45 protein-coding genes and 2 pseudogenes are annotated in these 51,730 nt (G+C 65.3%); 14 read left to right on the top strand and 33 right to left on the bottom strand.

Going from position 1 to position 51,730, the window contains the following annotated elements; translation table 11 throughout:
- Positions 1–98: 98 nt before the first annotated feature.
- The 4 genes from GY937_02125 to GY937_02140 form a co-directional block, all read right to left on the bottom strand.
- Positions 99–1,673, bottom strand: a complete 1,575-nt coding sequence (locus GY937_02125) for a homoserine O-acetyltransferase (GenBank protein ID MCP5055502.1) — start codon at positions 1,671–1,673, stop codon at positions 99–101.
- A gap of 52 nt (positions 1,674–1,725) precedes the next feature.
- Complete coding sequence (locus GY937_02130) at positions 1,726–3,030, bottom strand: O-acetylhomoserine aminocarboxypropyltransferase/cysteine synthase (GenBank protein MCP5055503.1); 1,305 nt, start codon at positions 3,028–3,030, stop codon at positions 1,726–1,728.
- 261 nt (positions 3,031–3,291) lie between these two features.
- The gene (locus GY937_02135; GenBank protein MCP5055504.1) at positions 3,292–3,897 is read right to left on the bottom strand and encodes a hypothetical protein; all 606 of its coding nucleotides are present in this window, start codon (positions 3,895–3,897) and stop codon (positions 3,292–3,294) included.
- Between the two features lie 312 nt (positions 3,898–4,209).
- Positions 4,210–4,887: a TetR/AcrR family transcriptional regulator gene (locus tag GY937_02140; protein ID MCP5055505.1), complete on the bottom strand. Its 678-nt coding sequence runs from the start codon at positions 4,885–4,887 to the stop codon at positions 4,210–4,212.
- 91 nt (positions 4,888–4,978) lie between these two features.
- Here GY937_02140 and GY937_02145 point away from each other — a divergent pair, with 91 nt between their 5' ends.
- Positions 4,979–6,244, top strand: a complete 1,266-nt coding sequence (locus tag GY937_02145; protein ID MCP5055506.1) for an alpha-hydroxy-acid oxidizing protein — start codon at positions 4,979–4,981, stop codon at positions 6,242–6,244.
- A gap of 109 nt (positions 6,245–6,353) precedes the next feature.
- Here GY937_02145 and GY937_02150 read toward each other — a convergent pair whose 3' ends face one another.
- From GY937_02150 to nthB, 7 genes are all read right to left on the bottom strand, one after another.
- Positions 6,354–9,530 carry an efflux RND transporter permease subunit gene (locus tag GY937_02150; GenBank protein ID MCP5055507.1) on the bottom strand — a complete coding sequence of 1,059 codons (3,177 nt, stop codon included), beginning with the start codon at positions 9,528–9,530 and terminating at the stop codon, positions 6,354–6,356.
- Between the two features lie 3 nt (positions 9,531–9,533).
- Complete coding sequence (locus tag GY937_02155) at positions 9,534–9,812, bottom strand: hypothetical protein (protein MCP5055508.1); 279 nt, start codon at positions 9,810–9,812, stop codon at positions 9,534–9,536.
- Positions 9,809–10,660, bottom strand: coding sequence for an efflux RND transporter periplasmic adaptor subunit (locus tag GY937_02160; GenBank protein ID MCP5055509.1), 852 nt, complete (start codon positions 10,658–10,660; stop codon positions 9,809–9,811). Before GY937_02160 ends, GY937_02155 begins: the two co-directional genes overlap by 4 nt.
- Positions 10,661–10,677: 17 nt before the next feature.
- Positions 10,678–11,319, bottom strand: coding sequence for a TetR/AcrR family transcriptional regulator (locus GY937_02165; protein MCP5055510.1), 642 nt, complete (start codon positions 11,317–11,319; stop codon positions 10,678–10,680).
- A 118-nt stretch (positions 11,320–11,437) separates the two neighbouring features.
- A complete protein-coding gene (locus GY937_02170) occupies positions 11,438–12,859 on the bottom strand; it encodes an amidase (protein MCP5055511.1) in 1,422 nt (473 codons plus the stop codon).
- A gap of 55 nt (positions 12,860–12,914) precedes the next feature.
- The gene (gene nthA / locus GY937_02175) at positions 12,915–13,559 is read right to left on the bottom strand and encodes a nitrile hydratase subunit alpha (protein MCP5055512.1); all 645 of its coding nucleotides are present in this window, start codon (positions 13,557–13,559) and stop codon (positions 12,915–12,917) included.
- A complete protein-coding gene (gene nthB / locus GY937_02180) occupies positions 13,556–14,188 on the bottom strand; it encodes a nitrile hydratase subunit beta (GenBank protein ID MCP5055513.1) in 633 nt (210 codons plus the stop codon). Before nthB ends, nthA begins: the two co-directional genes overlap by 4 nt.
- 140 nt (positions 14,189–14,328) lie before the next feature.
- On the opposite strand from nthB, the gene GY937_02185 reads away from it, so the two are divergent.
- The 3 genes from GY937_02185 (at position 14,329) to GY937_02195 (ending at position 17,828) form a co-directional block, all read left to right on the top strand.
- Complete coding sequence (locus GY937_02185; protein ID MCP5055514.1) at positions 14,329–15,405, top strand: serine hydrolase; 1,077 nt, start codon at positions 14,329–14,331, stop codon at positions 15,403–15,405.
- A gap of 114 nt (positions 15,406–15,519) precedes the next feature.
- A complete protein-coding gene (typA, locus tag GY937_02190) occupies positions 15,520–17,340 on the top strand; it encodes a translational GTPase TypA (GenBank protein ID MCP5055515.1) in 1,821 nt (606 codons plus the stop codon).
- 98 nt (positions 17,341–17,438) lie between these two features.
- On the top strand, positions 17,439–17,828 hold the full coding sequence (locus GY937_02195; GenBank protein MCP5055516.1) for a hypothetical protein: 390 nt from the start codon (positions 17,439–17,441) through the stop codon (positions 17,826–17,828).
- 5 nt (positions 17,829–17,833) lie between these two features.
- Here the strand turns inward: GY937_02195 and GY937_02200 are convergent, their stop codons facing one another.
- The 5 genes from GY937_02200 to GY937_02220 form a co-directional block, all read right to left on the bottom strand.
- Entirely contained in the window at positions 17,834–18,517 is a 684-nt protein-coding gene (locus GY937_02200) for a dienelactone hydrolase family protein (protein ID MCP5055517.1), read from the bottom strand.
- An 87-nt stretch (positions 18,518–18,604) separates the two neighbouring features.
- Complete coding sequence (locus GY937_02205; GenBank protein MCP5055518.1) at positions 18,605–19,477, bottom strand: FecR domain-containing protein; 873 nt, start codon at positions 19,475–19,477, stop codon at positions 18,605–18,607.
- 26 nt (positions 19,478–19,503) lie between these two features.
- Complete coding sequence (locus tag GY937_02210) at positions 19,504–21,132, bottom strand: DUF560 domain-containing protein (protein ID MCP5055519.1); 1,629 nt, start codon at positions 21,130–21,132, stop codon at positions 19,504–19,506.
- Positions 21,129–21,875 (bottom strand): PEP-CTERM sorting domain-containing protein, encoded by a 747-nt coding sequence (locus tag GY937_02215; protein ID MCP5055520.1) that lies wholly within the window; start codon positions 21,873–21,875, stop codon positions 21,129–21,131. The genes GY937_02210 and GY937_02215 overlap by 4 nt, the downstream gene beginning before the upstream one ends.
- 143 nt (positions 21,876–22,018) lie before the next feature.
- A complete protein-coding gene (locus GY937_02220; GenBank protein MCP5055521.1) occupies positions 22,019–23,782 on the bottom strand; it encodes a class I SAM-dependent rRNA methyltransferase in 1,764 nt (587 codons plus the stop codon).
- Positions 23,783–23,886: 104 nt separating this feature from the next.
- Here GY937_02220 and GY937_02225 point away from each other — a divergent pair, with 104 nt between their 5' ends.
- The 3 genes from GY937_02225 to GY937_02235 all read left to right on the top strand — a co-directional run bounded on the left by GY937_02225 (position 23,887) and on the right by GY937_02235 (position 26,134).
- Positions 23,887–25,074: a hypothetical protein gene (locus tag GY937_02225; protein MCP5055522.1), complete on the top strand. Its 1,188-nt coding sequence runs from the start codon at positions 23,887–23,889 to the stop codon at positions 25,072–25,074.
- Between the two features lie 68 nt (positions 25,075–25,142).
- Positions 25,143–25,769, top strand: a complete 627-nt coding sequence (locus tag GY937_02230) for a histidine phosphatase family protein (GenBank protein ID MCP5055523.1) — start codon at positions 25,143–25,145, stop codon at positions 25,767–25,769.
- Positions 25,766–26,134, top strand: coding sequence for a hypothetical protein (locus GY937_02235; protein ID MCP5055524.1), 369 nt, complete (start codon positions 25,766–25,768; stop codon positions 26,132–26,134). The genes GY937_02230 and GY937_02235 overlap by 4 nt, the downstream gene beginning before the upstream one ends.
- 45 nt (positions 26,135–26,179) lie before the next feature.
- On the opposite strand, the gene GY937_02240 is transcribed toward GY937_02235, so the two are convergent.
- From GY937_02240 to GY937_02260, 5 genes and pseudogenes are all read right to left on the bottom strand, one after another.
- Positions 26,180–27,745: a UbiA family prenyltransferase gene (locus GY937_02240; GenBank protein MCP5055525.1), complete on the bottom strand. Its 1,566-nt coding sequence runs from the start codon at positions 27,743–27,745 to the stop codon at positions 26,180–26,182.
- 17 nt (positions 27,746–27,762) lie between these two features.
- Positions 27,763–28,857 carry a glycosyltransferase gene (locus GY937_02245; GenBank protein MCP5055526.1) on the bottom strand — a complete coding sequence of 365 codons (1,095 nt, stop codon included), beginning with the start codon at positions 28,855–28,857 and terminating at the stop codon, positions 27,763–27,765.
- Positions 28,854–29,576 carry a polysaccharide deacetylase family protein gene (locus tag GY937_02250; GenBank protein MCP5055527.1) on the bottom strand — a complete coding sequence of 241 codons (723 nt, stop codon included), beginning with the start codon at positions 29,574–29,576 and terminating at the stop codon, positions 28,854–28,856. The genes GY937_02245 and GY937_02250 overlap by 4 nt, the downstream gene beginning before the upstream one ends.
- A gap of 74 nt (positions 29,577–29,650) precedes the next feature.
- Positions 29,651–29,989, bottom strand: a complete 339-nt coding sequence (locus tag GY937_02255; protein ID MCP5055528.1) for a hypothetical protein — start codon at positions 29,987–29,989, stop codon at positions 29,651–29,653.
- Positions 29,986–31,808 (bottom strand): annotated as a pseudogene (locus GY937_02260) (NAD(P)/FAD-dependent oxidoreductase). The gene GY937_02255 and the pseudogene GY937_02260 overlap by 4 nt, the downstream one beginning before the upstream one ends.
- Positions 31,809–32,126: 318 nt before the next feature.
- Between GY937_02260 and GY937_02265 the strand changes: the two are divergent.
- On the top strand, positions 32,127–33,323 hold the full coding sequence (locus GY937_02265) for a glycosyltransferase family 4 protein (GenBank protein MCP5055529.1): 1,197 nt from the start codon (positions 32,127–32,129) through the stop codon (positions 33,321–33,323).
- Entirely contained in the window at positions 33,320–33,547 is a 228-nt protein-coding gene (locus GY937_02270; GenBank protein MCP5055530.1) for a hypothetical protein, read from the top strand. Before GY937_02265 ends, GY937_02270 begins: the two co-directional genes overlap by 4 nt.
- Positions 33,548–33,553: 6 nt before the next feature.
- Here GY937_02270 and GY937_02275 read toward each other — a convergent pair whose 3' ends face one another.
- From GY937_02275 to GY937_02300, 6 genes are all read right to left on the bottom strand, one after another.
- The gene (locus GY937_02275; GenBank protein MCP5055531.1) at positions 33,554–34,669 is read right to left on the bottom strand and encodes an MFS transporter; all 1,116 of its coding nucleotides are present in this window, start codon (positions 34,667–34,669) and stop codon (positions 33,554–33,556) included.
- A gap of 79 nt (positions 34,670–34,748) precedes the next feature.
- Positions 34,749–36,182 carry a lytic transglycosylase F gene (locus tag GY937_02280; GenBank protein MCP5055532.1) on the bottom strand — a complete coding sequence of 478 codons (1,434 nt, stop codon included), beginning with the start codon at positions 36,180–36,182 and terminating at the stop codon, positions 34,749–34,751.
- Between the two features lie 107 nt (positions 36,183–36,289).
- On the bottom strand, positions 36,290–37,045 hold the full coding sequence (locus GY937_02285; protein MCP5055533.1) for a radical SAM protein: 756 nt from the start codon (positions 37,043–37,045) through the stop codon (positions 36,290–36,292).
- A 37-nt stretch (positions 37,046–37,082) separates the two neighbouring features.
- Positions 37,083–37,532, bottom strand: a complete 450-nt coding sequence (locus GY937_02290; protein ID MCP5055534.1) for a hypothetical protein — start codon at positions 37,530–37,532, stop codon at positions 37,083–37,085.
- Complete coding sequence (locus GY937_02295; GenBank protein ID MCP5055535.1) at positions 37,484–37,795, bottom strand: cobalamin B12-binding domain-containing protein; 312 nt, start codon at positions 37,793–37,795, stop codon at positions 37,484–37,486. Before GY937_02295 ends, GY937_02290 begins: the two co-directional genes overlap by 49 nt.
- A 430-nt stretch (positions 37,796–38,225) precedes the next feature.
- Positions 38,226–38,597, bottom strand: coding sequence for a hypothetical protein (locus GY937_02300; protein MCP5055536.1), 372 nt, complete (start codon positions 38,595–38,597; stop codon positions 38,226–38,228).
- A 183-nt stretch (positions 38,598–38,780) separates the two neighbouring features.
- Between GY937_02300 and GY937_02305 the strand changes: the two genes are divergently transcribed.
- Positions 38,781–40,592: a carboxylesterase family protein gene (locus GY937_02305; protein MCP5055537.1), complete on the top strand. Its 1,812-nt coding sequence runs from the start codon at positions 38,781–38,783 to the stop codon at positions 40,590–40,592.
- On the top strand, positions 40,565–42,277 hold the full coding sequence (locus tag GY937_02310) for a glutamine--tRNA ligase/YqeY domain fusion protein (GenBank protein ID MCP5055538.1): 1,713 nt from the start codon (positions 40,565–40,567) through the stop codon (positions 42,275–42,277). The genes GY937_02305 and GY937_02310 overlap by 28 nt, the downstream gene beginning before the upstream one ends.
- Before the next feature lie 85 nt (positions 42,278–42,362).
- Here the strand turns inward: GY937_02310 and GY937_02315 are convergent, their stop codons facing one another.
- Positions 42,363–43,196 carry a hypothetical protein gene (locus tag GY937_02315; protein ID MCP5055539.1) on the bottom strand — a complete coding sequence of 278 codons (834 nt, stop codon included), beginning with the start codon at positions 43,194–43,196 and terminating at the stop codon, positions 42,363–42,365.
- A gap of 494 nt (positions 43,197–43,690) precedes the next feature.
- Between GY937_02315 and GY937_02320 the strand changes: the two genes are divergently transcribed.
- Entirely contained in the window at positions 43,691–44,635 is a 945-nt protein-coding gene (locus tag GY937_02320) for a ribose-phosphate pyrophosphokinase (GenBank protein MCP5055540.1), read from the top strand.
- On the opposite strand, the gene GY937_02325 is transcribed toward GY937_02320, so the two are convergent.
- From GY937_02325 to GY937_02340, 4 genes and pseudogenes are all read right to left on the bottom strand, one after another.
- Complete coding sequence (locus GY937_02325) at positions 44,632–45,714, bottom strand: PilZ domain-containing protein (protein MCP5055541.1); 1,083 nt, start codon at positions 45,712–45,714, stop codon at positions 44,632–44,634. The genes GY937_02320 and GY937_02325 overlap by 4 nt on opposite strands.
- Positions 45,715–45,760: 46 nt before the next feature.
- Positions 45,761–46,453 (bottom strand): hypothetical protein, encoded by a 693-nt coding sequence (locus GY937_02330; GenBank protein MCP5055542.1) that lies wholly within the window; start codon positions 46,451–46,453, stop codon positions 45,761–45,763.
- Positions 46,453–48,561 (bottom strand): EAL domain-containing protein, encoded by a 2,109-nt coding sequence (locus tag GY937_02335; GenBank protein ID MCP5055543.1) that lies wholly within the window; start codon positions 48,559–48,561, stop codon positions 46,453–46,455. Before GY937_02335 ends, GY937_02330 begins: the two co-directional genes overlap by 1 nt.
- Before the next feature lie 112 nt (positions 48,562–48,673).
- Positions 48,674–48,832: pseudogene (locus GY937_02340) on the bottom strand (alpha/beta hydrolase).
- Between the two features lie 12 nt (positions 48,833–48,844).
- Between GY937_02340 and GY937_02345 the strand changes: the two are divergent.
- On the top strand, positions 48,845–50,314 hold the full coding sequence (locus tag GY937_02345; GenBank protein MCP5055544.1) for a beta-lactamase family protein: 1,470 nt from the start codon (positions 48,845–48,847) through the stop codon (positions 50,312–50,314).
- Positions 50,315–50,433: 119 nt separating this feature from the next.
- Positions 50,434–51,063: an alpha/beta hydrolase gene (locus tag GY937_02350; protein ID MCP5055545.1), complete on the top strand. Its 630-nt coding sequence runs from the start codon at positions 50,434–50,436 to the stop codon at positions 51,061–51,063.
- Between the two features lie 67 nt (positions 51,064–51,130).
- Here GY937_02350 and GY937_02355 read toward each other — a convergent pair whose 3' ends face one another.
- Entirely contained in the window at positions 51,131–51,604 is a 474-nt protein-coding gene (locus GY937_02355) for a pyridoxal-phosphate dependent enzyme (protein MCP5055546.1), read from the bottom strand.
- Positions 51,605–51,730 lie beyond the last annotated feature (126 nt).

The raw sequence follows: 51,730 nt of genomic DNA on the forward strand, positions 1-51,730 counted from the left end.
GATGATCGGACTTCTTGGCATGCTTGGTCATGGTGGCGGTTCCTTCTTGGTGTAGTGACCCCCTCCGTAATACACGGAGGGTGAAGGAGCCGCCGCTCTCAAACTCTCAGAAAATCAACCGGTTCTGGGACATCCCCACTCACGATGCCGCGGTGTGCCAAGCGAACGATCTCGTTGAGTACGCCCGTCACATCGACCATCGACTGCAGGGTTTGCGAGAGCAACGCCACTTCGAAGCTCTTGTCGGGGATCGCCGCGACACCCTTGTCGAGGTTCGCATGAATCACGTCGAGCCCGCGCGACACACATTCGACGACTTCGTGCTGGTCGCGTTCGACACCCAGCACCGGCTCGTGACCGCGATCGCGTAGGATCGCGAGGAGGTCTCCGTTGCCGCAGCCGAGATCGACGATACTCGCCTGTTTGGGGATCAGGCGAAGGATCATCTCGTAGTCGAGCCGGCGCGCGAAGAAGATACCGGTCGGCTCGTCGATCCGGGGTTCATCGGGGACCCGGATGCTGGCTTCGGATCCGGCCTCCGTGGAAAGCGCCGCGGCGATCATCCGCGCGCCGTCGCGCATGCTGTCTTCGAGGAGGAATGAATCGTGTCCAGCCGGGCTCTCGATCTCGCAGCTGCTCACGGATCGCCCCTGTGCGAGCAGCGCATCCACGATTCGCCGTGACGCCGCCGGCGGGTACAACCAATCACTCGAGAAGCTGAGAAACAGCCAGCGACAGTGGGAGGGTTCGAGAGCCGCCCGCAACGCGGCATCGGTCTCACCCAGATCGAAGAGATCCATCGCAGTCGAAAGCGTGATGTAGCTATTCGCGTCGAAGCGCTCGACGAAGCGGTCCCCCTGGTGCGCGAGATAGGTCCCCACTGAAAACGTGCTTTCGAACCCGGTCTCGATCGCACGTGGCTGCAGGCGTGTCGGATCGAATTTCGAGCGCATCGATTCGTCCGACAGGTAGGTGATGTGAGCCAGCATGCGCGCGAGCGCGAGCCCTGCTTCTGGCCCCGGCCCTCCGTAGTACTGCCCATCCGCGAAGCGCGGATCATGACGGATCGCGTTGCGACCCACGACATCGAACGCGATACCCTGACTGCTGAGACGAGGGGCTGCCGCGACGACGATTGCCGTCGCGACGGCATCGGGATGACGCGTCGCCCATTCGAGCACTTGAAGGCCACCGAGTGACCCCCCGACCACCGCCCGCAGGGTTTCGATCCCGAGATGGTCGACCAACCGCTTCTGGACTTCCACCATGTCCGCGACCGTCACGACAGGAAAGTCCGCCCCGTACGGCCGCCCGCTCGCGGGGTCGATGAAGTTCGGCCCCGTCGTGCCCCGGCAGCCACCGAGAAGGTTGCTGCAGATGACGAAGTAGCGATTCGTGTCGATCGCGCTTCCGGGCCCGACGATCACGTCCCACCAGCCGAGATCGTCGTCTTCTGCGTGGCGTGCGACGTGGGAATCACCGCTCAACGCGTGACAGATCAACACTGCGTTGCTGCGGTCGGCGTCGAGTTCGCCGTAGGTTTCGTAGCAGATCGTCACTTCGGGTAGTTCGGCACCGCTCGCCAGGGCGAGCGGCATGCTCGACACGAAGGTCTGCGCGTGGCGCAGCCGAGCGGCACTCCGCAGATCGTCGCTGCTGGTCGGATCGCTCACGGGGCCATCACGAAACGGTCTCTGAACTACGTCTTTGCGAAGTGGACACCGCCTACTGGCTTGCGCGCAACGCCTGATCGAGGTCCGCGATGATGTCGGCCGCGTCTTCGATCCCCACGGACACCCGAACGTATTCGGGCGAGACGCCGGTCGAGGCCTGCTCCTCGACGGTGAGCTGCGAATGGGTCGTCGAAGCCGGATGGATGACGAGCGTCTTCGCATCACCGATGTTCGCGAGGTGGCTCGCAAGCTTCACGCTCTCGATGAACTTCTTGCCCGCTGCTTCGCCGCCCCGAATTCCGAAGCCGAGAAGTGCACCCGAGCCGTTCGGCAGGTAGCGGTTCGCCGCTTCGTGATGCGCGTGGCTCGAGAGCCCCGGATAATTCACCCACTCGACCGCGTCGTGGCTTTCGAGGAACTCCGCCACCTTCTGCGCGTTGCCACAATGCTGCGGCATGCGCAGGTGCAGCGTTTCGAGACCCAGCAAGGTGAGGAAAGCCGCGAATGGACTCATCGCCGCACCGGTATCGCGCAACCAATGGGTCCGGATGTGCATGATGTACGCGATGTTTCCGACCGGGCGAAGCGCCTCTTCGAAGACCGCACCGTGATAGGACGGCGAAGGTCCGCAGAACTCGGGCCAGCGCTCCGGATCGTCGGCCCACTGGAAGTTTCCGCTGTCGATCACGACGCCACCGATGTGAACACCGTGGCCACCGATGAACTTGGTGGTGGAGTAGATCACGATATCGATGCCGTGTTCGATCGGGCGCAATAGCGAAGGGGTCATTACCGTGTTGTCACACAGCAAAGGCAACTTGTGAGCATGGGCGATCTCGGAGATCGCCCGAAAGTCGGGCACATCGTTCTTGGGGTTTCCGATGCTCTCAAAATAGACGCAGCGCGTGTTTTCGTCGACGAGTTCGTGGATCGACTCGGGCTTGTTCGGATCGAAGAAACGCACCTCGATCCCGAGGTTCTTGAACGTCTGCGTGAAGAGCGTCCAGGTGCCGCCGTACAGGCTCGTCGACGAAACGAAATTCTGACCTGAGTGGCAGATCGTCAAGATCGCGGCCGTGATCGCCGACTGTCCCGACGCGAAACTGAGAGCCGCGGCGCCGCCATCCATCGCCGCGAGCCGCTTTTCGAGCACATCGTTCGTGGGGTTCATCAAGCGGCTGTAGATGTTGCCGAACTCGGTCAGGCCAAAGAGGTTCGCGGCATGTTCGGTGTCGTTGAATACGTACGACGTCGTGGCGTAGATCGGAACCGCGCGCGCGTTGGTCGTGGGATCGGGTTCCTGGCCAGCGTGGACCGCCATCGTTCCGAGGCCTTGGGGCGTGGGTTCGTCGCTCATTTCGGAGAATCCTTTCGGGGGGTCCGGGCGGAGGGTTCGAGGCGCGGGAGCGCGCTCGCGCGGGCAGGCAAGCCTAGTCGAAGCGAGGCACGCAAGCTCTTCGACGCGGTCGGCGGCGGGGATCACCCCTTCGCTGAGGGTGTACCGGGTTGGAGAGGCATTCGTGCGAGATCGATCCGGAGGCTTCGGATCTTCTGGCACCGAGAGCATCCAGGGGAAGCTGAAGAGGCTGGGGATCGAGTGAGCGGCAGGGCGGCTCCCCTACCCGGCCGGGCACGGATCGAGTCGCAGGGAGCTCGCGGCTTCGGGGGCTTCGCGGGGGTAGAGACCGATCGCAGCTGCGGCGCGGGCCACGGCGTACTTCTCGACCTTGAGGGTGTGGATCGCCTTGACTGTCGCGCGGTCCTCGTGAAGGGCCGGTACCACGCAGCGGGTCTCCCCACCTCTGAGCAGTTCGAGGCGTGCGCCATCCAGGGAATGCTCGAGCGCCTTCGTGCGCGGCATACCCACCCACTCGCCGTCTTCCCGGTCCACGATCCAGAGCCGCAGCTCGGCGGGCCGGCCGGCGCTATCGGTCGCGTAGAGCGACACCACTTCCTCGAGCTCCGCCATCGCGGCGTAGAGCCCGAAGAAGAGCACTACCGGGCTGGCTGCCAACGCCAGCCACCCGAGCCAGCGCGGCCCGGCGGACGACACGAGCACGCCGCCTAGCACCAGCGCGCCCAGACCACCGAACAGGTTCCCGCCGCGGGGCACCGCGTAGGCGCCCTCGTGAAGGAAGCGGACGGCGAAGACGGCGATGCCGAGGGCGAGCAACCCCCAGCCAACGACGGTCTGGAGTTTCGAAGGCGATCTGGATTCACTCACGGCATTCTCCTCATGCGGCGAGGCTACCCCACCGCGGACGCCTGCGTTGGCTGGATACTTGGGCAAGCACGGCACCGCATGCGGAGAGTGAGGCCTCGCGAAGGTTGGGGATCCGATCGTGGACCACTCGTTCCCCGAGCCAGGACATGGCCGCACACCGAGGGGATCCGAAGGGCATTCGCGCGATCGACGAATGAGGCATGGTCGAGGATGGCTTGCTCGTGACCCCTGGGGGCATATTGCGGATGTCAGCGATACCGCGGTTGAAATTGACCGTCCGGAAGTTCGCGCAACTCCGAGGCGTTCGGTGGATCAGGCGGGATTCGAATGCCCGTCGGCCAGGTAGCGGCAGATCATCTCGACCATCGCCTCCTTGACTCCGCGCGCATCGTCCGGGTGGAGCGCAGTCCAGATCCCGACCGTTGGGACGATGATGTCGAGCAGACGTGCAGCCGCCAGCGGCGATCGCACGCGTTCTCGCGACGTGAGCTTCCCAAGCACCCGCGCGAATGCCTGACGTTCGTAGCGGTCGTACTGATCGCTCAGTTCTGCGAACGCGGTATGCGTGTACGCCATGGCCGCGAACGTACGCAGCAGATCGGGTGGCACCGGATGCAGTGCCTTCCACGTCCAATCGACAATATGCTCGATGACACGCCGCAGATCGACTTCGCCGGCCGCCAGCGCCACCTCGACCGCTGCGACCATTCGATCCTGCTCCTGGCGATTGTGCTCGAGAGCCCGGTGCACCACCTCCAGGAAGATCTGATGCTTGTCGCGGAAATAGCGATAGAGGCCGCCGACGCTCATGCCGGCGCGCGCAGCAATATCGGGTGTCTGTGTGGCCTGGAAACCTCGCTCCCCGTAGAGCTGAACCGCCGCAACCAGGATGCGCTCGTAGGACGCGCGAGCCCGCGTCTGTTTGAACTCCCGGGGGGCCGGCGGTGCAGGAGCCGTTCGCGAACCACGCCCTGCACGCTTCGGGGACACGACCATAAGGGGATCCTAGCTTGAGCGCAGAAAAGCGAAAGTTCTTTCGTTTTTTCTTGACATGACCCAAAAACGAAGGGACATTCGCTTTATGCTCTCCCGCGAATCCCCCCGCGCGAGCCGCCGCGCCCTCCTCCGCTTCCTGCTGAGCAGCCCTCTGCTCCTTGCGCCGCGCCCCAGCGCCGCCCTCGGGGAGCTCGTAGAATCCCTCGCGCGCTGCGAACCCGATCTGTCTCCTGCCGGCGAGCTCATCGCGTCGCCCGCGGACGCGATCAACGTCTTCGACTTCCGTGCCGTTGCGAAGCAAACGCTCTCGCCGGGCCACTACGCCTATCTGGCCACCGGCGTCGACCATGAGCGAGGGCTTCACGCAAACCGGGCGGGGTTCGGACGTTTCGGGCTTCGTCCTCGGCGCATGGTCGATGTGCGCGAACTGGACACGACCACTGAGATCCTGGGTACCCGAGCCTCCTGTCCGATCGTGCTCGCCCCGGCTGGAATGCAGACCGCCTTCCACCCCGAGGGCGAGCTGGCCGTCGCACGCGCGGCGAAGGGCACAGATCAGCTCCAGATTCTCTCGACGCTGTCCGCGAAGTCGCTCGACGATGTGCTCGAGGCGCGCGGAGCCCCTGTCTGGTTCATGCTGGTGACGCCTCGTCTCTGGCCGGTGACCCGGCTGCAGCTCAAGAAGGCGGAAGAGGCTGGCTGCTCGGTGGTCGTACTGACGGTGGACTACGTCGGATTCGGCAGTCAGGATCGCCTGCGCCGCTTCCGTGGGCCTGGTGACCCGTTCCCGAGCACGGAGAGCCGCGAATGCCAGAGCTGCCATGGCCCCAGCACGGTGGGACGAATCGGGCGCATCCTCACGGCGTTCGGACAGGATCCTCTCGAGTTCGCGTCCGATGCGGTCAATCTCGACTGGGAATACGTTGACCGAATCCGCGACGCGACTTCGATGAAGCTGGTCCTGAAAGGAATCCTCACCCACGAAGACGCCAGCCTCGCTGTCGAACATGGCGTCGACGGCATCATCGTCTCCAACCACGGTGCCAGACAGATGGACAATTCGCTCTCCACGATCGAGGTGCTGCCGGAGATCGTGCACGCGGTCGCCGGGCGCATCCCGGTGATGATCGATAGCGGCTTCCGCCGCGGCACCGATGTCTTCACCGCCCTCGCCCTGGGTGCCTCCGCGATTTGCATCGGCCGCCCCTACCTCTGGGGCCTGGCGGCATTCGGCGAGCCTGGTGTCGACGGCGTTCTGCGCCTCCTGCGCCGTGAATTCGAAACCGTGATGCGCCACATGGGTACCCCGGACATCGCGTCGATCACACGAGACTTCGTAGAAACGGGCTGAGCCGGCCAACCTCCCACAGCGGAAGGCCGTTCCGGCATGCAGGGACTCCCTCGAGCCGGATCCCGTGGAACTCGGATTCCAGAATCACGACCATGGCGCATGGTCGGGGCTACACAGCGAGGCCAACCTCACTCTCGTGCGACGGGGGCGTTTCGAGGCGCTCGACGTTCGTTTCGTCGGCGGTCGGATGAAGTCGCTCGTCGCGCCGATCCTGGCGGCGCACGAAGCTCACGTAGAGTGACGGCACCAGGTAGAGCGCGAGGATCGCGGAGCCTCCGACACCGCCGGCGATTCCAGTTGCGAGCGGGCCCCAGAAGCGGCCGCCGAACACGATCAGCGGGATGAAGCCACCCACGGTCGTGAGCGTCGTCGATACGATGTGACGCGTGGCGCCCACGACCACCTTTCGCACCTCTTCCGGTTCGGCGTGCTCGCAGCTCGGTGAAGCTCGTAGCGCGGAGAGCACCACGATCGCCCCGTTGATCGCCAGGCCGACGAGTCCCATCGTGCCCAGGATTGCATTGAAGCCCATGGGGTAGCCGAAGGCCCAGACCCCCACGAACGCCAGGCCGATGGAGAGGAATGCGACGATCCCGATGATGCCCGCCATGCGGAATGAGTTGAACGAGAGGATGATGGTGCCTGCCATCATGACGAAGAGCGGCACCACGAAGCGCATCAGATTCGCCATGGCGTCGTCGCTCTGCTCGCTCTCGCCACCCAGCTCCAGGCGGTAGCCCGGCGGGAGTTCGAAGCCGCTCTGTTCGAGCCGGCGCTCGAAGTCCTCGAGAGAGGAAGAAATGATGGTAAACGGCAGCAGGAACGCCTGCACCGTGTTCACACGTTCGCCCTGCCGCCTGGGAACCCCCGCCAACTCGGGTACCAGGGTGACTTTCGAAACCGCCGATAGTGGAACTCCGCCAATCACGCCGCCCGTCGCCCTGGCGCCATCGCGCACCACGTAGTCGCTGGCCAGTCTCGCTAGTTCACTACGGTCGTCGTCTGCCACGCGAACCCGTACCGGGAGTTCCTGATTGGCCTCGAGGATCGAGCCGCCGACCACGCCTTCGATGCGGCCAGAGAGCTGATCGGCCACATCCACCAGCCGCAAGCCAGCCATGCGCAGCGCTTCCTCGTCAGCCTCGAACAGGAGCTTGGGCTCACCCGATCGAAGCTGCGCCAGCGTGTAGGTGACGTTCTCGGATTGGGCGAGCACGACGCGCAATTCCTCACCCAGGCGGCGCAGTTCGCCGATGTCCGGCCCCACAACGCGGATCTCGATCGGCGCGTCGAACGGTGGGCCCTGCTCGAAGGCGGATGCGAGGATTCGCGCATCGGGGAAGGCATCGGACAGTTCTTGCTGGAGTTCACGGAGCAGGCGGCCGGTTGCCGCCGCGCTGGTGGTGTTCACGAAGCCACCGGCAAAAGCGGAGTTGCGGTCCTGGCCTGGCATCACGTTGTAGTAGACCCGCGGTGTTCCTTCGCCGGCAATCCAGTGGCTCTCGACCACCTCTTCCTTGCCGTTCACGATCGAACGCGCACGCTTCACCGCAACAAGGGTGGCCGCGAGCGAAGTTTGACTCGGGAGCACGATCTGGACCTGGAACTGGTTGCGGTCGTTCGAGGGGAAGAACTGGCTCGGCAGGGTCGTGACGACGTAGAAGCCGAGCAGGGGCAGCGCAACCGAGACGGCGACGCCGCGCCACGGGCGCGCGAGCACGAAATCGAGGCTGCGCTCGTACCACGCGAGAATGCGCGCATTCGAGTAGCCGTCTCGCCAGAAACGCGAACCGGGTTCACCGCGTTCAGCCGTGAAGTGCCCCGCGATCGACGGGATCACGGTCATGGAAAGGAAGAACGAGCTGCCGACCGCGAGGGCGACACCGATCGAGATGGGCCCGACGAACTCGCTCATCGGCCCCGGCGAGAGCACGATGGGCAGGAACGCCAGGATGGTAGTGACCGAAGAAGCGAGCAGCGGAACGAACAGATGGCGCACGGCTTCCGAAACGGCGTCGCCCGGCGCGCTGCCTTCCTGCACGAGCGAGTTGTACTCGTCCACCACGACGATCGCGTTGTCGATCAGCAGGCCCAGGGCGATGATGAGGCCGGTGATCGACATCTGGTGGAGTGGCATGTCGATCCAGTTGTACTGGGTGAGGACCATCGCGACCGTGAGAGGAAGAGCACTTCCGACAATCAGGGCCGATCGGGCGCCCATCATCACGAGCAGCACCAGCCAGACGATGGCCGAAGCGAGAAGCAGGTTTCCCGCAAGGTTCGCCAGCCGCGCCTGCGTGTAGATGCTCTGATCGAAGACGAGTTCGAGAGAGATCCCGGGTGGCATCTCCGCCCGGTACGCCTCGACGATGGCACGGGCTTTCTCGGCCCAGACGTCGACGCGGTAGGACGGCTCCATGGTGGTCGCCACCATTACGCCCGGACGGCCGCGGACCAGCGCGACCGACTCGACGGGCTCGCGCACGGTCTTCTCCACCTGCGCCACGTCGCCCACGCGCAATACCCGGCCGTCGGCTTCCTGCCGCAAGGGAATCCGCCGAATCCGTTCGACCGAAGTCAGCTCGCCGGCGACTTCGATGACGAGCTGGCTCAACTCGGCGCGCAGCTGACCGGCCGGCACCTTCGAATCTGCGCGAGCGATCGCCGCCGAGACATCGCTGGGGCGCAACCCGAGTGATGCGATTTCGAACGGATCGATGCTGACCCGAACCTCCTCTTCAGCCTCGCCGAGGAGCTCGACCTCCTTGGTGCCGGGCACGTTGCGCAGACGGTTCTGGAGTTCCTCGCCGAAGCGGGTGAGGATTCCGAGCGGTGCATCGCCGGCACCGTCCCAGACGAAGGCCGGGAGCAAGGTCAGCGCAGTCGATGTCCGGTCCTCGACGACGGGAACACCGGCACCTGCGGGAAGGCCGCCAGCAGCGTCACTCACCCGGTCGCGCACCTTGGACCAGATTTCGTCCACTTCGTCGAAGCCGTAGTCGTCTCCGAACTGGATTGCGATCGTCGAAACCCCGGTGCGGGAAGTCGAATTGATATCCTCAATCTCGTGGAGCTGGCGAAGCTCGGCCTCGATGGGTTCGGTGACGAGCGACTCGACTCGCAGAGCGCTCGCACCCGGGAAGAAGGTCGTGACCATTCCGAAGCGGCCCGCCATCGCCGGATCCTCGGAGCGTGCGAGGCTCCCAAGGGCCGCGATGCCCGCGATGGTCGCGAGCATGACCGCGAGGATGGTGAGACGCGGATTGCGGTAGAAGAGGTTCGCCACGCCCTACCCCTCCGCTCCGTCGGCGCCTGGGCCCGGGTCGGAGGGTTGGGATTTCGCGGTCTCTTCCGTGGCTCGTACGAGCTGCCCCTCTACGATGCGGTGGACGCCGCTCGTCACGATCCGGTCACCGTCGTTCAACGTACCCGTGACATACACCCGGTCGGTCTCGACGTGGACGACCTGCAGATCGCGGCGCTCCACCCGGAAGAAACCGGGATCCTCGGCCGCCGCGATGGCATAGGCGCTCCAGAGCCCGCGTCGTCCCTCGGTGAGTGCGGTCATCGGCAACCAGTAGCCTTCGCCGGGCCGCGCCGTTTCGAGAACGAGCCGCCCGAGGGTTCCGTCCGCGATCGCACCGCCCTCCTCGGCGTCGATGTGGAAGATTGCCGTGAGGGTCCGGGCTGCGGATCGACCTCGGGCAGCCGCGCGTGAAGGCGCGCAGTCCGTTCGGCTCCTTCCACCTCGACGACGTAGCTCGCGTCGGGATCGAGAGCGTCGGCCGTGGCAAGAGGCAGTCCCACCCGAAGTTCGAGGGGACCGACCTCGATGATGCGCAGGATGGCCTGCCCGGGTGTAGCGACGGTGCCTTCGTCCACAGAGCGCATGACCACGATGCCCGCGAAAGGTGCCCGCAACTCCGAGAGCTCGAGCATGACCTTCACTCGCGCAATTCCGGCCTTCGATGCCTCGAGCTCGGCGCTCAGGGCTTGCTGGTCGAAGCGCGCCTCATCGAACGCCTGCTGTGAAATGCTCTCGCGGTTCACCAGCTTCTCGCGTCGGGCCGCCGTCCGCTGCGCCAGCTCGAGTCGGGCCGCGGTCGCCTGGCGCCGCGCCTGGAGTTCGCGCAGTTGGGCCCGCAGGTCGCGCGTCTCGAGTGAGGCGAGGAGGTCTCCCTGTTCGACGCGGTCTCCCTCATCGACGCCGAGGTTCACCACCCGGCCGGCGTGGTCGAAGCCCAGATCACTGCTGCGACGGCTCTCCACGCGACCTGCAAACGTCTCGCGCACGCGGTAGCTCGTCGCCAGCCGCACCGGTGCGGTTCGCACGAGCAACGTCGATGCGGCCTGAGGTTCGATGTCGTTGCTCGCGCCGTTTCCCACTTCGCAGCCCAGGCACAGCAGGACTGCCATGGAAACAGCGGCGGCTGTCAGGGATCGAGCTCGGTTTTCGGTTCGCATGGTTGGATTCCCCGTATCAGGACGCGCACGAGGTCTTCCAGGAACGCAGAGTCGGTCGGGAGCGCATCTCCCATCCTCCGCTGGAGGCTGGGCCGCGCCTGGAACCAGTGTTCGACGAGATTGAATAGAGCGATGAGAGCCGATGCAGGGTCGATGTCGTCCCGCATGAGGCCCTGCTTCTGCATCTCGCGGAATCTTTCGGTGCCGCGCAGGGCCAGTTCGCGGGCCGGCTGCTGCACCGCGTTGGATGCGTTCGCCCACGCGTGCAATCGGACGAAGTTGGGCTTCTCCTGGAGGAACGCGAAGAGCGCGCGTGCCGACTCCTCGAAGCCCGCGATGTCGAGGGAGGGGCGGGCCAGGATTTCGCTCTGCCGTTCGCCGTAGTCAGCGAAGAGATGGTCCGCGACCGCCAGCCACAAGTCTTCCTTCGATCCGAAGTGGTGGTGGATCAGGCTTCGGGTCACCCCGGCGGCGTCGGCGAGATCCCGCAGGCTGGCACCGGCGAATCCGCGTTCGGCGAATACCTGCTCGGCCGCCTCGAGGATGGCCAGGCGCGTCTGTTCGCCGTCTCGCGGGCTCTGGCCGGCGCTGGTGGTCGAAGGGAGGGCCATGACCACAGGGAACATGGAGTGAATTGGCCGGCCGGTCAACTCCCCTCGGGGGATCCAATTCTCTTCTTCCTGGTCAGATCCGGCCTCCGATGGAGGCTGAAGGCGGATTCGGTCGCCGCTACCCGATTTCCGGATGAGCTTCGTGCCACCCGGTTGCGCCCTGATACGCGGCACCCAAACCGAGCAGCCGCGACTCGTGCAGGCGGCGGGCCACGAGCTGGAACCCGACCGGCGCTCCGTCGCCAGTGAATCCGCAGGGCATCGTCAGCGAGGGAGTGCGTGCCATGTCGATGGGCAGGTTGAAGCGCATGAGCAGGAGTCCCTGCTCCGGTGGAAGATCGCTTCCACCGATATTCGTGTCGGCAGCCAGCGGGAGGGGAATGACCGGAGTGAGAACCGCTGATACCTCGTCGAAGAGACGATCGAAGCCGATCGCGTAGGCGTCGCGTACGGCATTCGCTTCGGCCAGGGCTCGTCCCGACACTGCATTCCCGAGTTCGAGAAGGCCGCGAAGATCCGGACCATACTCGTCGGCATGGGAAGGAAAGGTCGCCGCATGCGCATTGGCCACGTCTGCCGCGCAGATGATCGGCCAGGCGCCGGCGGTTGGCGTCATATCGGGTAGTTCGAGTTCGACGATCTCGGCTCCCAGGCCACGAAAGACCTCGGAGGTGGCCAACACCAGGCCCGCCATCTTCTCATCGCCTACCTCGAAGGCTCGTGGGTCGATACCGATTCGAACGCCTCGAGCGTTCGCTTCGGGAGGCTGGGCGATGGAGTCACCTTCCTGCTGGGATGCGTTCAGCCAGAGGCTCTGCGAATCGCGAGCGTCACCACCGGCGATCACGCCGAAGACCGCCGCGCAATCCGCGACGTCGCGCGTCATCGGCCCCACATGGTCGAGTGAGGTGCTGAGCGGGAAGACCCCGTGGAGGGGAACCCGGCCGTGGGTCGGCTTGAGACCGGTGAGTCCGCAGCTCGCCGACGGGAAACGGATCGATCCGCCCGTATCCGAGCCGAGCGTTGCAAACGCCAGGCCCGCAGCAGCCGCGACGCCTGATCCGCTGGCTGAAATGCCCGTCCAGCGCTCTTCGCACCAGGGATTGATCGGAGGCTCTACGCTCGGATGATGGGAGGTGAATGCACCTTCGGTCAGCTTGAGCTTTCCCAGGATGACCGCACCGGCGGCTTCGAGCCGTTCGACCACGCAAGATGTCTGGCTCGCAACACCGAGCTTTCCAAGAAACTGCGTTCCCGCATAGGTCGGCTCGCCGGCGATATCGCAGAGATCCTTGATCGCGATCGGGACGCCGTGTAGCGGGCCTCTCGAGCTCCCCGCACGGAGTTCTTCATCGAGCTTCTCCGCCTGTGCAAGTGCGCGCTCAGCCAGAACGAGATTGTAGGGGCGAACCTTCGGATCCAATCTTTCGATTCGTCCGAGCATCGCCTCCGTGATCTCGAGAGACGAGAACTCGGCCTGGCCGATTGCAACCCCGACTTCCAGCGCTGAGAGCCAATGGAAGGAATCCGGAAGGGTCATCGCTCATCCTCCAACGTTCGAACGGATGCAGCCGCCAGATCGGCAGTCGGTTCAATCAGCTCGACCCCTCGCGCCGGTTCTCCGAAGCGGCATCGAGCGTCACCATGGCGATACCGATCATCGACTCCCGCGTCACGATGTCAGCCAGTTGTTCCTCGGTCCAATCTTCCGTCCCTGCCGGGCGCAGCGGAAGGACGATGAAGCGGGATTCGGCGGTCGTATCCCACACCCGGATCTCGATCGTCTCGGGCAGGTCGAGACCCATCTGGTGCAGGACCTTGCGAGGCTCACGCGCCACCCGAGCCCGGTACTCGGGGCTCTTGTACCAGTCCGGAGGCAGGCCGAGGACCGGCCAGGCCGTGCACGAGCACTGGGTGCACACGATCACATGATGAAGCTCGGGCTCATCCTCGAGTGCGACGATGTACTCGCCTTGCGGGCCTTCGAAGCCAAGCTCGGCGCAGGCGGCCGTCCCGTCCGCGAGCAGACGCGCATGATAGGCGGGGTCGGTCCAGGCCCGAGCGACGACCTTTGCGCCGTTGCGCCAGTTCATGACCTCCTCGAGCTGGCCCAGCGTGGCATCGAGAAGTGTGTCGAACTGGCCCTCGGGCAGATGGCCTTTTTCCTCGAGGGCGGTTCGCACGGCGGAGGCCCGTTCGGCGATCCCCGCCGGCGGCATGGCGTCCCGTTCACGACTCATCCTGTTTCCTCCAGATAGGTCTCCCAGAGCTGGACGACGACAGACTCGCGAGCGCCCGCTGCGTCGCCCCACAGATCTTCCGCCTGGAAGAGCACGTGGTAGGTCGGCTCGCTGCGCGGCGGGAGACCATGGGCCGCCGCATCCGGATACGAGAAGGGAGGCGTCACGTGAAGCACTTCGCCCTGGACTCCGCGTACATAACGAGGGGCGCGCGTGTGGCCAGCCGGGTGCATCTCGCGGACCCGCACCCGATCACCGACCTGATACCGCGGGGATTCGCTGCTTGCCTTGCCATCGGCCTCGACCAATGCGGCGGGCTGAGCCAGCGGGAAAGGGCCTCCGGCCCGGTCCTCGAGTTCTTCGTGGGTAAGGATGCCCTTCTCGACCAGCAGAGTGGCCACGCCCGTGAGTGTTCGCTCGTAGTAGGACGCGCTCAGGTAGTGCGCAGGCAACATGCGTTCGATCGAATGCCGATACTCATCCACGTTGTAGGTGCGTAGAACGCCGACGCAAAGCACGTTGAGCCCGAAGGCAAGTGCCTCCCAGGGCTCGTGAAAAGTCGGCTCGTCCGTCTCCACTTCGACGGGCCCGAAGCCAGCCATTCCTGCCAGATCATGAATTCCGTCCATTCCACCTCCGGCTTCCAGCTGGCACGGTAGACCGGGCGGGGCCCGATTCGCAAAGAGAAGCGTGTCGGATCTCCCGTGAGCCATGGAGAATCCGCATCTCGGGTATCCTCGCGCGGCCCCTGCGAACGCGAGGAACGATCATGTCGGCCGAACCCAACTTGCTTTCCCTCCCGCCCCAGCCTCACGGCTTGAGCTGGCCGACCCGAGCCTGGCCCGAAGGGGACCTCGACACGCGCGTCGACCGGCCTGCCCTCGAAAAGCTGCTGGATCATGCCTTCTCCACTCCCGAGCCCGACGATCTGGAGCGCACCCACGCAGTCGTTGCCGTTCAACGTGGAAGGATCGTCGCCGAACGCTATGCAGCCGACGTCGCCCCTGACGACACATTCCTCTCCTGGTCGATGGCGAAGAGCATCACGAACGCACTCATCGCGATCCTGGTCCGCCAGGGCCGCCTCGACATTGCGCAGCCAATCCCCGTACCCGAATGGCCCGAAGAGGATCCGCGACGTCGCATCACCATCGACCAACTGCTTCGCATGGTCGATGGGCTGCGCTTCCGCGAAGCCGAGCACCTCGGCGGGGGCGCTGTTCGGTACTACCCGGAAGAGGAATCGGATGTGGTACCGATGCTCTTCGGCAAAGGGAAACACGATGTCGCCGGCTTCGCCGCCAGCCTGCCCTATCAGGTCGAGCCCGAGACGCTCTGGAACTACAACAGCGGCGCCAGCAACCTGCTCGCGCGCCTCGTGGGCGAGACCGTGGGCGGCGGCGAAGAAGGCATGCGCACCTTCATGCAGCAGGAACTCTTCGAGCCAATCGGAATGAAGACCGCAAAGCCGCGCTTCGACGAGGCGGGACACTTCATCGGGTCGAGCCACTGCTATTGCAGCGCACGAGACTTTGCCCGCTTCGGCTATCTCTACCTTCGGGACGGCCTCTGGGAGAACGAACGCATCCTCCCGGAGGGCTGGGTCGACTACAGCCGAACGCCTTCCTCTCTTTCCCCTTCCGGCACCTATGGAGCCCATTTCTGGGTGATTCCCGGCAGCCTGGGCCTCTTCAACTGCAGTGGCGCGTGGGGCCAGCGCATCCTCATCAGCCCGAAGCTCGACCTGGTCGTGGTACGCCTCGGCAATACCTCGCCGCATAAGGTCGATGTAGCGGTTCGCTGGTGCAAGGATCTCGTGGACGCATTTCGGCCCACAGCCGGCTGAAACCAAGCCCGCGATGGATCGCGAGCCTCGCCACTCGCGTTTCGAGCGGGGCGGGGAGCTGGAGAGCGCCCTCGACATCGACGCCAGGCGCGGGCCTGCTAGGTTCCGCCGCCCATGAGCCCCGCGGAAACCCATCCGACCCCGCGCAAAGACCTGCGCAATCTGGCCATCATCGCCCACGTCGATCACGGCAAGACGACGCTCGTGGATGGCCTGTTCCGCTATACCGGCGCGGTCGCGAGCCATCGCGATGTGGAAGAGCGTGCGCTCGACAGCAACGACCTGGAGCGTGAGCGCGGCATCACGATCGTCGCCAAGAACACGGCGATCGATTTCGAGGGCATCCGCATCCAGTTGGTCGATACGCCGGGACACGCGGATTTCGGTGGCGAAGTCGAACGCGTCCTCGGCATGGTGGATAGCGTGCTGTTGCTGGTGGACGCCGTGGAAGGCGTGATGCCCCAGACCCGCTTCGTGCTCGGCAAAGCACTGGAGCACGGCTTACGCCCCATCCTGGTCGTGAACAAGATCGACCGGCCCGAGCAGCGTGCCGAGGCGGTGGTCGACGAGGTCTTCGACCTGCTGGTCGAACTCGGCGCCAACGACACGCAACTGGATTTCACGACGGTCTACTGCTCGGCCAAGGCGGGCATCGCCGGGACGAGCCCCGACGGCCCGATGAACGACCTGCGTCCCCTGCTGGACGCCATCGTCGAGAATGCTCCGGCGCCCATGGTGGACGGCGAGGGCCCCCTGCAATTCCAGGCCGTGACCCTCGGCTACGACGAATTCCTGGGCCGTCTCGTGATCGGACGGGTCGATCGCGGCTGCATGAAGCGGGGCAGCACGGTCATCCGGATCGGCGAGAACGACAAGGCCGAGCCCTTCCGAATCACCAAGCTCTTCGGAACCCGCGGGCTCGACCGTGTCGACATCGAGGCGGGCGATGCGGGTGACATCGTCATCCTGGCGGGTGTGGACACGATCGAGATCGGCGACACCATCTGCGAGCAGGGCCAACCGGACCCCCTGCCTCGAATCGCCATCGATCCGCCGACGATCCGGGTTCGCTTCTCCGTCAATACCTCACCCTTCGCGGGGCAGGACGGTCGCTTCCTGACGAGCCGGCAGATTGGCGATCGTCTCGCACGAGAAGCGCTCTCGAATGTCTCCATCCGCATCGAAGAAACGGAGTCGCCGGAGATCTTCGAGGTCGCCGGTCGCGGTGAGCTGCAAATCGCCGTGCTGATCGAAACGATGCGCCGTGAGGGCTACGAGTTCAACGTCTCGCGGCCGGAGATCATCCCCCGCGAGGTGGACGGGAAGCTCTGCGAACCCGTCGAGGATGTCTTTGTCGAGGTGCCGGAAGCCTCCTCCGGGGTCGTCGTCGAGAAGCTGTCTTCCCGCCGCGGCCGGGTCGTCTCCATGGAGCCCCGCGCCGACCGTATGCACGTCCATTTCATCGTGCCGTCGCGCTCGCTCTTCGGCTACCGAAGCGAATTCCTCACCGACACCCGCGGCGAGGGCATCCTGCATCACGCGGTCTGCGGCTATGAGCCGCATGCCGGGCCTCTGGCCGGGCGCCCGGTGGGCGCAATCGTCTCGAGCGAGACAGGGAAGACCACCCCGTACTCGCTGTTCAACATCCAGGAGCGTGCCACTCTCTTCGTGCTTCCGGGAATCCCGGTGTACGAAGGCCAGGTGGTGGGTGAGAACCGGCGCCTCGGCGACATGAACGTGAACGTGTGTCGGCCGAAGAAGCTCACCAACGTCCGCGCGGCGGGCCGCGATGAAGCAACCGTGGTCACTCCCCCGCGCCAGATCACGATCGAGAGCGCTCTGGAGTGGATCGAGGAGGACGAGCTTCTGGAGGTGACGCCCAAGTCCCTGCGCCTTCGAAAGCGCGTCCTCCCGGCCAATCTGCGCAAGCGCTGAACCCGGCGCCCGGGAGGAATCTCCCGGCAAGAGCAGAATTCTCTCAAGAAGCGGCAACTCGGACCGACAAGTCCCCTAGAAACCAGGGGGACACCGAATTGCTGGATCTCGTGAAACCGCTCGACGCCGACACCCTGGAGCGGATGCTTCAATACGCGACGGCCACCGCGGCCGAGCGCGTGCACCTTCGTCCGGGAAGCCGTCCGATGGTCGTGGGCTTGGGAGGGCCGCGCGAGATCGGATTCCGTCAGCTCTGCGCCGAAGACACCGTGGAGGTAGCAGGACACTTCCTGGCTGCCGCACGGGTTTCCGAACGGGCTCGAGATTCCGCTTGCGACGCTGCACGGGAAATCTTCCTGTTCATGAAGCTCGAGAATGGGGCCCTTGCCGAAGCCGTACTCAAGCCTTGCCGCACGGGCGTGGCCGTCACGATCGAATTGATTCCGCCGCTCCCGTCGGGTGCCGACATCGAGTTGATCGAGGCCTGAAGCGCCTAGATCTCTGCCCGGAAGAAAGCCAGCACCTGGCTCCACGCTTTCGCAGTGAGTTCAGCGTCGTGAACGTCTGGCCGGCTGTCGTTCATGAACGCGTGCCCGGCGCCGCTGAAGATCGTGAAGTCCGCCCGCTTCCCCGCAGCCGCGAGATCTGCTTCCAGCTTGCGTGCGGACTCCATGGGGACGAACTCATCGTGTTCGGCGAAGATGCCGAGCACGGGAGCCTTCAGCCCCGAAAGATCCAGCTGAACATTGGGGTGGATGCCGTAGCAATCCACGACGGCGCCGATCCTGTCGTTGCGCGTCGCGGCATCGAGGGCCAACTGGCCCCCCATGCAGAAACCGATCACTCCGACCTTGCTGCCTATCACACCGTCGTGGCCGAGCAGCACCTGAACCGCCCCATCCAGATCGCGGGTCGCCCGCGGCAGTTCCAGATCCATCATCAACCGACCTGCTGCATCCGGATCCGTAGTCGCCTCTCCGCGGTAGAGATCCGGTGCCAATGCGACCATGCCGTCCCGGGCCAACCGGTCACATACATCTCGGATATGATCGACGAGGCCCCACCACTCCTGGATGACGACCACCCCAGGGCCCTTGCCTCCGGCCGGTACGGCCAGGTACCCCCGCCCCGGATCCCCATTGCTCACGCAGTCGAGTTCGGTCCCTAGCCGAGCCATGCCCTCTCCTTGTTCGGGTCCAGAACGCAAGAGCGGGGAAGTCGGCTGAGCCGGCTCCCCCGCTGTCTCCAAACGCCAGGTTGACGCCTAGGGGTTACCACCGCAACCGAAGCCGTTCCCGCCGCAGCCGGTGCCCACCGGGGGGTCGACGACACGGAACTGGTTCGGGCGCCGCGGCCGCCGGGGCGTCACAGGCGGTGTCGGCGTCACGCGGTTGGGGCAGTTGCTGGCCTCACACGCATCGCGCCGGAACTTGTCCGGAGCACCCACATCCGGGAAGACCGAGCCGCCAAACTGGGGCGCCGCTACATCCGTGGGTGTGAACAGACCCGCGATCTCCACCTCGCAGCTCGGTGTGTTTTCCACGCTGATGCTCGGCTCGGCGTGGTCCGTGGCCGAAACGCCCTGCCCTCCGCCCACGGCACAGCCCGTCGCCACGCCCAGGGGGTCCGCAGCGCCGTGTCCGGTAACCTGCACGGATTCGCTGTGGTTGCAGAGCCGTGTGCTCCCGGCACCGCTCACCCAGAATTCGGTATCCGAACGCAGGGTCTGGGCCGCGAGGTGAGGGGTCGTCACCTGCAAGGCGGCGGCATCTTCTCCGCGCGCGTCGATGACGCGCAGGCCACCTTCGTGCAAGATCAAGCCACGGGAGTCGCCGTCCGCGCCAATCTGGAGACGGCTGCCCGTGTCAACCTGGGCATAGACATTGTCCGTTAGAACGCCGACCCGAGAGGCCGGCGAGGTGAGAATGGTCTCACAGGCGTGAACGACGTCGTTGCAGGAGAGTGCGCGGGGATCCTCGCCGGCGCGCTGGGCGTGAACCGATCCGGACTTCGCCACGACCTGGGCCACGACCTCGGAAGGATCGCCGTCACAGGCGAGCTCGACGCTGGTGGCCGGAAGGGCCTGCATCGCCAGCCCAGCGACCAGCAGGAGAGTGGAAATACGTGTGCAGATCATTTGGAGAGACCTCCTCTCACAGTGAGTCACTCTTCGAGGCGATAGGTGACGTACAAGCCCAGGATTTCCCGGTCGTAGTCGAATACAGCCACATTCGAGTGATTCTTGATGTACCGGTAGGCGATTTCAGCGGAGAACTCCTTGGTCAGCTTCTTTTCGAGTGCGACCGAGTAGTACCAGGCGTCGTCGCGGCGGTTCTCGTTCTGGAGCGGGTATTCCAGGTTGAAGAACACGTCCTGCGGATCGGGGAACGACGAGTTGTTCCTGTAGGGGCGCAGGGTGTAGCTCACGAGCGTTCGCAGCTGGAACTCCATCGGGAGCCGGGTATCGGTCTCGACCCGGAACTCGTGCCCCTGGTAGGAATACTCACTGCCTCGGGCGCTGTACCGGTCATAGCGGTAGCCGAACGTCAACTCGGTCTCGAAGAATCCCACCGGAATGGAGTGATCGGCACCGATGGTGAAGCCCCAACCATCCTGGTTCCGGTCCTGGCCTTCTTGGACTCCCGGCGGTGAGCAGAAAGTGGTTCCCGGGTTGAAGCAGCTGGAGAAGGGCTGCCCCCTTCCGTCGATGGTCTCGCCGGAAGAGCTGTACATGTAGTTGTAGTCGTAGATCGAGCCATACAGCTTGGAGCGGCCCGGCGTGCCCCACTCGTGGAACAGGGTGGGCGTCAGCGTATCGGAGTGCAGGAAGGGCTTGCCGTCGATCCAGGAGTGACTCGAGTCGAAGCGAAGCCGCAGCGTCGTAGCCTCGGCGAGGCGCCGATCGACCCAGAGACTCAGCACCGGATTGTGCTGGTTGAACTCTTCGAGGTCGTAGTGGGCCGACCCGTAGTAGGTCATCGCCACGCCCGCCGACCAGTCCTTCTCGCGCAGGAACTCGTAGCCACCGTGCAGCGTCCAGACGCTGCGCATGTCGTGGCTGCCGCTGATTCCACGGGGCAGGAGGGTTCCCTGGGATCGGAGGACCACGTTGTCGTCGTACTCGACGCCGACGGTGGCCCAGGCCCACCAGGAACCACCATCCGTGGCTTCGATTCGCTCCTTCGCCTTGCGCGCCTCTTCTGCCCAGACGCTCCCCTGGGGCTCCATCGCGATCACGCGATCGAGGGCCTCGATGGCCTGCGCTTCGTCTTCCGCGCCCGCGAAGGCGAGCCCGGCATAGTACGAGGCGGTCGGCTCGACGGTCGTGGACGTGGCCCGCGCACGATCGAGCGAGGCCGCCGCCGCAGCGTTTTCCTGGCGGCGCAGAGCCAGCAGCCCTTCGTAGAGATGCAACTCGGCGCGATCACTGGAATCGGCCTTCGCCTCGGCAATGGCGGCTTCCGCAGCCTGGATGTCGCCCAGGTGGAACGCGGCCATCGCGTAGTAGAGATCCACATGCTGAAGGCTGGAGTCGGCCTCCCGTGCAGCGCGCAGCTCGTTTTCGGCGGCGGGATACTGGGCCAACTGCACGTGGCAACGACCACGGAGGAAGTGTTCGGCGGCGGAGGGTTCACCGACACCGGCCAATAAATCGAGCGCCTCCGAACAACGTCCGGAGCGCTCGAGGGCCGTGGCACGGGAGTCCTCGACACTTCCTTCGGCGAAGGCAGCAAGCGGCAGGTAGACGAGCAGTGCCGCAACGCACGCGGCACTTCGAAGCTGGGTGCTCACACCAACCGGCGACGCAGCGCCAGCCCGAGACCGGTCGTGACCAGGAGCACCACGATTCCCGGCTCGGGAACGGGCGCGAACATCAAACCAACGAGGTGTTTCGGAAATTGGAGATCTCCCGATGTGTTCGTGAGGATATCTTGCGTGACGCGATACTGAAGTGATTTAGTCACGCTTTGGCCTGAGGTCAAATCGCCCAGGTAGAGTGCAAGATACGACGTCGCGGGTTCTCCGCCTCCGGCCGGCAAGTTGATCATGCGCCAGATGTCGGTGGTGCTCATCGGATCGAGATTCAATCCAACGTTCTGGGGCTGATAGCCCCCAGCGATGTTATTTGCACCCAGAACATCCGTGGGATCATGACCGCGGAAGACGATCCAGACGTCAGTCAATGGCTGGTTCGCAGTGAACTGCCAATCGTTCTGATTCTGCGCGGGGTTCGCGATAAAGTCCGGACCACCCGGGATGTAGTTCGAAGTGATGTCCACCGGGTTGGTAATCGTGAGCGTCGAACCGACCAGCCCCAGCGAGTTGGGGACAATGACCTGCCCTCCATTGGCAAGGAAATCGGCCTGGGCCTGGGCGGACAATCCATACGGATTCCCGTCGCTGGCCAGCACGCTGCCGTCGAAGAACAGGTCGATCGGCGAGGCCTGAGCCGCAGCCGCCGCGAATGCAAATACGAGTGCGACACCAAGGATGCGTGCCTCGCGCGTGAACGAATTGGAAAACATCGAGCTCATCTCCTCTCACCCTCCCTGGTCGCAGCCGCGAAACCGGATGCAGCGGGTCAACTGGTGAGTGGCCTGTGAGGCTCAAAAATGTCGCAAGAAAATGCCCTTCGGGACGCTCGCTTTCCCTTCGGGGTCGTTCTCGGGGGCTTCGGTCAGGAGTTGCGTAGGAGTTGCCCCTCGAAGGGGTCGCCTTCGGGAAAGCCCCGGAGCCGGGGGAAGTCCGGACCGGGTCGCGCCTCTTCGATCGTCGCGAGGCCACCTCCAGCGCGTTCGGCTGCTTGTTGGGCGAGGCGCGCCAACGGGGTACGAGAGCCCCGGTCGTTGCGCGTGACCAACAGCCATCCACCTGGGGAGAGCCGCGACCATGCCCGCTCGAGCAGGGGCCCGAGATCCTTCCGCACGCTCCAGAACCGTCGACCTGCGGCCGCCGCCGTCGGCGGATCGATGACGATCCCGTCGAACGCGGTGTTGCCCTCTTCTTCCAGGAAGCGTCGTGCATCGCTGCGCCGGGCCCGATGCCGGGCCGGGTCGAGCCCGGAAAGCATGAGGTTCGCCTCGGCCTGGCGCAGGTAGGCGGCCGAGAGATCGACGCTCCATACCTCCTCCGCCCCGCCTGCGAGAAGCGCCAGGCTGAATGCCCCGGTATGGGCGAACAAGTTGGCGAAGCGTCCGCCTTGCACCTCGGCCCTCAGACGAATGCGATTTGCGCGTTGATCCAGGAACAATCCGGTTCCGGGCCGGGGACGTGACCTTTCGTTCATGCCGGGTTCCACCCAGAAGCGCAGGCCCGCTTCCCGGACCACCAACCCGCCTTTCTCATCGAGGGGAAGCGGCTGGTGGGGATGGACCGAAAGCAGCCGGCACGGATCGGGACGTCGCAGGTTCACGATCTCGAGCACGGGCGGGGGGCCATCCATGCAATCGGCCATGATCTCCCGCAGTACAGGAATCGCTTCCGCGACGAAAGCAAGTGCAGAGCGCCCTTGCACGATCACCCGCAGAAGAGGGCCCAGCCGATCGACGGCCAGGCCGGGCAGACCATCGGCCTCTCCGTGAATCAGCCGATAGGCGTCCGTCTCACCGGATTCGGCGTGAAATCCTGCGCGGCGGACGAGCGCATCCTCGACCCGTGTCGCGACACTCCGCTCTCGCTCGCCTGGCAACGACCATCGGCGAGCCACGAGATCTCCTTCGCCGTCGGTTCGCGCGAGCCCCAGATCCCGACGGCCCGGCCCCGACAACCTCACGCGGCCACCCACCCGCACCATGCCGACATCCCCGGTTTCCCGATCGGCGCGCACCCACGGGTTCCCCGCGACCAACGCCGCCGCTGTGGCCGCGGAAACCCGCAGCTCGGGCAGCACGTCGTCCGGGGGATGGATCGGCTCGTCCGGCCACCATCCGTCCGGGGCATCCTCGTCCGCAGGCCGGACCCGCAGGCCCTGACGAAGCAGCGCTCCCCCGCGACGCACATCACCAAGGGCCGGTGCGCCCACCGCGGCCAGCCAATCGAGCGCGCATCGGGCGAGCCAGGCGGGCGACTCTGCTTCGGGCGGGCTCGTGGCATCCACTTCCAACTCGCGGAGATCTCCTCGCACCTCGACGGTGTGGAAGCGGAAGCCAGACGCTTCTCCTTCGGGCCACGCCAACGGGCCGCACAGAAGACGCAAGCGGGTTGCTTCGGGTGGGCGCAGCCATCGCACCGGCCGCAGCTCGGCGCAGAGCGCGCTGCCCGCTGGCAGAATCGGACTGCCCACCGGATCGCCGGGCATCCAGCCGCCGGGGCCGAACCGCACGCCGCAGAGCGGTTGTTTCTTGGCTCCCGGGCGCCCGAGCCGTCGCCACACCTCCTCCTGAGGCAGGGCCACGCCAGGGATACGAAAGTAGAGCCAGCTCACGCGGTGGTTATCGCTCATCACGATGCCGGAGTCTCGTTCGACCAAAACCGACCCTCGCGCCATCGCCCAGGCCCGCGGCTCAGGGGCCGATCCGTTTCACCTGCGTTTCGTACACTCCAGGCGTGGATGCTCCCCTTCCCCAACCGGTGCTGACGATCGCGGAACGCCTTCGCGACCAGGGAATCGCGTCTGCGATCGTCGGCCGCGCCGCCCGCGAGCTCTGCGAGGGCCGCGTTCCCCTGGATGTCCAGCTGCTGTGCGAGGCGCGCGTCGAAGCCCTGACCCGCCTTTCCCACACCATCGCGCCAGCGCCGGGAGGTGCCGTGCGCGTCGGCCTTCCGGGGCTCGTCGTCGAACTCATGCCGACAGCATCCTCGCTCGAAGCCGCACTTCGAAAGACGACACTCGCTGTGACGGCCATCGGCTTCGACGCCCTTGCCGACCGCTGGCTCGATCCGCTGGGTGGACGGGCGGATCTGGCGGCGCGGATCGCGCGCCCGGCCGGCGGAAGCCGACGCCTTGCGGAGCCCTTGAATGCGCTTGCCGCGATCCGCCTGGTCGCCGAGCTCGACCTGGAGCCGACATCGGAGCTGACGACGGCGCTCGCCTCAGCGGCCGGCGCGCTACCGGATGCGCTCGGTGCCCGCTTGCGCCGCGAGCTCGACGGGCTGCTGTCGGCTGCGTCGCCTTCACGGGGGTTGGCGTTGCTCCGAGAGGCGGGCCTCGAACCGGCGCTCGCCCCTCGCGCCCGTCCGGAAGCCGCCGCCCTCGTGGGCCGTCTTCCCGAGGATCTGGCGCTGCGTTGGACGGCCTGGTTGCGCGGTGGCCAGGCGGGGCGGGTATTGGCGCGTCTGCGCGTCCCCCGCGAACGCAGCCGTCAGATCGAGCGAGGCCTCGCACTGCATCCCTTGGATCGCGTGGTCTCACCGCGCCCGAGTAGTGTGGGGAAGGCCTTGCGACGCCTCGGCTCCCGCCAGGCGTTCGACGGTTTGCAGGAGCTCCGAAAGATCGAACTCGAACTCACGGGCGAGCCCGGCGCTGGCCCCAGAGCCCGGCTGGCCGAGCTGCAACACATCGCCGACGAGTTGGCCGCTTCCGACCCTCCCGAACTCGTCTGGTCGGGTCGGGACATCATGGAGGCGCTCGGCGAACCTGCGGGCCCGCGCATTGGCCGCGCGCTCTCGTACCTTGCCGACAGGGTGCTCGAAGATTCCTCCCAGAACACGGAGGAGAAGCTCGCAGCCTGGCTGGGCCTTTGGAAGGCAGCGGATGCGCAACAAGGCCGCGGGGCCGGGCCTTCGCAGACGTAGCCACGCCCGCTCGCCCCGCGAACAGCCGGGGACCTCCTCGGCCGGGACCTCGGCTACGATCCCCTGCCATGACTCCGACCGTTCTCTCCATCGTGCGCCACGGTGAGACGCCCGCCAACGCCGGCGGCGTCTGGCACGGCTCGACCGATACGCCGCTCAGCGAGCGGGGCCACGGCCAGGCGGGTCGCGTGGCCAGCCACCTGGCTCTCACCCGCGCGGATGCGGTTGCCCTCTATTCGAGCCCCCTCACCCGGGCCCGTCACACGGCGGACCCCATCTCGGCGGCTCTCGGGCTACCCATCCTGATCCACGACGACCTCCAGGAATATCACCTTGGAACCTGGGAAGGCCGGACCTACCAAGAGCTGTTGGTCGAGCACCGCCTCTTCGAGCGCATGAACGAAGACCCGGACTGGCAGCCCGGCGGCGGCGAATCCCCGCGGCAGGTGGCCGAGCGGCTGGGCGGCGCGTTGCAGACCATCACCGAGGCGCACCCAGGCGAACGGGTCATCGTGGTCAGCCACGCTGGAGCGCTCACCCTGGCCTTCGGTCTGCTGGTGGATGACGATCCGCGCTCGTGGCGACGCACCATGGACAACGCCGCTGTCACCGATCTGCGCATGTCGACTCCGCCGGAACTCATCGCGTTCAACGAGACGGCGCATCTGTCGACAGGAGATGGGCTTCCGGCGTGAGCGAGGCCGTGCCCGAAACCCTCGAGCAACAAGTGCTCAGCTACGTACGCGAGCACGACTACGTGACGTTCGCCGCCCTGCATCGCCACTTTGCTGGCGATACCCGCGAGCAGACCCAGATCGAGCTTCCGGGCAACCGGGTAATCTGGGCCGGCGCGCCGCGGGAACTCTTCGACGCGGTGCTGGCTCTCCTCGAACACGGCAAGCTGGCATCGATCCCGGGCCACCAGGCGGCCTACAAGCGCGATGGCCGTGTGCTGGATCTACCGGTCGAGAAAGCCCCGCCCCGCGAACCCCATTCGGAGCCCCATTGGTTCCCCGTGCTACTGCGCCCGATGGAGGCCGTGCTCGCGGAGAAGAGTTGAACTGTCGCTTTCGCAAATCGGCGCAAGTAGCTGAATTTGCGCAATCTACAGAGCCGCCCCCAGAGCCAGTACAGCCACCGCCAAGGCCCCCACCAGGTAACTGATGGGATCCCGGGTTGCGAACAGCACCGGGTCATCGTCCATCTCGCCCCGGTGGGCAATCAACCAGACACGGCTGATCCAGTAGGCCACGAGTGGAATCAGGGCCCACAACAATTCGGGGCGTGAGTAGAGGATCGTCACGTTCTCGCTTTGCAGGTAGAGGGCGAGAACCACGACACCCATGTAGCCGGCCGCCGGCCCGAGGGAGAGCAGCAGAGGCGCATCCTCGACCGAGTAGTCCCGGCCGGGCGAGCCGCTGCCTTTCGCCGCGGCCACCAGTTGGAGATCCGCATAGCGTTTCAAGAACGCGAGATTCAGGAAGAAGAATAGCGAGAACCCGATCAGCCAGGGGGAAACCAGAATGCCCATGGCCAGGCCGCCCGCCAGGACCCGCAAGCTGTAGAGACACGCGAGAAAGGTCACATCGGCGATGGCAACCCGCTTCAAACCGAAGGTGTAGATCCCGTTGAGGCCGAGGTAGGCACCGAGGCAGCCGGTGAAGACCGGCGGCAGGAACGCGATGGAGAGCCCGAGCCCCACGCCCAGCAGTATCGGAATTGCGGCCAGCCCCTGAGGAATCGATAGGCGGCCGGAGGCGAACGGCCGGCGAGACTTCGTCGGGTGCCGCCGATCCGCTTCCAGATCCATCAGATCGTTGAAGACGTAGACCGTGGAGGCACAAAGTGAGAGGCAGAGAAAGGCCAGAACCGCGGTGGCCCAGAGCGCCGGCTCAGCAAGGCGGTGAGAGGCGAGGATGGGGAGGAAGATCAGGACGTTCTTCACCCACTGGTGGACGCGCAGCCCCTTCAGCCATGCACCCAGGCCGACCCGCGGGACGCAGAAGGTTCGCGCCAAAGGTGCACCTTCCGTCGCCTTCTCGGCCTCACGTTGATCGCGACCCACCCAAGACGCTGCGCCGGCGCGAGCGAACACCGGACGGTCGGCCGAAGCGTCGCCGATGTACTCGAAGCCCTTCTCTCCAAACGCCGCAGCCAGTGCATCTGCCTTGTGCGGGCCCTTCAGGTTGACGCCACCCTCGCTGGCCATGACCGCATGAAAGATGCCAAGGTGATCGGCCACCGCCTGGGCAGTGCGCTGGTGGCTCGCGGTGGCGAGAATGACCGGGCGGCCCTCGTCCCGCGCTTCGTGCAGATAGGCCAGCACGTCTTCGCGGTACGGAAGGGCTGCCGCATCCGGGCACACCCGCGCCGCGAGCTCGCTCTTGAAGCGAGCTCGGCCACCGAGAACCCAGAGCGGCAGTGCAAAGGCGCTACCGGGGCGTTGCCTGACGAGGGCGAGGGCACTCTCCCACAAGGTATCCGTCGCCACCAATGTGCCGTCCAGATCGACGGCCAGCGGCAGGCCCGAGGCCTCGCGATCGGCCTTGGAACGAGCAGGATCGGGCCCGGAAGCGGCGGGATCGGAGCCGGAGCCAACGGGATCGGAGCCGGAGCCAGCGGGATCGGGCTTCCCAGGCCCGGCGTCCCCGAGTTCCGAGTCCCCGAACAATCTGGTCTGGGGATCGCTCAACCCGACCTCTCGCTACGCGGAGGGTGCGGCCGTTCCAGCGCCCCGTCCGTGTGATTTCCTGGAGTGGGCGCCGGCGCGGATCCCCCCGGCTCGTCGCCCATGCCCAGTTGAAACTCCAACCAGCAGAGCACGAAGGCTGCTCCGCTGTAGAGGTAGTAGAGCTGATGAAACGCCAGTGCGCCCACCGCGAGCGCCAGCCCGCGCCGCCGCCGGAACACACCGAACAAGCCGCGGTTCACCAGGACGGCAGCGCCAAAAAGCCCGAGGGGAAGCAGCAGCCATAGGCCCCCCAGGAGCCCGGCCGGAATCGAGAGCAGGAGGAGCCCGGCGAGCAGGGCCTTGATCCGTTCGGCGGCGCCGGAATTCAAATCCGAGACGGCTTCGGGCTCGCGAAGCAACATGCGCGACCACGGCAATGCGCGGCAGACCACATCGGTGTGAATCACGCTCCAGACCGTCCACTGTTTGAGGTGCGTACCCTGCATTTCCGGCATCAGACGGATCCGACCGCCGGCCCGGCGCAGGCGATAGCCGAGTTCGATGTCTTCCACGCTGGGCCGACCAGAGCGCTCGGCGTCGTAGCCGCCGCAGGCCAGGAACGCTTCCTTGCGAACTGCGCCGCAGCCAGCCCAGAAGGTGCTCGCCTCTCCGGCGGCTTCGTGATGAACGTGGTGATGGCGCAGGTTCATGTACTGGCTCGCGAAGGCCGGATCGGGCGGAGCGTCGTCGTAGGATCCGAACACCGCGACCACGTCGGGGCTCTCCAATGCCTTGCGCAGATGGTCGACCGCATCGGGATGGATCACCACGTCTGCATCGACGAACAACACCACATCACCGCGCGCTTCGCGAGCGGCTTGATTGCGCGCCGCTCCCGGTCCGACACGGCCGGCACTCTTCAGAACCCGTGCCCCGCGCCCCGCGGCCCAGGTGCCCGAGCCATCGGTGGATCCATCATCGACCACCAACACCTCACACAGCCGTCCCTCCTCGACGAGAGCGAGCAGCGGCGGAAGACTCTCCGTCAGGTAGCCGAGCCCGTTGTAGACGGGCATGATCGCCGTCACGCTGGTGGGAGTCGCCTCGCTCACGAGCCCCGTACCTCCCGGAGGAAGCGACGCAGGGCCGGATAGAGCGAGAACCCGCTGCCACCAAAGCGGTCGTACACATGGGGCGAGCGCAGGTAGAATGCATCCAGACGCGGGAGCATCGTCGTAGCTTCTCCACCGCTGAGCGCGGCCAGGCGGGTCGTCCACGACCAGCGATAGCGGCGGGAAGCACGCTCTCGCACTCGCTCGTCGTGGTAACCGTAAGGGTAGGCAAAAGCCTCGGGACGCCGACCCAGCCGGGCCTCGATGGCTTCATCCGCAACCGCCAGCTCGGCATCGAGCTCATCCGCGCCAAGCGTTCTCAAATCCAGGTGGCGCCCAGTGTGGGCCTCGATGGCCCAGCCCGAACCATGCAGCGCCTCCACATACTCCCAATCGAGCATCGAAAAACGCGGCGCACAGCCCGGCTGTCCGGGCCAATGATTGTCGCTACCCAGAAATCCCGTCGTCAAGAAGAGCGTGGCTGGTGCGTCGGCATCGCGCAGCACGGGAAACGCCGCATCGTGGACCGAGCGAAAGCCATCATCGAAAGTAAGCGCCACGCGGTCCGGAATCTCCGGTTTCTCCATCAACTCAGCCTGGGGAACGATCTCGTGATTTGCCGCCCGGACTCCAGCGACCAATCCCGCCAGCGCATCGGACGACACGGACAGCACCGAGCCGCTGTCATCGACACCGTGAAACGTCAGGACTGCGCGCACGGATCCTCCGGCATCAGGCCGGGCTCTGACGGCTCGCCATCGCTAGCGGCAGGGTTTCCCGACCAGCTGCCAACTCAGCCAAGTCCCGGATCGCGGCTATCGGCCACCCGGTTGTAGACCCAGGCAACCGCCCAGCCCAGGACGGCCCCGACGAGGGCCCCGTAGATGAGCCCCAGGAACGCGCCGGGCCAGCTCACTTCATAGCCCGGGAAGTAGTTGTTCAAGAGATTCAGGGTCTTGCCCACCTGCTTCCCGCCGCGCAGCAGCAGCCAGACCGTGGCTCCGAACAAGCCGACGCCCCCGACCATGCCGAAGACCACAGCCATGATGCGCGCTCGCATACGAACCACTACCGCCTGGATCAATGCACGCTCGTCGATCGGTCCTCCGCTCGCTGCGGCCTGACTCGTCATCCGTCATCCCCCTCGAAAGGATCCAGGGCCCGGCTCTCGACCTGACCCAGCAGATCGCGTTCTTCGAGCGCAATCACACCGTTGGTGAGCTTCGCGAGCAGCCAACCGAAGCCGAAGCCCGCGGCGCCCATTTCGACACTGCCCAAGGCCGCGCCCATCCAGCTTACGGCGAAGCCGGGCAGGTAGCTGCCGAGCACAGAAAGATTGGCGCCCATGTTGGGGCCCCCTTGCACCAGCAAGGCCGCGGTGGCGAAGAACAACCCGAGCGCCGAAACGACGCCCAGGGAGACGCCCAGTGCCGCAGCGTCGTAGCGCGCGAAGGCCTCGCGGACGAGCTCCAGCAGATCCTGATCGGATACCCGGCCCGGCACGGCACGCTCGCCGCTCGTGCTGACGCTCTCCCCGCCCGTCACTTCCTCGTGGTACTCGTCTTCGACATTGACGTCCCAGACGTCGTAGTTCGTCGCGCCCGCCGCAATGTTTCCCGCCGCATAGACAGCCGTCACCATCGAATGTTCCTGTTTGTTGTAGCGATGCTGGCCAACGCGTCCGACCAGATGCAGATTCGGAATCTCGTCGAGCCAGCCACGGATTTCCTTGAGCGCGTCCTGGTAGTTGTCGTCGTAGATCGGGTACGCCTTCGGAACCCGAATGACCGTCCCATCGATCACCTTGTCCGCCGGTGCCAGGCCGAGCAGATCGCATTCCTTCTTGCCGAGCTCGATCAACTCCTCATCCGTCGACGTCCAAAGCTCGTCGCCTTCGTTCACGAAGTACTCGAGACCGAGCGAGGTCTTGCTCGTATCGGGCACCATGTGGGGGCTCCAGTTCTTGAAGTTCTGGATGCGCCCGAGCTTCACGTCCGGCGAATGGATGTAGATCCAGTTGTCGGGGAAGGACTCCTCCTGGTCGACGATCAAGCCCACGGTCAGGAAATCCCGATAGCGCAGCGAATTCGCCGCAGCGAGAATGTTCTCCGGCGGCGCCGGATCCATGCAATTCAGCAGCGTGCGAACGGGCATCGAAGACAGGAAATGCTCGCCTTCGACCTCGCGGCGGCCAACCGGCCCATTCACCACCAGGGAAGCGATGCGGCCGTTCTCGTGACGCACGCTCTCGACCCGGGTCTCGGTGATCGTCTCGACGCCCTTGTCGGCCAGCCGCTTGACGCAGCTCTCCCACATCTGGCCGGGACCGTGGCGCGGGTAGTGGAATTCCTCGGTCAGGGTGGTGACGACTTCACCGCCCTCACCGCGTTCGCCCAGGAAGGCATTCCGCACGGCTGTCAGAAGATCGAGATTCTTGATGCGCTGGGCTGCGAAATCAGCGGTCATCTCGTTGCACGGCATTCCCCACACCTTCTCGGTGTAGGTCTTGAAGAAGATCTCGAACAACCGCTTGCCGAAGCGGTTGGAAACCCATTGATCGAATGTCCGCTCATCCTCGTTCGGGAAGAGCATCGATTTCAGGTAGCTGGTGCCGACGCGCACGGCCTCGATCGGCCCGAGGCCCAGCAGTGCGTTGACCGGCTTGAGCGGATAGTGGAAGAACTTCCCACCGTAGAAGATGCGCGAGAGGCGGGGCCGCACCAGGAACTCCTCGTGAAGGATCTCCTCCCAAAGCTCCTGGACCATTTCCACCTTGGTGAAGAAACGGTGGGGGCCGATATCGAAGCGGTAGCCCTTGTAGTTGACGGTCCGAGAATGCCACCGACCAGCTCGTCCTGTTCGAAGACGATCGAGTGACGATCGAGCTTGGCGAGCTCATAGGCTGCGGTCAGGCCCGCGGGGCCACCGCCGATGACGACGCAGTGATACAAGGAGGCTCCTGGAGTGTGAGTCAGGCGGGGTTCTCGGAGTGAGTCGTCGCTACAGCCAAAAGCGTGTCATCCGAAGAAGCTTCAGAACCATCGGCCGACCTGTGGGCCGGCCAAAGCCCATTTGGAACCGAGACGGTGGCTCTTTGGAGCCCTCGAATTGGCCCACCGGGGCTTGGAGTGCACCGTTAGCGGGACGCCCCGGGGGGGAAGGCAGACTACCTGCCCACGATTTGCGTCTTCTTCAACACCGATGGCCTGTCCACGGCTACTCACAGCGACCGGCCAGGGCAAACCACAACATCGAGGATCCATCCCCCCTTGGGTGAGAGACTGCGCATCGGCATCGACGGAACCTGCCTCGGCTCGGGGCGGGGTTACGGTCGCTTCCTGCGGGAGCTGCTGCCGCCCCTCATCGCGGAAGGCGCCCACGACTATCTGCTCTTCGTCGATCATGAGACCGCCGAGGCCGCTCCTCTTCCGGAGTCCGTCGCCAACATGCCCACGTGCCGTCTCGCCACCCGGGAAAGCCAGGCGGCAGCGGCGTCCGCTCGGGGTAACCGTGGCGTAGGCGATCTGCTTCGCATGGGCCGCGGTGTCGCAGCAGAAGAACTCGATGTCTTCTACTTCCCATCGGTCTACAGCTATTTTCCCATCCCCTCGCGGTTGAAAGTGGCTGTCGCCATCCACGACACCATCCCCGAACGGCATGGCCGTGTCGTTCTTCCCGATTGGCGCACGCGGTTGCTATGGAATCTGAAATCGCGCCTTGCCCGTTGGCAGGCGACCAGCATCGTGACCGTTTCCGAATACGCGCGCGGCCGCATCGCGAGCGAGATGCGGATCCCGGAGGAGCGGATCTTCGTGACGCCCGAGGGCCCGTCGCCTGCCTTCTCGCAACGGGCGGACCGGAGCCCGCTCACACGTTGGCTCGCAGACCATGACGTCCCGACCGATGCGCCCTACCTGCTCTACGTAGGCGGCTTCAACCCACACAAGAATGTGATCGGCTTCGTGCGGGCCCTTGGAAGAACGACTCCGCCCAAGGATCTGCACGTGATCCTCGTGGGCGACTACCAGGGCGATGTGTTCCACGGCAACGTCACGGCGATCCGCCGGGAGGTCGCACTCGCGGGTCTCACCGATCGGGTGCTGTGGGCCGGTTTCGTGCCGGACGATTCGCTCTGCGATCTCTACAACGGCGCGACCGCCCTGGTGCTTCCGTCCCTCGAAGAAGGCTTTGGATTGCCCGCGGTCGAAGCGGCGGCCTGTGGCACGCCGTGCCTCGCCACTGTCGAGAGCCCTCTTCCCGACGTGCTCCGCGGCGGCGGCCTGTTCTTCGACCCGAAGGACTCCGGTGGCTTCGAGGGCTGCCCCGAAGCCTTCTGGAGCGACCCGGCACGCCGGGACGCGCTGGGGCAGGTGGCTCTCGAGCGGGCAAACGCACTCTCCTGGGACATCACCGCCCGCGAAACACGACGTGCCCTCGAGGCCACCGCCGGCATGCCACCTTCATGAAGATCGCGATGGTCACCACCTTCTATCCCCCCTACCACTTCGGGGGCGACGCGATCTTCATACGTCGGCTCACCCATGCGCTGGCCATCGCCCAGGGTCTGTTGTGGCGAAGTGGCCTGATGGCCCTCGGGCTCATCGGGGGCGTCGTGGCGATGTTCGTTCCAAAGCCCACCGAATCCGGCGACCCCGACGGGGCATCCCGCCCGGGACGCTCCGCAGACTAGAAGGCCTCAGGAGCCGCGGCGGCTGGCCGACACGCCTGCCGCTGCGAGGACCAGGCAGCAGCCGACCAGGATCACCCAGGTGCCCGGGAGTCCGGCGCGATCCCCGACCACGCCACCGAACCACGGAACGAGCGCGCCTCCGACTGCACCTGCCCCCGCAACGAGACCCACGGCGGTCGCGCGCCTCGTCGGAAAGCGACGCGCCGTTACGGCAATCAGGATGGGGAAGACCGTGCCGAGTACGAAGCCCAGCGCACCGAACCCGAGCACGAGAGAACGTAGCTCCAAAGCCAGGCCAACACCGAGCAGCAAGGTCGCCAGGAGGCCGGCACCCGCCAGCCAACTCGCCCCGGCCGACCGACCGGAGAGGAGGAAGGCGAGCCGGCCGAGGAGGAGCCCCAGCCACAAGGCGCTGATCGCCGCTACGCCCTGGTCCGTCGGAAGTGCCTGGGCTTTCGCCAACGCGGGAGCAAAGGCCGTCAGTGCCGTCTCGAAGCCGACATAGGCAGCGCTGGCGACCAGCAACGGGAGCAGGCCCAGCCAGGACCTCGTGTCAGCTCCCAACGCCGGATTCGTCGTCGGGGACGACGGACCGGGCAGCGGCACCGCCAAACCGAAGAGCCCCACGAATCCGAAACCCACCGCGCACGCAAGGAAGGCACCGCCGAAACCGTCGCCCTCGGCGAGCATCGCCAGGAACGGCGGCGCCGCCACCGCACCGGCCGTCGCTGCAGCGTGCACCGAGGCCAGCCTGCGTTCCGCCCGTTCCGGGTCGGTCTCCGCGACCACCGTGTTCAGGATCGTCTCGAAGAAACCCGCACCCGCTCCGGCGAGGCCGAGCCTCACTCCAACCCACCAGACGCTGGCGCCCGCCGCCGCAAAGGCGAGCCCCAGGCTCGCGACCAGCGCGGCCATCACGAAGAGCGGGCGCCGGGGCCAACGATCCGTCAGCGGCCCCGCCATGACGACGCCGATGCCAAGGCCCAAGGAAACGGCCGCTGCCAACCCACCCGTTCCCTCGAGCCCGATGCCGAGCCCTTCGGCCAGAGCCGATTGCGTCGAGCCCACGACCACCAGGATCGTTCCGAAGATCAGGAAGCCCAGATGGGCCAACAGCAGCATCGCCCGGAGAGGATAGGCAGTCGCCGGCTCCTGGCGCGGGTCGAGGGCAACTCGGGCCGGGCCGCCCGGTACGTCGGGTTCAGTGCTCCGTGCGAGGCTCCAACTGCGCCTCCATCGAACGAAGCGCCACGTAGTATTTGTTCACGTTGCCTACGTAGACGACGGTCTCCCGGCCGATTCGCCTCCGGGCCACGTGCTCGACGTTGCCGAACCAACGGTTCGGGTCGAGCCCCTCCCGGGCCGCAGCCGCTCGCAGCCTGCGGATGCGGGCGGGGCCCGCGTTGTAGGCGGCGACCATGAAATCGAATCGTGTGGCGGGCGAGATCTCCGGGGCAGAGAAATAGTGGTCCCGAAGAAAGGCCAGGTAGCGTGCGCCGGCGCGGATGTTCGCCTCATCATCCTGGGCAACGTCCCGGACGTCCACATTCGGATCTGCTGCCGTGGCGAGCTTGACCTGCATCACACCAACCGCTCCGTGGCGGCTCACCGCGGTGGAATCGAGCCGTGACTCCTGGAAGGCGATCGCGACCAGTTCCAACCAATCGAAGCCGTACTCCTCCGCGGAGCGCTCGAGGTAGGGCCGCAATCTTGCGATCCGTCCGCGGGTGGCCGGATTGACGGGATTGCGAATCCAACGGGTCGTCTCGTAGTACCGACGAAACAGCAGATTGCCCGCGAATGTGCCTTCGCGCCGCGTTCGAACGTAGGCGTCCAGAGCCGCGCGAAGCTGGGGATTGTCCTTGCGAACCGCCCAGGCAAGCTCGCCGCCCTCGTTCACGCTGGCGCTTTCGACGACCAGGCCTTCCAGCAATTCCGACCAGACATCTGCGAGATGGTCGTCCGCAACCGTGTACGCATAGACGCCCGCGTGAACCATCTCGAGCAAGTCCTCGGTTTGAAGGGAGGGATCGGCGAGTTCGATGGTGACGGGCTCCAACCCCGCGGCGCGCAGCTCGTCATTCAGCCGCTCCAGATGGGAGACGTAGCTCGTGCCACTGGCAAGATGCACCTTCCGGCCCGCCAGATCCCACGCAGTCGTGATGGGATCGGCATCCCGATGGCGGACGACCGCCTCCCGGACACCCCGACGATACGGACTGCTGAAGCTGATCAGCGCCTCACGCTCTGAGGTGATCGTGATGCCGGCCGCGGCAATATCTCCCCGACCATTGGCGATCGCTGGGATCAAGCGTTCGAAAGGCATCGCCACGAAGACCACGCGTGGCGGAACCGGATCCGCCGTCCGCTCGGCGAGGAAGGCTTCGAAGCCCGTCATCAACTCGTACTCGAAGCCCCGCGGTCGCCCTTTGTCGACGAAATAGTTGGAGAGGTCGTAGCTCACCAGGACACGGACCATCGGAACGTCGCGCTCGAGCGGCTCGTCCTTGCGAACCTGAAGCATGCGAGCGAGCCGGGGATCCGGATCATCCCAGAGCGCGGGGATCGATTCCGGCTGGAGCCCCGAAAGTCGCCCCTCCGATTCCCCGCAAGCCACCAGGCAACCGATGGCCATTGCCGATGCGAGCCACGTCCGAGCCGCCCTATGCCGTTTCCGGGTCACAGGTGGAGGATACGTCAGCCGGGGCCGCTCAACCCGATGAGCCTGGAATGCCGGTGGGATCAGCCCGCGTCGATGGACCTGCGATCGGCGTCATCCCGCTTCACATAGGCCTTGGTCGGTTCCGACGGGCACTGGGAGTACTTCTGGGCTTCCTCGTTCACCTTCCCGCCCTTGCCGAGGAACGGGATCCGAAGTTTGCCAATCGGAAGGAGTTCGAGTGCCAAGGTGACCGCATGGCGAAGGAAGTAGGGGTTCTTTGCAATGAAGACGAGCGTGTCCCAGATGAATTGCGGACGGAAGTAGAACTCCCGCGTGCAGCGCTTCTGCCAGCCCTCGGAGTCGAAACCCGGGATCGTGAGCGCGCCGGCATCGGCGCTCCAGCCCCAACGTTTCTCGAAGGCCGTGCTCGTGCCTTCGTCCCAGCCCTGGGTATGCCACCAGCGCGGCTCGACCAGGCCTTCCTTCACCGCCTCGGTGTACATCTCCGTCCCGGGATAGCCGATCGTCACGAAGAACATCGCCATGCTGGGGCGGATCTTCTTCGCGAACTCGAGGCTGGTGCGAATCGTCTCGTCGGTCTCGCCGGGGCATCCGACCAGGAACGTCGTGTACGTCCGGATACCGAGCTTGTTGGTCCACTCGTGGGCGCGCTCGACCTGGCCTTCCGGCACGTCCTTGTGGATCCGCTTCGGGATGTCCGGGTGGCCGGATTCGACACCGAAGTTGATCGCATGACAGCCGGCCTTCTTCATGAGGGTCAGCAGCTCTTCGGTCACGCAATCGACCCGCGTATTGCAACGCCAGGCGACGTCCACACCGCTCTCGATCAGCTTCTCACAGAATTCGACGACCCTACTTCTTCTTGGCCGTGAACGTACTGTCCCGGAAGGAATACCCGCGCACACCGAATTCCTTGTGGAGCCGTACGATGTCCGAAACAGCGCGTTCGGGTGAATGGAAACGGATCTTCTTTCCGGTGGTGGTCGGTGCGTCGCAATAGGTGCACTTGAACGGGCAACCGCGCGTGATCATCAGTCCGACCACCGGCGGCCCGGGGAGCGTCGGAATCTTGTACTTCATCACGTCGACCATGCCGTAGTCGATCGGTGCGAAGTCATCGAGTTCCTTGTAGATGGAGCGCGGCGGATTCGTGACGACCAGCCCGAGCGGATCCCGGTAGATGACACCCTTGATGTCCTTCAGGCAATCGGGCAGCGTGCCCTGCTCCATCGCCTTGCAGACTTCGATCATGGTCAGCTCGCCCTCACCGGAAATGGCGAAGTCGAAATGTTCACTGAGCATGAAGATATCGGTGTGGGTCGAGCTGATGTGCGCCCCCCCCCGATCACGATCGGAATCTCGGGCGCCAGTTCTTTCAGCCAGAAACACGCCTCGAGCGTGGCCGGCAACTGCGGCGTCATCACCGGGAAACCCACCAGGTCCGGCTCCATCGCGATGGTGCGATCGGCGGTCTCCTTGACGGTCAGACCCTCGATGTCCGCATCGATCACACCCGCTTCGACACCCGCGCGCCTCAGTTCGGCGGCGATGTAGAGGATGCCCATCGGCGGAAGCCGTACTCGGGCTTTTCACCCGGCAGGGTCGAGGGATAGACGAGGGTGACCTTCATCAGGAGGGGGGCCTTTCGCTCAAACCGCGTTTGGCAGCACGGGCAAAATAGGACAGAACCGACGAACGGGATCCGTGGGGCGGAAACCTATTCTCTCATCGGTTGGGTGAGTGATCAACCACACGAGATAGGTAACTCATTTCGTTGTGGAAACAGCGTTCATCCCCGCTGGGATGCTGTTCTACCGCTGACCCCTGCAGGCGATCAACGGCGCACGCGGGCACCGCGATCCAGCAGGAAGCACCGAGAAAACGCCGGAGATCGATGCTCCGGCTTTGGGCTCGTAAGAGTTCGAGCCCTCCGAACGGTAGACGGCCCGGCCCGCGTCGGAGGACACAGAAGCGGGCCGGGCCGTCTGTTGGGACTCACGGGCAGGGCGGTAGGTTCATCTCCGATACCCATTGGGTGATGAGGGCCAGGCCGTCCTCGTAGATCAGGTTCTTCTCGATTTCTGGCATCTTGACCGCCGGGCGAAGGTGATCGAATCGCCTCACCAGGATCGATCTCGAGGCGTCGCCCGGCTCGATGTCGTAGGTGAGGCCGAGCTTGCCCGGACCCGCTGCGACCGGCTGGTTGCAGATGCCGGCGTTCACGCCAGTGGGCCGGTTGTAGTCCAGCCAGAGACCGGTTGGTCCTGCGCGGCCCGCCGGGTTGTGGCAGTGGGCGCAGTTCTCTTCCAGGTAGGCACGGGCTCTTTCCGCAACCGTGCCCGTGCTCGGATCGTCCCAGACCGGCAACAACGGGGCCTGGGCCGATTGGGACGATCTCGACCGGCTGCCCCATTCTGAGGGTGGCCAGAATGCCGCGAAATCGGCCGCTGGGTCAATAGCCAATCGGCCCGGGCGCTTCCGGCACCCCCCGCCCTGCGTGGTTATCCTCCGGCGCTCCCCGCCCTTGGTGGGGATATCGGAGGAGAGAAGATGGGATTCCTCAAGTGGATGTGGGCAGTGCCGGCATTGTTGCTTGCCTGCAGCTCGGGCCCGAAACCGGAGGCTGGAGCCGATTTCACTTCGATCCGGCAGACCCCGAGCGGGCCCGTGGTCGGTTTCACGAACACCTACGGCTCCCACGCCTGGTTGGGGCTCCCTTTCGCCCAGGCCCCCGTCGGCAACCTGCGTTGGCGAGCGCCCAGGGCCCACCCGACGTGGAACGAACCCCGCGAAGCACTCTCTTTCGGCTCGTCTTGCGTGCAGTTCGCGAGCGAAATGGGAGGAGACCTCTCGGCGGATCCGGGCGAGCCGGTGGGTGACGAGGACTGCCTCTTCTTGAACGTGTATGCGCCGCGAAGCGAGGATGCGAAAGCAGCGGCGGCCGCCAACCGCCCCGTGCTCTTCTGGATCCACGGCGGTGGCAACACCATCGGAACGTCTGCCTTCTACGACGGCGGGCGGCTGGCCGCCGAAGAGGACGTGGTCGTCGTCACCGTGAACTACCGGCTCGGCGCGTTCGGGTGGTTTCGAAACCCGGCGCTCCGCGAGGGTGCGAGCCCCGAAGAAAGCTCCGGTAACTTCGCGCTTCTCGACCTCGCAGCGGCCCTCGGCTGGGTGCGCGAACACATCGGCAGCTTCGGCGGCGATCCGGGCAATATCACGATCTTCGGCGAATCGGCCGGCGGCCATAACGTGTTGATGCTCTACACCTCGCCGATCGCTCGCGGGCTCTTCCACCGCGCAATCGTCCAGAGCGGTGGCACCTGGGCCGAGCAGCCGGCCCGGGGTGAGAACCCGATGGATGCGGACGAACCGGGGCACGAGAAGAGCAGTGCCGAGATCGTCTTCACGCGCCTCATCGCGGAAGGAATCGCCGAGGATCGTGAAGCCGCGAAGAAGCGACTGGCGGAGATGACCCACCGAGAACTCGCCGCGTTCCTCCGCGAACAGGATGCCTTCGCCTTGCTCGGCAGCTACGACGACAGCGGCATCGGCATGTACGCGATGCCGAAACCGTTCACCGATGGTGTCGTGCTCCCGGCGGACGGAATCCGCGGCGGCCTCGAACGACCAGATGGCCATGCCGACGTGCCGATCCTGCTCGGATCGAACCGGGATGAGAACAAGCTCTTCCTCTTCTTCGATCCGGAATATGTGGATCGCTGGTTCGGGATCTGGCCCCAGGTCCACGACGAGGCGCGCTACCTCACGACGGCCGAGTACATGACGCGCCATTGGAAGGCCACGGGTGTCGACGAACTGGCCGAGATTCTTGCGCCCCAGCAGCCGGGCCATGTGTTCGGCTACCGCTTCGATTGGGACGACGAGCCGACCCTTCTCGGGAAGGACCTCGGGCAGCTTCTCGGTGCGGCCCACGGCTTCGAGATCCCCTTCGTATTCGGGCATTGGAACATCGGGCCTCAGACCAGCCTGCTCTTCACCGAGGAGAACCTCCCCGGCCGCGAAGCACTCTCCACGGCCATGCGTTCGTACTGGGCACAATTCGCGGCCAGCGGGAATCCGGGCCGTGGCCGCCGAGGGGATCTTCCGGCCTGGAAGGCCTGGGATCCAGATGAGGCAGCTGAAAAATGGCTGCGACTCGACGCCGCAGCCGAGGGCGGACTGCGCATGGCGCGTGAAATCGAAACCAGCGCCGGGATCATTGCCGCCCTATCCGACGATGCGCGCCTGACCGACCCGGCCAACCGCTGCGCCGTTGCCAGGGCGATGCTCGATTGGGATCGCCTGGAGCCCGAAACGCTCGAGGCCCTGGATTGCGGCAACGAACTGGTCCATCCGTAGTGGCCGACGAAACGGCACCGCCGGAGGACTTCATCCGCCAGATCATTCGCGAGGAACTCGCGGCTGGAAAGGTCGGTGGGGTCGTGACGCGATTCCCGCCGGAACCGAATGGGCACCTTCACATCGGACATGCGGCGGCGATCTGCCAGAACTTCCTCGTGGCCGAGGAGTTCGGCGGGCGCTGCCATCTGCGTTTCGACGATACGAACCCGGCGGCCGAGGAAGCGCGTTACGCCGAGTTGATGATGGAGGACATTCGTTGGCTCGGCTTCGATTGGGGCGACCATCTCCACCACACCTCCGATTACTTCGAGCAGATCTTCGAGTTCGCATGCGTCCTGCTCCGCGAAGGCACCGCCTTCGTCTGCGACCTCAGCTCCGAAGAGATCGCCGCGCACCGAGGCACGCTGAAAGAACCGGGAACCGCGAGCCCTTACAGGGAGCGAAGCCCGGAAGAGAACCTCGACCTCTTCCAACGCATGCGCGCCGGAGAGTTCAAACCCGGCGAACGAGTCCTTCGCGCCAAGATCGACATGGGCTCATCGGTGCTGCCCATGCGCGATCCGATTCTCTACCGGATCCAGGCCACTTCCCATCCGCGCACGGGAACGACCTGGCCCATCTACCCCATGTACGACTTCGCCCACAGCCTCTCGGACGCGATCGAGGGCATCACACACTCGCTCTGCAGCCACGAATTCGTGGATCGCAGGCCTCTCTACGATTGGATCCTCGAGCACGTCGGCATTCCGGCCCCGCGGCCTCGGCAGATCGAATTCGGACGTGTCGGCCTCACCCATACGGTGATGAGCAAGCGGCATCTGGCCCGACTGATCGATGCGGGCATCATCCGCGATTGGGACGATCCTCGCATGCCGACGCTCTCGGGCATGCGCCGGCGCGGCTACACCCCGGAATCGATCCGCAGATTCTGTACAGGCGTCGGCCTCACCCGCCAGCCGAAGACCGTCGACCTTGCGCGGCTCGAGTTCGAGATCCGCGAGCATCTGAACGAGGTGGCACCCCGCTTCATGGGAGTCCAGCGTCCCCTCAAGCTCATCGTCGAGAACTACCCCGAGGACGGGAGCGAAGAGCTTTCGGCGGTCAACAATCCTCAAGATCCGACGGCCGGGAGCCGGGAGGTGCCCTTCTCCCGGGAACTCTGGATCGAACAGGATGATTTCGCGGAAGACCCTCCGAAGAAATTCCACCGGCTCACACCAGGCAAGGAGGTACGGCTCCGTTACGCCTACCTCGTCACCTGCACCGACGTCGTGAAGGATGCCGACGGCCAGGTCATCGAGGTGCATTGCCGCTACGACCCGGAAACCCGGGGTGGCGATGCACCGGATGGGCGCAAGGTTCGCGGCACGATCCACTGGGTCTCGGCCCGCCATGCGAAGCCGGCGGAACTGCGTCTCTACGAGGTGCTCTTCCGGGATGAAGAACCGGATCCCCGGGACGAGGGCTTCGAGGACGCACTCAACCCGGATTCGCTGGAAACGCTGGATCCCGCTTGGCTGGAACCTTCGTTGGCAGATGCGCCTGCGGGCACCCGCCTGCAACTCGAGCGGCTCGGCTACTTCTGCATCGATCCGGACTCGACCGCGGACAAGCCCGTCCTGAACCGGATCGTCGGCCTTCGCGATACCTGGGGAAAGCTCGCGAAGCGCGGAAAAGCGTAGGTTGTGCCCGCGAGAATCCTGCTGATGTGAGGATTGGACGCCAGGAAGGCGTATCCGGCGATTCACGTCAGCTCGGGGTTCCAAGCTAGGCGGCGTAGCGGAGCAAGTGAGCCCGGGCACAAGGGAGCTGGCGCGTCGGGATCCGCCCGAAATAGGCCTTGCGGAGAGGTTCTGGGAGTTCGATCCGAGACGGAAAGACGCGTTGCCCCAGGACCTTCTCCCAGCTGAGCGGCACGCGGTCCAGGCCCAAGACCATTCCGGGTGTCCCCCCACCCCTTCGCTCGGAGAGCTGCTTCACGTGGTTCCTCCACACCCGGTGGATCACCTCTCTCCACACCATCGCCTGGTTCCGCTTCGAGAAGGCGATCGTCTCGCGCTTGTGATTGCCCCCGCCGTGGCGAAGCAACAAGTGGTAGAGGTTCACGGGGAAGAGTGGGTTCTGGGGGACCCGAGGCACCTTCGACGATGTGATCTCGTGCTGGAACACTCGGCCCTGGAGCTTGCGCAGCGCTGGCGGGTACTGGTGGTGATCGTCGGAGCGGAGAAAACCTGTTGAGCCCTCGGGAAGCACCAGAGCGAGGGCCTCGGAAACGCCCTGCTCGATGGAGCGAGGATGGGGTCTCCCGTAGCGAGCCTCGAGTTCCTTCCGCCTCTCCTTCTGGCGGCGCGTCATGCGGCCCTTGCGGCGCAGCTCGGAGACGGTCGTGGCGTAGACGTAGTGACTCTCGGCGCCGACCACCGTGTTCAGATGCGTGACCCAGTACTGGCTGAACTCGAAAGTCTCGAAACCGTCGAGGACGAGGGGCTCCACGGGTGGAGTACGAGGACGCCTGAGTTCGTGGTAGGCCAGGCAGTGGCGGCCGGCGCGGCCGAGTTGGAGTGCCACGGTGGAAGGCGAGACGTCGTGGATGCGGGCCATCTGGCGAAGGCCCGCGCAGGCCAGGCTGGTCTTGACCAGAGGGAGAAGGAGGTCGGGGCGCTTCAGCCAATAGGTGGTGGAGAACGTCTGAGTACTGAAAGACCGGCCGCAGTGTGAACAGAGGTAGCGCTGGATGCGGCGCCTATCGCTTTGGCGGAAGTGGAATCCGTCGCGCTTGTACGGCCAACCCGTTGGATTCTGGTGGTATTCACACCTAGGGTTCGGGCAGTGCGGAGGCTGAAAGGCTTGATCGGACGCGGACATGCGCCTTCACGCTGCCAGTACCATGCCAGCAGGAATCTCGCGGGCACAACCAAAAGCGTAGACGCTGGGCCGATCGCGAAGCGAAAAGGGAACGGGTAGACTGGCGGCGGTTTCGGGGGTGCGTCGCGAGGCGGCCCCCCAGCGCGCCCCCGCGCCTTCTGCCCCGAGCGTCCTGCCCGAGGCTTGCATGGATCTGGCTCCGGGGGCCAACAGCCCTCGCGAGGAGAGCCATGAGCGGCGAGATCAAAGTCATCGGCGGTTCTGCCCACCCCCAGCTGGCGTCGGACATCTGCAAGCATCTGGGGATCGACGTCTGTCCGTCGAGTGTGGTGCGGTTCTCGAACGAGAACCTGATGGTGCATATCGAGGAGAACGTCCGCGGCGCCGATGTCTTCGTCATCCAGCCCTCCTGCACACCGGTCTCCGATGGTCTGGTCGAGCTGTTGATCACGATCGACGCCTTGAAGCATTCGTCCGCCGATCGGATCACCGCCGTGCTCCCGTACTTTCCCTACGCACGCTCCGACAAGAAGGACCGACCCAGGATCTCGATCACCGCGCGGCTGATGGCCGATCTGCTCCAAACCGCGGGAGCCGACCGCGTACTGACGATGGATCTTCACTCACCCCAGGTACAGGGCTTCTTCCGCATCCCTGCCGACCAACTGCTGGCCGCTCCGATCCTATGCGACTACCTGCGGGACAATCGGGACCTGACCAACTACGTGCTCGTCGCCGGGGACGTCGGTGAATCCAAGGAAGTTGGCAACTACGCCAACCGGCTGAACCTGCCCATCGCCATCGTCGACAAGCGCCGCTACGGCGACGACGAGAAGGCCCAGGCCACGAACCTGATCGGCGATGTCGAAGGCAAGACCGCCCTGATCATCGATGACGAGATCGCGAGCGGCGGCACGATGATGGAGGCGACGCGCTTCGTCCTGGATCGCGGAGCTGTTGCCGTCGAAGCCGCATGCGTCCACCCGGTGCTTTCGGGCAAAGCGGTGGAGCGGATCGAGGCTTCGCCCCTGACCTCGCTGGTCGTGACCGACACGATTCCGATCCCGCCGGAAAAGCGCTCGAACAAGATCGAGGTTCGATCCGTGGCACCGCTGTTCGCGAATGCCATCCGGGCCATCCACGACGGATCCAGCGTCTCTCGCCTGTTCCGCTAGCCGTCAGCCGGGAGCGGTTGCGTATCTTGCGTTCCGTCGGCCGGGAGCAACTCCGTGCCTGCCTGACCTGCCTCTGGTAGATCGCGGAGCATCTTGGCCAGGCGGTCGCGCTGGCGAACGTCGACACCTTCGAACTGCATGACCACTCCTGCAGGACCATCATCCCGCATGACGCGAGCGTCGAGCACGAGCGGCGTAGTGCCCGACTTCACCTGGATGGCGAGGCTCAGCGCGCTCCCCAGGCGGAGCCCCGCGGCGGGCTCGATGCGCAGGCCTGCCACCGAGAGATCGCGGGCCCTGAGCACGACAGGCCCGTCCGACCGCTGAGCGATCACCCGACGATCGTAGGGGCGGCGTTCGTAGCGACGCCGTTCCGTGGGCTCGGCGGACCTCATCGGCAAGCCATCCGATGGACGCGGCCAGGCGGCAGCCAGGCGTGCTCCAGCATGATGGATCAACAATGCCTGGAGGCGGCGACGTGAACCAAGAGGCAAAGAGGTGAAGCCAAGCCCTACGGCATGGGGGGTGGGACGCTCCCAGGCGTTGGGCTCGCAGCGGAGCACCCGGCCACCGACCCGCCGGGGCCAGCGAAAACCTGGAGCCGGAGGCAACCACACCACCATACGTGAGCCGACCTCGACGGGGGTCTCGCAAAGGAATCGACCGCCGGAGGCGGAGAGATCCACCAGCGTGGCACGGCGGAAACCGTGGCGCGTCCAGGCGCGAGTCGCGGCCCCCACGGCGACCCGCGGCGCCCAGCGGCGATCCGCTCCCGAATGGGAGAGGGCTTCCAGCAATGTGGCAAGGGCGAAAGGATGCAGCGGCCGACGAATCCAACCATCGAGGGGAATGCTCGGGGCCCGGGCGTCACCGGGGATCACCGCCACGCTGAGGGCGCCGGGGTACTGCTCGCGGAGGTCCGCGACCCGGGCGAGTGAACCCAGGAGGACGGGCTGTCCTGAGCCCTTCCAGCCTGGATCGACCGGTCTGCGCTGGACGGAAAAGCCAGCCGCTTCCAACGTGACGCGAACATCCTCGAGCTCGCCGTCATCCACGAGCCAGATCCATCGATCCTGCATGGAGGGTCTATCGGCCGGGAGACCCTGCGAATTGACCCACCGGAACCTAGGAGGCGTCTTCGGGGGGAATCTCCGGCGTCGCCTCGAAGCGATACCGCGTATTGGCCGTGGAAGCCTCGAGGGCATCGGCCCCGCTCTGTTCCACCGCCAGGACCGCCGAGGTGGTCACGACCTGGCCTTCGGCATCCTGGAAGCGCAGCGCCAGGCCCGGCTCCGGCTCGGCCAACAATCTCCCCGTGCCGAGGAGCTCGGGCTTCGCGTCCGGGTCATCGATCCGAGTTCGCTCGATGCGCGCGCTGCGGCCGGCAAAGGCGCTTCCGCCGGGGCGCACCAACGGCTCGCCGATCCGGACGTATTGCGTGACCTCCCCCTGGGCATCCGCGCCAGCCTCTTGTCCGGCAAACATCTCGTCCACGTGCGCCCTGAGTTCCGAAACGTCCAGCGAAGGGAGCGTCGCGTCGAGTAGGCTCAGGACGTAGACGCGACAATGAGTCGCCACCGCAAGGCATCGTTCGTTGAGGAGACGAAGTTCACGGATCGGGCTCGAAGCGAGGCCGCGCTCTGCTCGGATGCGCAGCTCGAGACGTGCGCCAACCCGCGGGCACACCAGGATCTCACCCACCCCCAGCTCCCGCCGAGACAGGCTTCCCCCCTCAGGTGCGTACTGGGAGAGCGCCACGCGTACGCCAGGTACGAAAGGTGCAGTCTCACGATCGGTTGCCGATGTCACGGGATCCATCACAGCGTCCGGGGCTGGCGGACGAAGTCGATCAGTTTCGCGGCGCCCAGAGCCTCCGAGAACAGGAAGCCCTGGACCTCGTCGCAATCGAGCTCGCGGAGGATTTGCACCTGGGAGGGTTCGGTCACGCCCTCGGCCACCACCGAGAGTCCAAGGCTATGGGCCATGACGATCATCGCGCGGACGACGCTGGCCGCATCCGGATTGGTGTGGAGATCCCGGATCACGGATTGGTCGAGCTTCAAACAATCGAGGGGAAGGTCCAGGAGGACGCCCAACGAAGAGTAGCCCGTGCCGAAATCATCGAGCGCGACGTGCACGCCAGTCGTGCGAACCTCTCGTAGGAGCTGAGCCACCCGGTCGAGCCCGAGAAGCGCGACACTCTCGGTCACCTCGAGTTCCACCCTCGAGGGATCGACTCCTGATTCCTGCAGGGTGCAGAACAGCTTCTCACCGTAGCCCGGCTCCATGAGCTGAGCCCCGGAGACATTCACCGAGATCCGGATCGGCTCGATGCCCGCATCATCGAAGCGGCGAAGATCCTGACAGGCATGATCCAGGGCGAATTGTCCGAGGGCACCGATCAGGCCAGCCTCCTCGGCCAGAGGGATGAACTCCGCGGGAGAGACCCTCCCAAGCTCCGGGCTGTTCCAGCGCATCAGCGCTTCCGCGCTGGCGACGTGACCATTGCGCAGACGAATCCGGGGCTGGTAGTGCACCTCCAGCTCGCCTGCTTCCAGGGCAGCGCGCAACCGATCTCGCACGTCCCGACGGCGATCCCGACTCTCCGCAAGGCTGGGTCGATAGGCATGCCAGCGATCACCGCCCTGCCCCTTCGCTTCATACATCGCGGCATCCGCGTACCGCACCAGTTCATCCGGGATGATGCTATCCAGCGGCGCCCCCGCAATCCCGACGCTCGCCGTCGCAGTCAGCCGGACGCCCATGACTTCGAAGGGTTCGCGAAACGCGTCCACGACCTGGGCGGCCAGGCGTTCCGCACTCGCACGATCGATGGTCGGCAGGATCACCGAAAACTCATCGCCACCGAGCCGGCCCAGGACCGGGCGTTCGCTCTCGCATACACGCGAGGGTATTTCGGGGGTATCGCGGATGGCATTCCGCAGACGCCCAGCTGCGTAGCGCAGGAGGAGATCACCCCCGCGGTGGCCCATGCGGTCGTTGACGGCTTTGAGTCCGTCCAGATCGATGTACAAGAGCGAGACCGGATTCTCGGAACTCGACGAGCCCACAGCTTCGCCCAGCTTGGAAAGGAAGTGGTGGCGAGTGACCAGCCCGGTAAGCCCATCGAAATGCGCGAGCTTCTGGAGCTTGCGAAACGATTCCCGCTCTTCGGTCACGTCGAACATTGCGCCGACGACCTTGCGCGATCCATATTCGAGCCTGCGGATCCGGTGCAGCAGGATGCGTTCCTCGCCCGAAGCGCCGCGCACCGAATGCTCGACGGTCCCCGTGCCTCCTCGCCTGGCGATCGCTTCGACCGCTTGGGTCAGCTGCCGGGTCGCACTGGATGAAATACTCGAGAGCAACGTGGGCCAATCATTTCTCTCCCATTGCCTCTGCTCTTCGCCGAGTTCCGCCGCGATCTCGCTGGAGCACTCGACCAGGCCGCGGTCCGGATCCAAAGTCCAGATTGCGGTGCCGGAGAGTTCTCTGGCACACACCGCCAGGTCGTGCTCGGAACGGAGCGTGCTGAGCTCAGCAGATAGAGCCATCATTCGTTTCGAGCGCGCAATCACTCGATGCCACGGAACAGCGCCATCGACGGCTGCGATGGCTTCGTGGTGGTCGTCGCCGGCCAACACCGTGTCGACAAGCGCCTCGTCCTCGCATAGCAAGAGGCGCGGAACCCGTTCTCGGCTGGGACCTCGAAGCGGCCGGGGCTCCTTTTCCGGATCGAGACCCCCGCGGATGTCGAGGAGCAGCAAGTCGGGCCGGGCCCCAAGATCTTCCGCCATCTCGTCCCAATGCATGGCGACAATGGAGGCGCCGATCGGCTTCAGCGCCTCGGCGGCCTCACGCCACACCCCCTCCTGAGCCGTGACGACCCAGACGATCATGGGTGGTTTGCAGGAGGGCTCGGTCACCGACGCTCCAGCGGACGGGAAGTCGTCCGTACGTCAACGATCGGCAGATCGAGCACATGCATTGAGATGACAGGAGCAGACCGAAGCTGTAAATGGGGGCTTTTGACCCAATTTAGCGGTATCTGAGCGCTTTCTGAACAGCTTCGGAGGCCTCCGTGACCGCATCACCGGCCCCCTGGGCGAGCATCCCCATGGCGAAGAAGCCGTGAATCATCCCGTCATATCGAGTCGACGTGACCGCGACTCCGGCCTTCCCGAGCCGTTGTGCGTATCCAGGCTATCGATGCCCCAAGCGGCCCCGGCACCACCCGATCCTCCACCGAGGCAAGCGGAATCTCCTCTGCGGGGAGCTTCATCTGCTCGAAGGAAACTCGCGCTGCGGCGGACTCGAGCTCGTGGAGCTTCAGGCCCGGGATCCGGGCGAGTGGGTCGAGAACGATCTGGAGGCCGGATCCAGGGGCACGCTTCCCTCCTTGCGGACGGAACACTGTACGCTCCCTGGGCCTCCAATACCGAGCAGGAGAACAAGGTGATTACAGCCCGGCCCGAAGATGTGGGACTCGATGGTACGCGCCTCGGCCGCATCGACCGGCACCTGCAGGAGCAATACATCGACCGGGACAAGATTCCCGGCGCATTGACGGTCGTCGCGCGACGCGGCGAGGTGGTTTACGCCTCCGCACTTGGCCAGCGAGATCGGGAGCGTCAGCTCCCCATGGAGCTCTCCACCCTCTTCCGCATCTACTCGATGACCAAGCCGATCACTTCGGTCGCGCTCATGCAGCTTCACGAGGAAGCTCGCGTCCGCCTGTCCGACCCGGTCCATCGTTTCATTCCGGAATGGAAGGACCTCTCGGTCTATGTGCAGGGCAATCATCCCCACTTCCTGACGCGCCCCTGCGACCGGCCGATGACCGTCCGCGACCTGCTCACCCATACCTCCGGCTTGACGTACGGGTTCATGGAACGCACCAACGTGGATGCGGCCTACCGGAAGCTCCGGGTCGGGGATCGCAAGGCTGGCACCACCCTACGCGACATGATCGGCCAGTTGGCAACGCTGCCGTTGGAATTCTCCCCGGGGAGCGCATGGAACTACTCCGTGGCCTCCGACGTTTGCGGCTATCTGGTCGAGGTGATCTCGGGCCAACCCCTGGATCGCTACCTCCAGGAGCATGTCTTCGCCCCACTCGGCATGAATGAAACCGGTTTTCAGGTCCCCGAGGCGCTTCGGGATCGATTCTCCGCTTGTTATGCACGTGGCCCACGGAAGGTTTTGCGCCTGGAGGACGATCCGGAAGACAGCCCCTTTGCGCGCGATGTCACATTCTTCTCCGGTGGGGGAGGATTGGTCTCGACCGCCGCCGACTACCTGCGTTTCTGCCGGGCACTACTCGGAGGCGGCCTTCTCGACGGCCAACGCATCATCGGCCCGCGTACGCTCGACCTGATGACTCGCAATCACCTGCCGGAGGGGCAGGATCTTTCCGAATTTGCGGTAGGGACGTTCTCGGAGACACCCTACGAGGGCACGGGTTTCGGCCTGGGTTTTTCGGTCATCGATGACCTCGTCCGCGCCCAGAACGTGGGCTCGGTTGGAGAATTCGCCTGGGGGGGCGCAGCCAGCACGATCTTCTGGGTCGATCCTGCCGAAGAGCTGATCGTGCTCTTCTTCACTCAGCTCATGCCTTCTGGGACTTTCGATTTCCGCGGGCAACTCAAGGCCCTGGTCTACGGAGCGATCGTCGATTGAGGGCTTGCCTTCTTGCATTCCTGTTGATCGCTCCCGTGCAGGGCGCCTCTGCGGCCCCCGAGGAGCCCATTCCGGAGCAGGTCGTGCTGCTACACGGCCTGGCCCGTTCTCCCCGGGCGATGCGGCCCCTCGAAAAGCGCCTCGCCCGGGAGGGCTATGCCGTCCACAACCTCGGCTACCCGTCCCGCAGCGAGCCGCCGGAAGCGTTGGTGGACCACCTTCAGGGTTCCCTGGACCAATGCTGCGTGGAAAGCGGAGAGAGGCTGCATTTCGTCACCCATTCCTTGGGAGGCGTGTTGGCCCGTGCCGTCCTGGCTGAAAAACGACCCGAAGCCCTCGGCCGGGTCGTGATGATTGCGCCGCCCAACAAGGGAAGCGAGCTGGTCGATACCTTTGGCAACGACTGGTGGTTCCGGCTCTTTCTCGGCCCGACCGCCGAGACCCTGGGAACGGGCAGGACGAGTTTTCCGAGGAGCATCGGGCCGCCGGACTACGAACTGGGCATCATCGCGGGCGCCCATCCTCTTTCGAGCAACGTGGGCGCCTGGATCGTCACCGGCGAAAATGACGGTGTCGTCTCCATCGAAAGCGCACGCGTCGAAGGCATGACCGATTTCCTGGCCGTTCCGGCCGGGCACGTGCGTATCCGAAACAACGACGGCGTTGTCGACGAAGTCATCCACTTCCTACGCGCGGGGCGCTTCGAACACGGAGAACAGAGTCAGATGTCGAATGGTCAGCGACCCTAGCCGACCTCTCGTAGACGGACGTGGCGAGCGGACCTGACAGGGCCACTCGCGCCCACGCTGGAGCAGGCTACGCCCGATCCGTCTGGCTCAGCTCGCTGCGGTAGGCAAACAGGGCCGGAGCGCCGCCGGTATGCCAGAAGAGCACGGGGCCGTCGCCGGCGATCCCATTCCTCACGTCGCTCACCAGTGCAGCCATCGCCTTGCTCGTGTACACCGGATCGAGCAGGAGGCCCTCGTTCCGGGCGCAGAGAGAGATCGCCTCGAGGCCCTCCTGGGTCGGAACACCATACGCCTCACCCAGGAACGCGTCCGTCAATTCGACGACATCATTCGGCAACTCCGGTTGGCCTAGCAGCTTGCAGACCTCGCCTGCCAGGGCGATAACGGCCGGCTGATCTTCCTGGGCCTGATGGGCGACGCAGATGCCGCGAATGGACGCCTCGCGCCCAGCAAGCTGAAAACCGCAGAGCAAGCCGGCCAGCGTGCCGCCCGTCCCGGCCGCCACGTAGATGCGCTCGAAGGCCGGTGTGTAGACGCTCACTCAGAAGCGTAGAAATCTGATCATTTGGCCGGGGGGCGACGCAGCCCGCCGTTCCGGATTCCGATTCAGATCTTCCGGGTCGAAAGGTCCTTGACCCAGGGCGAACGCCCTCCCGGCTCGACCGGA

Source organism: bacterium, assembly GCA_024228115.1.
In the GTDB taxonomy this organism is placed as follows: domain Bacteria; phylum Myxococcota_A; class UBA9160; order UBA9160; family UBA6930.

Excerpts from the sequence above, each read along its gene's own strand:
- GY937_02130 (MCP5055503.1), bottom strand. The coding sequence starts at position 3,030 with ATGAGCGACGAACCCACGCCCCAAGGCCTCGGAACGATGGCGGTCCAC.
- GY937_02145 (MCP5055506.1), top strand. The coding sequence starts at position 4,979 with ATGCTCTCCCGCGAATCCCCCCGCGCGAGCCGCCGCGCCCTCCTCCGC.
- GY937_02155 (MCP5055508.1), bottom strand. The coding sequence starts at position 9,812 with ATGACCGCACTCACCGAGGGACGACGCGGGCTCTGGAGCGCCTATGCC.
- GY937_02160 (MCP5055509.1), bottom strand. The coding sequence starts at position 10,660 with ATGGCAGTCCTGCTGTGCCTGGGCTGCGAAGTGGGAAACGGCGCGAGC.
- GY937_02165 (MCP5055510.1), bottom strand. The coding sequence starts at position 11,319 with ATGGCCCTCCCTTCGACCACCAGCGCCGGCCAGAGCCCGCGAGACGGC.
- GY937_02170 (MCP5055511.1), bottom strand. The coding sequence starts at position 12,859 with ATGACCCTTCCGGATTCCTTCCATTGGCTCTCAGCGCTGGAAGTCGGG.
- nthA (MCP5055512.1), bottom strand. The coding sequence starts at position 13,559 with ATGAGTCGTGAACGGGACGCCATGCCGCCGGCGGGGATCGCCGAACGG.
- nthB (MCP5055513.1), bottom strand. The coding sequence starts at position 14,188 with ATGGACGGAATTCATGATCTGGCAGGAATGGCTGGCTTCGGGCCCGTC.
- GY937_02185 (MCP5055514.1), top strand. The coding sequence starts at position 14,329 with ATGTCGGCCGAACCCAACTTGCTTTCCCTCCCGCCCCAGCCTCACGGC.
- typA (MCP5055515.1), top strand. The coding sequence starts at position 15,520 with ATGAGCCCCGCGGAAACCCATCCGACCCCGCGCAAAGACCTGCGCAAT.
- GY937_02200 (MCP5055517.1), bottom strand. The coding sequence starts at position 18,517 with ATGGCTCGGCTAGGGACCGAACTCGACTGCGTGAGCAATGGGGATCCG.
- GY937_02205 (MCP5055518.1), bottom strand. The coding sequence starts at position 19,477 with ATGATCTGCACACGTATTTCCACTCTCCTGCTGGTCGCTGGGCTGGCG.
- GY937_02215 (MCP5055520.1), bottom strand. The coding sequence starts at position 21,875 with ATGAGCTCGATGTTTTCCAATTCGTTCACGCGCGAGGCACGCATCCTT.
- GY937_02220 (MCP5055521.1), bottom strand. The coding sequence starts at position 23,782 with ATGAGCGATAACCACCGCGTGAGCTGGCTCTACTTTCGTATCCCTGGC.
- GY937_02230 (MCP5055523.1), top strand. The coding sequence starts at position 25,143 with ATGACTCCGACCGTTCTCTCCATCGTGCGCCACGGTGAGACGCCCGCC.
- GY937_02255 (MCP5055528.1), bottom strand. The coding sequence starts at position 29,989 with ATGACGAGTCAGGCCGCAGCGAGCGGAGGACCGATCGACGAGCGTGCA.
- GY937_02270 (MCP5055530.1), top strand. The coding sequence starts at position 33,320 with ATGAAGATCGCGATGGTCACCACCTTCTATCCCCCCTACCACTTCGGG.
- GY937_02275 (MCP5055531.1), bottom strand. The coding sequence starts at position 34,669 with ATGCTGCTGTTGGCCCATCTGGGCTTCCTGATCTTCGGAACGATCCTG.
- GY937_02280 (MCP5055532.1), bottom strand. The coding sequence starts at position 36,182 with ATGGCCATCGGTTGCCTGGTGGCTTGCGGGGAATCGGAGGGGCGACTT.
- GY937_02290 (MCP5055534.1), bottom strand. The coding sequence starts at position 37,532 with ATGCTCAGTGAACATTTCGACTTCGCCATTTCCGGTGAGGGCGAGCTG.
- GY937_02295 (MCP5055535.1), bottom strand. The coding sequence starts at position 37,795 with ATGGGCATCCTCTACATCGCCGCCGAACTGAGGCGCGCGGGTGTCGAA.
- GY937_02305 (MCP5055537.1), top strand. The coding sequence starts at position 38,781 with ATGGGATTCCTCAAGTGGATGTGGGCAGTGCCGGCATTGTTGCTTGCC.
- GY937_02315 (MCP5055539.1), bottom strand. The coding sequence starts at position 43,196 with ATGGCCCGCATCCACGACGTCTCGCCTTCCACCGTGGCACTCCAACTC.
- GY937_02320 (MCP5055540.1), top strand. The coding sequence starts at position 43,691 with ATGAGCGGCGAGATCAAAGTCATCGGCGGTTCTGCCCACCCCCAGCTG.
- GY937_02325 (MCP5055541.1), bottom strand. The coding sequence starts at position 45,714 with ATGCAGGATCGATGGATCTGGCTCGTGGATGACGGCGAGCTCGAGGAT.
- GY937_02330 (MCP5055542.1), bottom strand. The coding sequence starts at position 46,453 with ATGGATCCCGTGACATCGGCAACCGATCGTGAGACTGCACCTTTCGTA.
- GY937_02345 (MCP5055544.1), top strand. The coding sequence starts at position 48,845 with ATGCCCCAAGCGGCCCCGGCACCACCCGATCCTCCACCGAGGCAAGCG.
- GY937_02350 (MCP5055545.1), top strand. The coding sequence starts at position 50,434 with ATGCGGCCCCTCGAAAAGCGCCTCGCCCGGGAGGGCTATGCCGTCCAC.